At 64.1% G+C, this 54,832-nt stretch carries 56 protein-coding genes (1 of these 56 cut by a window edge); 23 read left to right on the plus strand and 33 right to left on the minus strand.

Annotation, left to right across the window (positions count from 1 at the left end; translation table 11 throughout):
- Positions 1–158: 158 nt before the first annotated feature.
- A complete protein-coding gene (locus Q3Y64_RS14660; RefSeq protein WP_303562948.1) occupies positions 159–587 on the minus strand; it encodes a hypothetical protein in 429 nt (142 codons plus the stop codon).
- 114 nt (positions 588–701) lie between these two features.
- Between Q3Y64_RS14660 and Q3Y64_RS14665 the strand changes: the two genes are divergently transcribed.
- Together Q3Y64_RS14665 and Q3Y64_RS14670 are read left to right on the plus strand one after the other, a co-directional pair.
- Positions 702–1,736 carry an integron integrase gene (locus tag Q3Y64_RS14665; RefSeq protein WP_303562950.1) on the plus strand — a complete coding sequence of 345 codons (1,035 nt, stop codon included), beginning with the start codon at positions 702–704 and terminating at the stop codon, positions 1,734–1,736.
- 341 nt (positions 1,737–2,077) lie between these two features.
- The gene (locus Q3Y64_RS14670) at positions 2,078–3,394 is read left to right on the plus strand and encodes a hypothetical protein (RefSeq protein WP_303562952.1); all 1,317 of its coding nucleotides are present in this window, start codon (positions 2,078–2,080) and stop codon (positions 3,392–3,394) included.
- Between the two features lie 102 nt (positions 3,395–3,496).
- Here the strand turns inward: Q3Y64_RS14670 and Q3Y64_RS14675 are convergent, their stop codons facing one another.
- The 8 genes from Q3Y64_RS14675 to pyrE form a co-directional block, all read right to left on the minus strand.
- The gene (locus Q3Y64_RS14675; protein WP_303562954.1) at positions 3,497–4,798 is read right to left on the minus strand and encodes a tryptophan--tRNA ligase; all 1,302 of its coding nucleotides are present in this window, start codon (positions 4,796–4,798) and stop codon (positions 3,497–3,499) included.
- Positions 4,799–4,900: 102 nt separating this feature from the next.
- Positions 4,901–6,055 (minus strand): GNAT family N-acetyltransferase, encoded by a 1,155-nt coding sequence (locus Q3Y64_RS14680; protein WP_303562956.1) that lies wholly within the window; start codon positions 6,053–6,055, stop codon positions 4,901–4,903.
- Positions 6,056–6,190: 135 nt separating this feature from the next.
- Positions 6,191–6,757 carry a YceI family protein gene (locus Q3Y64_RS14685; protein ID WP_303562957.1) on the minus strand — a complete coding sequence of 189 codons (567 nt, stop codon included), beginning with the start codon at positions 6,755–6,757 and terminating at the stop codon, positions 6,191–6,193.
- Positions 6,758–6,794: 37 nt separating this feature from the next.
- Positions 6,795–7,364, minus strand: a complete 570-nt coding sequence (locus tag Q3Y64_RS14690; protein ID WP_303562959.1) for a YceI family protein — start codon at positions 7,362–7,364, stop codon at positions 6,795–6,797.
- Positions 7,365–7,388: 24 nt separating this feature from the next.
- Positions 7,389–7,940, minus strand: coding sequence for a cytochrome b (locus Q3Y64_RS14695; RefSeq protein ID WP_303562961.1), 552 nt, complete (start codon positions 7,938–7,940; stop codon positions 7,389–7,391).
- A 198-nt stretch (positions 7,941–8,138) separates the two neighbouring features.
- Positions 8,139–10,229: a molybdopterin-dependent oxidoreductase gene (locus Q3Y64_RS14700; RefSeq protein WP_303562963.1), complete on the minus strand. Its 2,091-nt coding sequence runs from the start codon at positions 10,227–10,229 to the stop codon at positions 8,139–8,141.
- A 4-nt stretch (positions 10,230–10,233) separates the two neighbouring features.
- Positions 10,234–10,851, minus strand: a complete 618-nt coding sequence (locus tag Q3Y64_RS14705; RefSeq protein ID WP_101943237.1) for a DUF4124 domain-containing protein — start codon at positions 10,849–10,851, stop codon at positions 10,234–10,236.
- A 1-nt stretch (position 10,852) separates the two neighbouring features.
- Positions 10,853–11,491: an orotate phosphoribosyltransferase gene (gene pyrE, locus Q3Y64_RS14710; RefSeq protein ID WP_303562964.1), complete on the minus strand. Its 639-nt coding sequence runs from the start codon at positions 11,489–11,491 to the stop codon at positions 10,853–10,855.
- A gap of 32 nt (positions 11,492–11,523) precedes the next feature.
- On the opposite strand from pyrE, the gene Q3Y64_RS14715 reads away from it, so the two are divergent.
- From Q3Y64_RS14715 to Q3Y64_RS14755, 9 genes are all read left to right on the plus strand, one after another.
- The gene (locus Q3Y64_RS14715) at positions 11,524–12,318 is read left to right on the plus strand and encodes an exodeoxyribonuclease III (protein WP_303562967.1); all 795 of its coding nucleotides are present in this window, start codon (positions 11,524–11,526) and stop codon (positions 12,316–12,318) included.
- 79 nt (positions 12,319–12,397) lie between these two features.
- Positions 12,398–12,649 (plus strand): acyl carrier protein, encoded by a 252-nt coding sequence (locus Q3Y64_RS14720; protein WP_101943242.1) that lies wholly within the window; start codon positions 12,398–12,400, stop codon positions 12,647–12,649.
- Complete coding sequence (locus Q3Y64_RS14725; RefSeq protein ID WP_101943243.1) at positions 12,642–13,898, plus strand: beta-ketoacyl synthase; 1,257 nt, start codon at positions 12,642–12,644, stop codon at positions 13,896–13,898. The genes Q3Y64_RS14720 and Q3Y64_RS14725 overlap by 8 nt, the downstream gene beginning before the upstream one ends.
- Positions 13,895–14,866 (plus strand): hypothetical protein, encoded by a 972-nt coding sequence (locus tag Q3Y64_RS14730; protein ID WP_303562970.1) that lies wholly within the window; start codon positions 13,895–13,897, stop codon positions 14,864–14,866. Before Q3Y64_RS14725 ends, Q3Y64_RS14730 begins: the two co-directional genes overlap by 4 nt.
- The gene (locus Q3Y64_RS14735; RefSeq protein ID WP_101943244.1) at positions 14,863–15,684 is read left to right on the plus strand and encodes a MipA/OmpV family protein; all 822 of its coding nucleotides are present in this window, start codon (positions 14,863–14,865) and stop codon (positions 15,682–15,684) included. The genes Q3Y64_RS14730 and Q3Y64_RS14735 overlap by 4 nt, the downstream gene beginning before the upstream one ends.
- A gap of 13 nt (positions 15,685–15,697) precedes the next feature.
- Positions 15,698–16,459, plus strand: a complete 762-nt coding sequence (locus tag Q3Y64_RS14740; protein ID WP_101943412.1) for a 1-acyl-sn-glycerol-3-phosphate acyltransferase — start codon at positions 15,698–15,700, stop codon at positions 16,457–16,459.
- A gap of 1 nt (position 16,460) precedes the next feature.
- A complete protein-coding gene (locus Q3Y64_RS14745; protein ID WP_101943245.1) occupies positions 16,461–17,219 on the plus strand; it encodes a glycosyltransferase family 2 protein in 759 nt (252 codons plus the stop codon).
- 25 nt (positions 17,220–17,244) lie between these two features.
- On the plus strand, positions 17,245–18,018 hold the full coding sequence (locus Q3Y64_RS14750; protein ID WP_303562975.1) for a class I SAM-dependent methyltransferase: 774 nt from the start codon (positions 17,245–17,247) through the stop codon (positions 18,016–18,018).
- Positions 18,019–18,084: 66 nt separating this feature from the next.
- Positions 18,085–19,140 carry an RNA methyltransferase gene (locus Q3Y64_RS14755; protein ID WP_303562977.1) on the plus strand — a complete coding sequence of 352 codons (1,056 nt, stop codon included), beginning with the start codon at positions 18,085–18,087 and terminating at the stop codon, positions 19,138–19,140.
- Between the two features lie 140 nt (positions 19,141–19,280).
- On the opposite strand, the gene Q3Y64_RS14760 is transcribed toward Q3Y64_RS14755, so the two are convergent.
- The 14 genes from Q3Y64_RS14760 to Q3Y64_RS14825 all read right to left on the minus strand — a co-directional run bounded on the left by Q3Y64_RS14760 (position 19,281) and on the right by Q3Y64_RS14825 (position 31,777).
- Positions 19,281–19,652 carry a YggL family protein gene (locus Q3Y64_RS14760; protein ID WP_303562979.1) on the minus strand — a complete coding sequence of 124 codons (372 nt, stop codon included), beginning with the start codon at positions 19,650–19,652 and terminating at the stop codon, positions 19,281–19,283.
- A gap of 222 nt (positions 19,653–19,874) precedes the next feature.
- A complete protein-coding gene (gene fabG / locus Q3Y64_RS14765) occupies positions 19,875–20,594 on the minus strand; it encodes a 3-oxoacyl-ACP reductase FabG (protein ID WP_303562981.1) in 720 nt (239 codons plus the stop codon).
- Positions 20,595–20,636: 42 nt separating this feature from the next.
- Positions 20,637–21,068 (minus strand): 3-hydroxylacyl-ACP dehydratase, encoded by a 432-nt coding sequence (locus Q3Y64_RS14770; protein ID WP_303562983.1) that lies wholly within the window; start codon positions 21,066–21,068, stop codon positions 20,637–20,639.
- Positions 21,068–23,080, minus strand: a complete 2,013-nt coding sequence (locus Q3Y64_RS14775; RefSeq protein WP_303562985.1) for a beta-ketoacyl-ACP synthase — start codon at positions 23,078–23,080, stop codon at positions 21,068–21,070. The genes Q3Y64_RS14770 and Q3Y64_RS14775 overlap by 1 nt, the downstream gene beginning before the upstream one ends.
- Positions 23,081–23,190: 110 nt before the next feature.
- Entirely contained in the window at positions 23,191–23,922 is a 732-nt protein-coding gene (locus tag Q3Y64_RS14780; RefSeq protein WP_303562987.1) for a class I SAM-dependent methyltransferase, read from the minus strand.
- Positions 23,919–24,707 (minus strand): polysaccharide deacetylase family protein, encoded by a 789-nt coding sequence (locus Q3Y64_RS14785; protein WP_101943253.1) that lies wholly within the window; start codon positions 24,705–24,707, stop codon positions 23,919–23,921. The genes Q3Y64_RS14780 and Q3Y64_RS14785 overlap by 4 nt, the downstream gene beginning before the upstream one ends.
- Positions 24,704–25,360: an alpha/beta hydrolase gene (locus Q3Y64_RS14790; protein ID WP_101943254.1), complete on the minus strand. Its 657-nt coding sequence runs from the start codon at positions 25,358–25,360 to the stop codon at positions 24,704–24,706. Before Q3Y64_RS14790 ends, Q3Y64_RS14785 begins: the two co-directional genes overlap by 4 nt.
- Positions 25,344–27,692, minus strand: coding sequence for an MMPL family transporter (locus Q3Y64_RS14795; protein ID WP_303562992.1), 2,349 nt, complete (start codon positions 27,690–27,692; stop codon positions 25,344–25,346). Before Q3Y64_RS14795 ends, Q3Y64_RS14790 begins: the two co-directional genes overlap by 17 nt.
- Positions 27,689–28,297 (minus strand): LolA-related protein, encoded by a 609-nt coding sequence (locus tag Q3Y64_RS14800; RefSeq protein ID WP_101943256.1) that lies wholly within the window; start codon positions 28,295–28,297, stop codon positions 27,689–27,691. The genes Q3Y64_RS14795 and Q3Y64_RS14800 overlap by 4 nt, the downstream gene beginning before the upstream one ends.
- On the minus strand, positions 28,281–29,201 hold the full coding sequence (locus Q3Y64_RS14805; protein WP_101943413.1) for an acyl-CoA synthetase: 921 nt from the start codon (positions 29,199–29,201) through the stop codon (positions 28,281–28,283). The genes Q3Y64_RS14800 and Q3Y64_RS14805 overlap by 17 nt, the downstream gene beginning before the upstream one ends.
- Positions 29,202–29,206: 5 nt before the next feature.
- Positions 29,207–29,500 (minus strand): 3-hydroxylacyl-ACP dehydratase, encoded by a 294-nt coding sequence (locus Q3Y64_RS14810; RefSeq protein ID WP_303562994.1) that lies wholly within the window; start codon positions 29,498–29,500, stop codon positions 29,207–29,209.
- A gap of 1 nt (position 29,501) precedes the next feature.
- Positions 29,502–30,830 (minus strand): AMP-binding protein, encoded by a 1,329-nt coding sequence (locus Q3Y64_RS14815; protein ID WP_303562996.1) that lies wholly within the window; start codon positions 30,828–30,830, stop codon positions 29,502–29,504.
- 8 nt (positions 30,831–30,838) lie between these two features.
- A complete protein-coding gene (locus Q3Y64_RS14820) occupies positions 30,839–31,483 on the minus strand; it encodes a hypothetical protein (RefSeq protein WP_303562999.1) in 645 nt (214 codons plus the stop codon).
- A gap of 6 nt (positions 31,484–31,489) precedes the next feature.
- A complete protein-coding gene (locus Q3Y64_RS14825) occupies positions 31,490–31,777 on the minus strand; it encodes a phosphopantetheine-binding protein (protein ID WP_101943260.1) in 288 nt (95 codons plus the stop codon).
- Positions 31,778–31,917: 140 nt separating this feature from the next.
- Here Q3Y64_RS14825 and Q3Y64_RS14830 point away from each other — a divergent pair, with 140 nt between their 5' ends.
- Together Q3Y64_RS14830 and Q3Y64_RS14835 are read left to right on the plus strand one after the other, a co-directional pair.
- Entirely contained in the window at positions 31,918–32,484 is a 567-nt protein-coding gene (locus tag Q3Y64_RS14830; protein WP_101943261.1) for a hypoxanthine-guanine phosphoribosyltransferase, read from the plus strand.
- A gap of 199 nt (positions 32,485–32,683) precedes the next feature.
- Positions 32,684–33,130, plus strand: a complete 447-nt coding sequence (locus Q3Y64_RS14835; RefSeq protein ID WP_101943262.1) for a DUF2846 domain-containing protein — start codon at positions 32,684–32,686, stop codon at positions 33,128–33,130.
- Positions 33,131–33,183: 53 nt separating this feature from the next.
- Here Q3Y64_RS14835 and Q3Y64_RS14840 read toward each other — a convergent pair whose 3' ends face one another.
- Positions 33,184–33,519 carry a GlpM family protein gene (locus Q3Y64_RS14840; protein ID WP_303563003.1) on the minus strand — a complete coding sequence of 112 codons (336 nt, stop codon included), beginning with the start codon at positions 33,517–33,519 and terminating at the stop codon, positions 33,184–33,186.
- Between the two features lie 11 nt (positions 33,520–33,530).
- A complete protein-coding gene (locus tag Q3Y64_RS14845) occupies positions 33,531–34,376 on the minus strand; it encodes a putative RNA methyltransferase (RefSeq protein WP_303563006.1) in 846 nt (281 codons plus the stop codon).
- A gap of 435 nt (positions 34,377–34,811) precedes the next feature.
- On the opposite strand from Q3Y64_RS14845, the gene msrA reads away from it, so the two are divergent.
- The 7 genes from msrA to Q3Y64_RS14880 all read left to right on the plus strand — a co-directional run bounded on the left by msrA (position 34,812) and on the right by Q3Y64_RS14880 (position 44,172).
- Positions 34,812–35,393 (plus strand): peptide-methionine (S)-S-oxide reductase MsrA, encoded by a 582-nt coding sequence (gene msrA / locus Q3Y64_RS14850; RefSeq protein WP_303563009.1) that lies wholly within the window; start codon positions 34,812–34,814, stop codon positions 35,391–35,393.
- Entirely contained in the window at positions 35,390–36,337 is a 948-nt protein-coding gene (locus Q3Y64_RS14855; RefSeq protein WP_303563011.1) for an MBL fold metallo-hydrolase, read from the plus strand. Before msrA ends, Q3Y64_RS14855 begins: the two co-directional genes overlap by 4 nt.
- Complete coding sequence (locus tag Q3Y64_RS14860) at positions 36,316–37,092, plus strand: ThiF family adenylyltransferase (RefSeq protein ID WP_101943267.1); 777 nt, start codon at positions 36,316–36,318, stop codon at positions 37,090–37,092. The genes Q3Y64_RS14855 and Q3Y64_RS14860 overlap by 22 nt, the downstream gene beginning before the upstream one ends.
- Before the next feature lie 9 nt (positions 37,093–37,101).
- Positions 37,102–37,461: a sirohydrochlorin chelatase gene (locus tag Q3Y64_RS14865; RefSeq protein WP_101943268.1), complete on the plus strand. Its 360-nt coding sequence runs from the start codon at positions 37,102–37,104 to the stop codon at positions 37,459–37,461.
- A gap of 173 nt (positions 37,462–37,634) precedes the next feature.
- Positions 37,635–41,702, plus strand: coding sequence for a PAS domain-containing protein (locus Q3Y64_RS14870; protein ID WP_303563014.1), 4,068 nt, complete (start codon positions 37,635–37,637; stop codon positions 41,700–41,702).
- The gene (locus tag Q3Y64_RS14875) at positions 41,699–42,601 is read left to right on the plus strand and encodes a response regulator (RefSeq protein ID WP_101943270.1); all 903 of its coding nucleotides are present in this window, start codon (positions 41,699–41,701) and stop codon (positions 42,599–42,601) included. Before Q3Y64_RS14870 ends, Q3Y64_RS14875 begins: the two co-directional genes overlap by 4 nt.
- 2 nt (positions 42,602–42,603) lie before the next feature.
- The gene (locus Q3Y64_RS14880; protein WP_101943271.1) at positions 42,604–44,172 is read left to right on the plus strand and encodes a SpoIIE family protein phosphatase; all 1,569 of its coding nucleotides are present in this window, start codon (positions 42,604–42,606) and stop codon (positions 44,170–44,172) included.
- Between the two features lie 68 nt (positions 44,173–44,240).
- On the opposite strand, the gene Q3Y64_RS14885 is transcribed toward Q3Y64_RS14880, so the two are convergent.
- The 5 genes from Q3Y64_RS14885 to clpS all read right to left on the minus strand — a co-directional run bounded on the left by Q3Y64_RS14885 (position 44,241) and on the right by clpS (position 49,768).
- Positions 44,241–44,624, minus strand: a complete 384-nt coding sequence (locus tag Q3Y64_RS14885) for an STAS/SEC14 domain-containing protein (RefSeq protein ID WP_303563017.1) — start codon at positions 44,622–44,624, stop codon at positions 44,241–44,243.
- A 75-nt stretch (positions 44,625–44,699) separates the two neighbouring features.
- Positions 44,700–45,569, minus strand: coding sequence for a DMT family transporter (locus Q3Y64_RS14890; protein ID WP_303563018.1), 870 nt, complete (start codon positions 45,567–45,569; stop codon positions 44,700–44,702).
- Positions 45,570–45,677: 108 nt separating this feature from the next.
- A complete protein-coding gene (aceA, locus tag Q3Y64_RS14895; protein WP_101943274.1) occupies positions 45,678–46,982 on the minus strand; it encodes an isocitrate lyase in 1,305 nt (434 codons plus the stop codon).
- A gap of 194 nt (positions 46,983–47,176) precedes the next feature.
- Entirely contained in the window at positions 47,177–49,459 is a 2,283-nt protein-coding gene (gene clpA, locus Q3Y64_RS14900; protein WP_303563021.1) for an ATP-dependent Clp protease ATP-binding subunit ClpA, read from the minus strand.
- Positions 49,460–49,768, minus strand: a complete 309-nt coding sequence (gene clpS, locus Q3Y64_RS14905) for an ATP-dependent Clp protease adapter ClpS (protein ID WP_101943276.1) — start codon at positions 49,766–49,768, stop codon at positions 49,460–49,462.
- A gap of 374 nt (positions 49,769–50,142) precedes the next feature.
- On the opposite strand from clpS, the gene Q3Y64_RS14910 reads away from it, so the two are divergent.
- The 3 genes from Q3Y64_RS14910 (at position 50,143) to Q3Y64_RS14920 (ending at position 51,453) form a co-directional block, all read left to right on the plus strand.
- Positions 50,143–50,349 (plus strand): cold-shock protein, encoded by a 207-nt coding sequence (locus tag Q3Y64_RS14910; RefSeq protein WP_101943277.1) that lies wholly within the window; start codon positions 50,143–50,145, stop codon positions 50,347–50,349.
- A 98-nt stretch (positions 50,350–50,447) separates the two neighbouring features.
- Positions 50,448–50,984 (plus strand): pseudouridine synthase, encoded by a 537-nt coding sequence (locus Q3Y64_RS14915; protein ID WP_303563023.1) that lies wholly within the window; start codon positions 50,448–50,450, stop codon positions 50,982–50,984.
- Between the two features lie 46 nt (positions 50,985–51,030).
- Positions 51,031–51,453, plus strand: a complete 423-nt coding sequence (locus tag Q3Y64_RS14920; protein ID WP_101943279.1) for a DUF192 domain-containing protein — start codon at positions 51,031–51,033, stop codon at positions 51,451–51,453.
- Positions 51,454–51,497: 44 nt separating this feature from the next.
- On the opposite strand, the gene Q3Y64_RS14925 is transcribed toward Q3Y64_RS14920, so the two are convergent.
- From Q3Y64_RS14925 to Q3Y64_RS14935, 3 genes are all read right to left on the minus strand, one after another.
- On the minus strand, positions 51,498–52,973 hold the full coding sequence (locus Q3Y64_RS14925) for a DEAD/DEAH box helicase (RefSeq protein WP_303563026.1): 1,476 nt from the start codon (positions 52,971–52,973) through the stop codon (positions 51,498–51,500).
- A gap of 75 nt (positions 52,974–53,048) precedes the next feature.
- Positions 53,049–54,164, minus strand: coding sequence for a 23S rRNA (cytidine(2498)-2'-O)-methyltransferase RlmM (gene rlmM, locus Q3Y64_RS14930; protein ID WP_303563028.1), 1,116 nt, complete (start codon positions 54,162–54,164; stop codon positions 53,049–53,051).
- Positions 54,165–54,186: 22 nt separating this feature from the next.
- Positions 54,187–54,832, minus strand: the 3' portion of a protein-coding gene (locus tag Q3Y64_RS14935) for a LysR family transcriptional regulator (protein WP_303563030.1). It continues 314 nt past the right edge of the window; the window shows 646 of its 960 coding nt (coding positions 315–960); the start codon falls outside the window, past its right edge — the gene reads right to left on this strand; it ends in the stop codon at positions 54,187–54,189.

A 54,832-nucleotide genomic window follows, 5' to 3' on the forward strand; every position in this document is an offset into this window, starting at 1 on the left:
CGCTCGAACGACTCGACTTCGTCTCTTTTCAATGTGATGCGGCTAACGAATTGTGACGAAATCATGACGCCCAACGTGGAAGTGAGGGGCAGCCGGAGCGAAGCGCAGGGAACCACAAGCGCAGCTTGTGGCTGTCCCTCTCGACTGTAGTGTTAGAGCTATTTGCCATAGAGGCTAGCTCGAATCTCAGAGCCAGAACCCAAACCTTTCAGCTCTACGTAGAACTGATCGACTGAGGCTGGATCAACGAGAATGCATTGTTTGGATTTTTGATATTCATTCGACGGGAACACAGGGTGCTCTGCTTCAAGCTCTGCCCAGACCGCAACATGGCCAACGCCATCAATGCACTCAAACTTCATTTCGCAAAGCCCGACGCCTGGCGAGCCAAGCGCATGCTCAACACGGCTTTCGGGAGAAGCAGGAAACCCTTTTAGCTTTTCAGCTAACTCATCAAATTGCTCTGCGTAACCCCAAAACTGAATTTTTCCAGCGAATGAATCACTTTCGACAATGGCTTCGAAGCGAGCCAAGCCATCACCATCATCGGGCTGACGAAGAACAAAGGAAAGTGAGCAAGGACTCATGAGAGCTCTAACGTGAAGTAGTCCTCAAAACGAGGAAATAAAGGTTTATTTGTCAAAACGACCCGCAAGGGCAAGCCATTGGTTATTAACGGGCTTGTTGTCTTTACTGGCCTCATGATGACAAATAAAACCACGACCGCCAAGACGGTGCCGGGCGCGGCAGCCCCGGCGTCCCTTGAGCCTGGCGCTGCGCCGAAACTGCTCGATCTGTTGCGTGATCGCTTGCGTTTGAAGCATTACAGCATTCGCACCGAAGAGGCCTATCTGCATTGGGTCAAACGCTTCATTCTTTTTCACGGCAAGCGGCATCCTGCAGAGATGGGCAAGGATGAGGTGGAGGCGTTTCTGACTTCGCTGGCGGTGGAGCGCAATGTGGCGGCCTCTACGCAATCGCAGGCGCTTTCGGCGATCCTGTTCCTGTATCAGGAGGTGCTGGGTCAGGTATTGCCTTGGCTGGATGAGGTGACGCGGGCGAAGAAGCCGGTGCGCTTGCCGACGGTGTTGGCGGTACCCGAGGTGCAGGCCTTGATGGCGGCGGTGGATGATCCGGAGATGGCACTGCTGGTGCGCTTGCTCTACGGCACAGGGATGCGGGTGATGGAGGGGGTGCGCTTGCGGGTGAAGGATGTGGATTTTGCACGGCGCGAGATCGTGGTGCGCGAGGGCAAGGGCAACAAGGATCGGGTGACGATGCTGCCGGGGAGCCTGGTGGAGCCCCTGCGCGCGAAGATCAAGTGGCGCCAGCAGCAGCACGTGGCGGATCTGGCGCTCGGGCGCGGCTCGGTCTATCTGCCGCACGCGTTGGCGGTGAAGTATCCGGCGGCGGATTCCTATTTTGGCTGGCAGTATGTTTTTGCAGCGACGGGCTTTTCGACGGACCCGCGTTCAGGTGTGGTGCGGCGCCATCATGTGGATGACCAGCGGGTGCAGCGTGCGGTGAAGAAGGCGGCGCATGCGGCAGGGATCGTCAAATCCGTGTCGCCGCATACCTTGCGCCATTCGTTTGCCACGCATCTGCTGGAAACCGGGCAGGATATCCGCACGGTGCAGGAGCTTTTGGGCCACAAGGATGTGAGCACCACGATGATCTACACCCATGTGCTCAATCGCGGCGGGCTGGCGGTGCTGTCACCGCTGGACCGGGTCTGATGGGCTTCGGGTGATAGACACGGCCTTGTTTTTGTGACGATCCAGCGCCTTGATCAGGCTAATCTTTGTGGGGGCTCCGGAGGGGGCGAGTCTGAGATTCAGGGTTGGGGCTTTGGCCTCACTGTTTTGGTGAGGGTGTTTAGATCTTTGCTGTGTTGTATTGGCAGGCTTTGAGCGGGCAGGCGGGCCTGGGTTTTAGGGGGCTGGATGCACGTTTTTCCGTGGCAGGAAATGGGGGGCGTCTCTGTCCGAAACCAGCACCAGATCTGTGCGCGAAGGCGCAGTCGGCTGGCTGCGGTAGAATCCGCCCCTGACCTGTTGTCCAGATTGAGGATACCGACGTGAGCGTAGTAACCGGATTGAGAAACCTGAGCCAGCAAACCCTGTTCAAGAAGGGCGATGTATTCGTCCTGTTCGGCGAGCTTTTCGGGCGCGGCTACGCCAATGGCCTGGTGAACGAAGCCCGTGATGCCGGCCTGACCCTGATTGGCATGACCGTGGGCCGTCGCGAAGCGGATGGCAGCCTGCGCAAGCTGAATGACGAAGAGCTTGCTGCGGCCGAAGCCAATTTCGGCGGCAAGATCATCAATGTGCCGATGATGGCTGGTTTCGACATGGATGCCCCCGCTGGCACGCCTACCGTGACCTCGCTGGTCAACGAGATGGGCCTCAAGACCTGGCAGGAAGACAAGCTCGACTGGGCGCATGTGGAAGCCTGCCGCGCAGTCGGCGTGGCCCGCTTCAAGGCCGCCGTGACGGAAGCTATGGCGCAGCTCGACGGCATGATTCCGGATGGCGCCAACGTATTCTTTGCCCACACCATGGCTGGTGGTCTGGTGAAGGCCAAGGTCTTCCTCGCGATTGCCAACCGCATCTACAAGGGCCGCGGCGACCGTTTCATGTCCTCGCAGGCGCTGATCGAGTCCGATCTCGGCAAGCTCAACCTGATGAACTTCGATGAAGTCACCGCCAATACCTTCGGCTACTTGATCGAAGGCTCCGCTGCGATCCGCGCCCGCGTCGAAAAAACCGGTGGCGCCGCGCGTTACACAGCCTACGGTTACCACGGCACCGAGATCCTGATCGGTGGCGAATACCACTGGCAGACCTATACCAACTACACCCAGGGCTATGCGAAGAAGCGTCTGGAGGACATCGCCAAGGCAGCCTGGGATAAGGGTGTGAAGGCCACCGTGTTCAACTGCCCCGAAATCCGCACCAATTCATCCGACATCTTCGTCGGTGTGGAGCTCTCGCTAGTGCCGCTGCTCAACGCACTCAAGCGCGAAGGCTGTGGTGCCTGGGGCGAAGCCCAGTGGGCGGCCTGCGAAGCGCTGCTGCAAGAAGGCCATTCGCTCGCCGCGATCCTTGAGCAACTCGACACCTACAATCAGGACCCGGTGATGGTGGCTTTCCGCGACTTCGCTGCCTGGCCGATGGACAACACCCCGGAGCTGGCCGAACGCATGATCGGCACCTCCGAATCCATCACCGGCCAGCACAAAGAGCGCACGGCTTTGATCACCGACCACCTCTCGGCGCTGGTGATCGAAGCCACCGGCCCGCTGATGTTCAACGAAGCCGCCGCACCGAGCGGCCCGGCGCTGTGGCTGAGCCACGACGTGATCGCCAAGCAGCTGGCGAAGCTGCACGGCTGATCCGTTTCGGCGTTTGAATGCAAAACAGCCCGCTGATGCGGGCTGTTTTGTTTGTGGAAGTCCTAGGGCGTCAATCGCCCGAAGGGCATTGCGCCGAATGCATCAAGCCGCAGCAAATGCTCCCAGCGCTGCCACCACATCGTCTCTGCTCACGCCTTCGCCGAAGCTCGCCGGCACGCCGTCCAGCGCGGCCGCGCCTTCGTTCTTCAGCCGCCCGACCCACTGACCAGCATCGCGGCCGGAATCGAAGCCTTCGCTTTGCAGCAGCAGGCGGCCGTCAGCACTGCTGAGCTTGAAGTAGAACTTGCCGTCGGCTTCGCGGTATTGCTTGAACACCGGCAACTGGGGTGCGGCGATTTCGGCTTTCTTTTCGACGGCGACCGGAATCGCGTTGAAGCGGCGCAGGCCGACGGCTTCGCGCAGCTCGGCCAGGAAGGGCGTGGCGACGGCACGGGCCTTGGCGGCACCTTCCTGCAGCAGCGCTTCGATGTGCTCGGGGCGGCTCATCAGTTCGTCGTACTTGGCACGCATCGGGGCGAGGTCACGTTCCAGCACGGTGAGGAAGCGCTGCTTGGCTTCGCCCCAGGCGAGGCCGCTACGCAGATCTGCGCGGAACTGGCTGCGTTCCTCGGCGTTGGCGAAGGCGTCAAAGAGGGTGACGAGGTGGCTGTTGTCCGGGTCTTTCGGTTCGCCGGGCAGCTTGGAGTCGGTGACGATGCGGGCCACTGCCGCCTTGAGTGCCTTGGCGCCGCCTTCAAACAGCGGAATGGTGTTGTCGTAGCTCTTGGACATCTTGCGCCCGTCCAGCCCCGGCAGAGTGGCGACGTTGTCTTCGATGGCCGCCTCGGGCAGCACGAAGAGTTCGCGCCCGGCGCCGAAGAGATGGTTGAAGCGCTGGCCGACGTCGCGGGCCATTTCGATGTGCTGGATCTGATCGCGGCCGACCGGCACCTTGTGTGCCTTGAACATGAGAATGTCGGCCGCCATCAGCACCGGGTAGCAATAAAGGCCCATGGTCACGCCGGCGTCCAGCTCTTCGCCTGCGGCTTCATTAGCGTCGGTGCTGGCCTTGTAGGCGTGGGCACGGTTCATCATGCCCTTGCTGGTCACGCAGGTGAGCAGCCAGTTGAGTTCCGGGATCTCGGGGATGTCGCTCTGGCGGTAGAAGGTGACGCGCGAGGTGTCCAGCCCGCTAGCCAGCCAAGTGGCGGCAATTTCGAGACGCGAGCGCTGGATGCGCGCGGGGTCGTCGCACTTGATCAGGGCGTGGTAGTCGGCCAGGAAGAAGAAACTTTCGGCACCGGGCTGGCGGCTGGCGGCAATCGCTGGGCGGATGGCGCCAGCGTAGTTGCCGAGGTGAGGGGTGCCGGAGGTGGTGATGCCGGTGAGTACGCGCAGAGTCATGATCGGATTCGGTGATGAGCGCCGGAGGGGCGGGCAAGGCGCAAGTGTACGGTGGAATTGGGCGCGCGGGGCAGTGCCGACTGCGGAATGGCGGGCGGGTGCTCAGTTCTCGTCCGCACTGCGCAGGAGGAGCGGATTCTGGCGCTGCAGTGGGTTGCGCGCCTCCAGTTCGCTGATGTACTGCGCCATGCCGTCTGATTCCCGCGCCAGAAAGTCTTCCACGGCACGGGCAAAGCGTGCGTCGGCGAGCCAGTGCAGCGAGCTGGTTTCCACCGGTTGCAGCCCGCGTGCGAGCTTGTGCTCGCCCTGGGCACCGCCTTCGAAGCGTTGTAGCCCGTGCTGGATGGCGTATTCGATCGGTGCGTAATAGCAGGCTTCGAAGTGCAGGCAGCTGACCTCGGCGAGCGTGCCCCAGTAGCGTCCGTAGAGGCTCGTGCTGTCGCGCAGGAGCAGGCTGGCGGCGATGTCCTGCCCGCTCTGATGGGCGATCAGCAGAACGCAATGCTGCGGCAGGCGCTCGCCCAGTAGTTCGAAGAAATCCAGATTGAGATAGGGGGCGGAGCGGTGCAGGGCGTAGGTGCGGGTGTAGCAGCGGGTGAAGAAGGCCCAGTCCTGTCGGCTGATCCTTGCTCCCTCGAGCACCCGCAGGCTGACGCCGGCTTCGGCCACGCGGCGGCGCTCCTGGCGGATCTTCTTGCGCTTCTCGCCGCTGAGTGCGGCGAGGAAGTCCTCGAAGTTGCGATAGCCCGCGTTGTGCCAGTGAAACTGCACGCTGGTGCGGCGCATGCAGCCCAATTCCTGTGCCCAGCGCACTTCATCGGTTGCCGCAAACAACAGGTGCAGGGACGACAGGCCGCTGTGCTGGGCGGCTTGCAGAACGCCACCCAGCAGCGCACGGCGACAGGCTGCGTCAACGCCCAGCACGCGCTGCCCCGGCACTGGCGTGAAGGGTATGGCCGCCAGCCATTTCGGGTAATAGTCGAGACCGTGCCGGGCGTAGGCCTCGGCCCAGGACCAGTCGAACACGTATTCTCCCATCGAGTGCTGCTTGAGATAGAGCGGCATGGCGGCGAGCAGCCGGCCGTCGTCCCATAGGGCGGCGTGGGCGCTTTGCCAGCCCGTGCCTTCGCCGACGCAGGCGGTGGCCTCCAGTGCGTGCAGGTAAGCGTGACGCAGGAAAGGCTGGTCATTCGGCGCCAGGGCGTCCCAGGCCCGGGCCGGGATTTCGCTGATGCGGGCGTGGTGGCGGAATTCCATGATGCGGTTCGAGATGCCGGGGGTGGCGCTTAGTGTTTTTCAGGATGATGCCTGAAGCAGGCGCCGCAGTCTGGCCTGCCGGAAACGCCAAGGGCCAGCGCGTGGCTGGCCCTTGGGCGGCGAAGCGGGAGGCGTTTATTCCTTGATGGCTTCGACGGAGATGCTCAGGGTGACTTCGTCCGACACATAGGGGGCGTACTTGCCCATGTTGAAATCGCTGCGCTTGAGGGTGGCCACGGCGTTGGCGCCGATGGTGTCCTTCTTCATCATCGGATGCGGCGCCAGCGTGAAGTTGGTGACCGTGAGGGTCACGGGTTTGGTGATGCCCTTCATCGTGAGGTTGCCTTCGATGGACGCCGGCTTGTCGCCCTCGAATTTCACGGCAGTGGATTTGAAGCTGATGCTGGGGTACTTGGTGCTGTCGAAGAAGTCTTCGCCCTGGATGTGGCCGTTGAACACTTCATAGCCGGTGTTGACCGACTTGGCGTCGATCACCACATCCACGGCGCCGGTCTTGGCTGCGCGATCCAGCGTGATCTTGCCGCTGGTCTTGTCGAAACGGTGCTGCTGGTTGCTGTAGCCGAAGTGGTTGTACTCGAAGCGCGGCGCGGTATGCGTCGGGTCGATGGCGAAGCTTTCGGGGGCGGCGAAGCTGGTCGCGGAAACCGCGGTCAGGGCGAGGGCTGCGATGATTTTTTTCATGGGGACAATCCTTTGGGTGGGGTGGGGATGGAACTGTTTATTTCTTTGCCGCGGCGAGCAGGCGGAACTTGATCTGGACGTCGTTGGCCACGGTGCCGAAATCGGCCCACATGCCTTCACCGATGGCGTAGTCAGCGCGCTTGATGGTGAACGCGCCTTCGAAAACGCCGTTGGCTCCGTCGGCCTTGAAGCTGACCGGGGTGCTGACATCCAGGGTCTTGCCCTTGATCGTGAGCTTGCCGGCTACTTCAAAGCGGTTATTGCCCAGTGCCTTGATGCCGCTGGAGACGAAGCGCGCAGTCGGGTGGGTGGCTGTGTTGAACCACAGCTTGCCGCTGACCTCGGAATTGCCTTCCGCTGAGCCCACATCGATGCTGGCCACTTCGATCTCGAAGGCCGCGCTGGCCTTGGCCGGCTGGGCCGGGTCAAAGGCCAGCTGGGCCTTGAAGCGCTTGAAGCTGCCCTCCATCGGCACATTCATCTGACGGTAGGAGAAGCCCAGGCTGCTCTTGTCGGCAAGCAGCTGGCTGTATTCGACGGCCTGTGCTGCAGTGGAGGCGAGCAGGCTCAGCAACAGGGGAATGGTGTAGGCGAGGCGGATTTTCATGGCGGTTCCGGAGCGGGAGGGGAGTCAGGCTTTGTTCAGAAAGGGCAGCATGCGGCCCAGCACTTCGTCGCGATCGATCACGTAGTGTTTGAGGGCGGCAGCAGCATGCAGGGCGACCAAGCCCAGCAGGCCGAAATTGAGGGCGCCGTGCAGCTGGCCGAGCTGTTTGCCGAGTTCAACATTGCGTTCGAGCAGGTCAGGCAGCGGCAGCACGCCGAAATACACGGTAGGCACGCCCTTGGCCGAGCTCATCAGCCAGCCTGAAAGCGGAATCGCCAGCATCAGCAGATAGAGCAGGCGATGCGTCCATTCCGATGCTGCGTGCTGCCAGGCCGGCATCCCCGCCGGGGCGGCCGGAGCCGGGTGGGTGAGGCGCCAGCCGAGGCGGAATACGGCCAGCAACAGCAGGGTGATGCCGGCCCACTTGTGCCAAGAGTAGTACTGCAGCTTGGCCGGGGAGAAAGGCAGGTCGCTCATGTAGAAGCCAAGCGCCAGGGTGGCGGAGAGGCCGAGGGCCAGCAGCCAGTGCAGGCGGATTGCGGTACGGGTGTAGGTGCCGGGGCGGGAGGAACTCATGGCAAAGCGCAGCCTTCAAGTCAGAATGAAGCGGACTTTACACAAGGCGTTAATTGCGTTGAATCTGCTTGATGGCAATTAATTGTTGCGAAAATTGCAACTATTGGCGTGGAACTTTCCGATGGGGCGATGAGCTTGAGCGGAAAGATGGCGGGCTGAGCGGGGCTGCAGGCCTGAACGTTTCAGGAGGTGCGAGGCTCAGTCCGTGGCAGCGGTGACCTCGACCAGGCAGTCGTAGAAGGTCGCTCCCTTGCCCAGATCGGTGGGCGCCTGGGAGGTGACGGCGTTGGCGTTGCAGCCGTCGCCGGAGAGTTTCTGCCACCAGATCGAGGGGGCGCTGACAACGCCCTCGCGTACTCCGGGATGGATTGCATCGACGCGCAGGCTGGCGTGGAAGGCGCCGCGCGCGTTGAAGATGCGAACCCGCGCGCCATTCTGCAGGCCGCGTGCCGCGGCATCGGCCGGATGCATGTCCAGCCAGGGTTTGCCTTCGGCCGCAACAAAGCGCGGCAGGTTGGCGAAGCTGGAGTTCAGGAAGTGGCGCGAAGGGGGGCTGACGAAGGCCAGCGGGTATTTCGCAGCCAGCGCTGGGTTGCTGCGCGGCCCCTCGCGCGGCGGTACGTAATGTGGCAGCGGATCAATGCCCTGGTGCGCCAAAGTGTCGGAGTAGAACTCGCACTTGCCCGAGGGGGTCAGGAAGCCGCCCTCGGCGAAAGGTGCATAGGGCGTCGGCACGTTCAGGCGCTGCCAGCCCTGTGCTTGCAGACTTGCCATGTCGATGTTGCCGCTGCGTGGGTGCTCCTTGCGGAAGGCCTGGGCGCCGATCTCTTCGTCGGTTTCGGCGAAGCAGGGTTCGGTAAAGCACATGCGGCGAGCGAGTTCGCGGAAGACCCAAGTATTGGGCCGCGCTTCACCGAGCGAGGCGATGGCGGGCTCGTTCACCATCACGTTGAGATGACCATAGGATTTGTGAATATCCCACTGCTCCAGCTGACTGGTGGCTGGCAGCAGGATGTCGGCAAAGTCGGCGGTGTCGGTCTGGAATAGCTCGTGCACCACGCAGAAAAGGTCTTCGCGGGCAAAACCGGCGCGCACCTTGTTCGAATCGGGCGCGACGGCGACCGGGTTCGAGTTGTACACCATGATCGCGCGGATCGCCGGGTCGTCCGCTTCGAGCAAGGCATCGCCGATCGCGCTCATGTTGATGTGGCGTGGCGGGAAACGCGAGTCGCAGGGATAGAGGTCGGGGCGTTCCAAGGCATGGCTGTCAGTGCCATAGGTGCCGGAGGTGGACAGCAGGATGCCGCCTTGTGGCCAGCGCCAGTGCCCGGTCAGCGCCGGTAGGCAGCTGATTGCGCGCATGGCGGAGCCGCCGCCAGCGCAGCGGTTGAGGCCGTAATTCACGCGGATGGCGGCGGGGCGGCCGTCCTGACCGTATTCGCGGGCCAGTTGTTCGATGTCAGCGGCAGCCAGCCCCGTTTCGCCGGCAGCCCGCTCTGGCGTCCAGTCCGCGACGCGGCGTTTCAGGGCGGCGTAGCCGGTGGTGTAGCGCGCGACGTAGTCTTCGTCGACCAGTCCATCACGGATCAGCACATGCATCAGGGCCAGCGCCAGCGCGCCATCGGTGCCGGGCAGCGGCGCGAGGTGCCAGTCAGACTTCTCGGCGGTGAGGCTGCGGACAGGATCGATGCACACCACGCGGGCACCCTTGCGCTTGGCTTCAACGATGCGCGCCCACAGGTGCAGATTGGAAACAACCGGGTTACTGCCCCAGATCAGGATGTAAGGCGCGTCGGCAAAGGCTTCTGGATCAGTGCCGAGGGTTGCGCCGATAGTGGCCTTGTAGCCCTGATAGCCGGCTTCGGCGCAGATCGTGCGATCAAGGAAGCTGGCGCCGAGGCGGTGGAAGAAGCGCCGGTCCATCGAGCTGCCCTGCACCAGGCCCATGGTGCCGGCGTAGCTGTAGGGCAGGATGCTGCGCGGATCGGTCGCGGCGAGCTGGCGAAACCTTTCGGCGATGGTGTCTAGCGCCAGCTCCCAGCTGATGCGCTCGAAGCGCCCTTCGCCTTTCTTGCCGACGCGCTTCATCGGATACAGCAGTCGCTGCTCAGAGTAAGTGCGTTCCAGGTAGTGGGCGACCTTGCTGCACAGGGTGCCGCGCGTGATCGCCACATCCGGCGCACCGCGCACTGCGGTGGCTCGCCCGTCTTCAACCGTGACCTGCATCGCGCAGGTGTCAGGGCAATCATGCGGGCAGACGGCGCGGACACTGCGGCGGCGGTCGCTCATGGCTTTACCTGTGCGGAACGACGGGGGTTTCGGTGAGTTCGACGTAGCGCTTGCGGTCGGCATCGAAGCTGGCCCGCAGTTGCTCGATCTCGCGGAGCTTGGAGGCGATCACCTGACGGATGCCTTCAAGCTCCGAAGCATTCACGGCGATGTTTTCTGACAAGGTGCGCGGAATCGCCCCCTTGGCCGGCTTCTGCTTTTCGAGCTGGGCGTTCTGGGCGACCAGGTCGGCTTCACGGGCACGCGCGGCGCGGATTTCGCCTTCGATGTTGCCTATGTCGCGATCGCGGCGGCGATCCAGCTCACCGACCGTGGCGTAGGAGTCCAGCAGCACCTGATCGCGGCGGCGGGCTTCGGCCTCCTTGGCAACCTTGGCGCGTTGGGCACGCAGCTCAACTTCGCGCCTCGCTTTCTGCTCGGGCGTCAGTGGCGCTTCGACTTCGCGTACCACCCGGCCGCCCAGAATTTCGTAGTAAGCGCGGTCGTAACAAATCTGCGGCAGGCTGTCTCCACAGGTTCGGCGACCCGTGCTGTCATTGCAGCAATAAGTGCGCGTCTGAGCCTGTGCGGGCGCAGCCAGCATCAGCAGCAAGGGCAGCACGAGCAAGGCGCGCACAGACATTTCAACTCACTCCGTAGGTGGCTCGGTAGGTTTGCACCGCCGGCAGGTATTCAGCGAGACGGGCGTCATCGGCAATGAAAGCCATCAGATCGTCCAGTGTGGCGACGGCCACCACGGGTACGCCGAAGGCGTCACGCACTTCCTGGGCTGCGCTCTTAGCGCCGGTGCCGCGCTCCATGCGATCGATGGCAATCACCACGCCAGCCAGCTCGGCGCCATTGGCGCGGATGATTTCCACAGACTCACGTACCGAAGTGCCCGCCGAAATCACATCATCGACCACGATCACGCGGCCTTTGAGCGGTGCGCCCACCAGGGTGCCCCCTTCGCCATGATCCTTGGCTTCCTTGCGGTTGAAGCAGAAGGGGATGTTGCGACCCTGGGCGGCCATCTGCATGGCGGTACCGGCCGCGAGCGGAATGCCTTTGTAGGCCGGGCCGAAGAGGGTGTCGAAAGCGATGCCGGACGCGCCGATGGCCTGAGCGTAGAAGCGGCACAGCTCGCCAAAGGAGGCGCCGTCATCAAACAGGGCGGTATTGAAGAAGTACGGCGACAGGCGTCCGGCCTTGGTCTTGAATTCGCCAAAGCGTAAAACCCCCTTGCGCTCGGCAAGGGCGAGGAAATCACGGCTAAAATCCACGGCAATCAATCATCCACAAGAAAACACGCTGAATGTTACGCATCATCACTGCCAACCTCAACGGCATCCGCTCCGCAGCGACCAAAGGCTTCTTCGACTGGCTGGCGCAGCAGGAGGCCGATGTGGTCTGCCTGCAGGAACTCAAGGCGCAGGAAGCCGACCTCACGGCGCAGATGCTGCAGCCGCATGGTCTGCAGGGTTATTTCCACTGTGCCGAGAAGAAGGGCTATAGCGGCGTGGGCATTTACACGCGCCAGACCCCCGCGGCAGTGGCGAGCGGCATCGGGGTGGCCGAGTTCGACGCAGAGGGGCGCTATCTGCAGGCTGACTTCGATACGCCGGACAGGGGCTTGTCGGTCGTGGCGCTCTACCTGCCTTCCGGCTCCAGTTCGGAAGAGCGGCAGCAGGCCAAATTCCGTTTCATGGATGAGTTTGCGCCCCGCATGGCCGCTTTGCGTAGCAGCGGGCGGGAGGTGGTGATCTGCGCGGACTGGAATATCGCTCAGCGCGAGATTGACCTGAAAAACTGGAAGAGCAACCAGAAAAACTCCGGCTTTCTGCCCGAGGAGCGGAGCTGGATCGCGGCACGGCTGGCCGAGGGCTGGGTGGATGCTTATCGCCGCCTGCATCCCGAGGCGACTGACGAGTGCTACACCTGGTGGAGCAATCGTGGTCAGGCCTGGGCCAAGAACGTGGGCTGGCGGCTGGACTATCAGCTGGTCACGCCGGGTCTTGCTGCGCGGGTGGAGCAGGCCGCTGTTTACAAGGCGCAGCGCTTCTCGGATCACGCGCCGCTGAGTGTGGATTACCGTTGGAGCAACGCCTGACCCCTGATTTGAGCAAGAGTTCAACAGGCTGGGGCGAGGCTGGATTAAAATTCCGCAAATCCGCTTTACGAAGACAATCATGGAAACTCTCGAACTGCTGCAGGAATTCATCAAGCGCCGGGTGCCGAATCCGCCGGAAAACGTGACACTGGAAAGCAAGCTCGAAGAAGTCGGGGTGGACTCCTTGACCTTGCTGGACCTGATGTTCGATATGGAAGACAAGTTCGGCGTGCGCATGCCGGACGATCTGCCGCGCCCGGAGACCGTGGGTGAATTGATCGAAATCTTCGAAAAGCTCAAGCCGGCCGACGCTGCGATTCCGAATGAGTAATGCTGGCCGCCGCCGTGTGGCGGTGACTGGCGTCGGGCTGGTCAATCCCTTTGGCGGGATGGACGCTCAGGACTTCTTCGCGCGCCTGATGCGTGGTGAGTCTGCCGTTCGCCTCCATCAACATCCTGCTTCGCCTGCGCCACTGGCTCAGCCCGCAGGCATCTGCACCGGCTTTGACGCCGAGGCAGTACTCGGCCGCCCCCTGGCGGCCGTGACCGACCGTTACGCCCAGCTGGGCGTGGCTGCTGGCTTCGCGGCCTGGGACGACGCGGGCATGCCACGCCAGGGCGAAGAGCGCGACGAATACGGCGTGTCCTGGGGCACCGGCATCGGCGGCACGATGAGCATGGAGAAGGGCTATAACGACTTCTTTGTGCACGGCAAGGACCGCGCCCATCCGCTATCGGTGGTGCTGGTCATGAACAATGCGGCTGCCTCGCATCTGGCCATCAATCTAGGCCTCGGTTCGGCTTGCCTGACCTATTCGGTGGCCTGTGCTTCTTCGGCGATCGCGATTGGTGAGGCGATGCGGCGAATCCAGAGTGGTGAGTCGCAAATGGTGATTGCCGGTGGCTCAGAGGCTCCGCTGTCTTTCTCGATCATGCGCGCTTGGGAAGCCATGCGCGTGGTGGCGCAAGGGAACGAAGAAACGGCTTTCAAGGCTTGCCGCCCCTTTCAGGAAGGGCGTAGCGGTCTGGTCCTCGGCGAAGGTGCTGCGGCTCTGGTGCTGGAAGACTGGGAGCATGCTCAGGCGCGTGGCGCCCGTATCTATTGCGAGCTGGCCGGCTATGGCCAGAGCTGCGATCACACGCATCTGGTCAAGCCGGACGCCTACGGTCAGACCCGCGCTATGAACCTGGCGCTGCGCGAGGCGGGCCTGGCGGTTGAAGAGATTGGCTATCTGAACGCCCATGGCACGGCAACCCGCGAGGGAGATCCCTCAGAGATCGAGGCGCTGCGTCAGGTCTTCGGGGCGCATGCGGAGCAACTGCTGGTCAGTGCCAGCAAATCCATGCATGGTCACTTGCTGGGCGCCACCGGTGCATTGGAGGCGCTGATCACGGTGCTGGCCCTGGCGCGTGGTGAAGTGCCGCCGACCGCGCATCTCGATCTTGTGGCCGAAGATTGCCGCGGCGTGCGTCACGTGATGGGCGAGGGCCTGCGCAACGTGCCCTTGCGCGCGGCCGTATCCAACTCTTTTGCTTTTGGCGGCAGCAATGCCGTGCTGGCGTTCAAGGCGGTGTCGTGAGTTTTTTGTCCCTGAGTCTGCAGGCCCCGGGTGCCGCAGAGGCTGCCGGATGGCTGGGGGCGGCGGTTTATGGTGAGGCGCAGGCCTTGCCGGGGGCGGTGCATGTGCCGATGCCCCTGCTCGCCACTTCGCATACCTCCTTGCTGCATGCCTGGCACTGCGATGGCACGCTCAGTGAGGGGCGTCTGGGGGCCGTGGCTTATCGCCGCAGCGAAGACTTCCTGTTCGGAGTCCTGAGCCTGCCCGAGGCGGGGCGTGGCATGCAGGCTCTTGGTTTTGCCGCCTATCGCGATATCTTTGCCTGCCTTGAGCGTGAGGGCATGCCACAGTTGCTGCGCTTCTGGAATTACCTGCCGCGTATCAATGAGGCCGGGGGAGGCATGGAGCGCTATCGCGAGTTCAATGTCGGCCGTCAGGACGCCTTCATCGAAGGTAGCCATCCACATCTGGCCGGCTCTCCCTCGGCGTGTGCGCTGGGCTGTGGCGGCGATGCACTGGTGGTGTATTTCCTCGCTTCGCGACATGCGCCACTGGCGATCGAAAATCCGCGCCAGCTCAGCGCCTGGAGCTACCCGCAGCAATACGGTCCGCGTGCGCCAACGTTTTCGCGTGCCAGCCTGCTGCAGTTACCCGCGCAGGAGGTGCTGTTTATTTCCGGTACAGCCAGCATTCTTGGTCACGAGAGTGTGCATCCGGGCGATGTGGCCGCGCAGACTCAGGAAACCCTGCGCAATATCGAGGCCGTGCTGAGCGAGGCCAATCGCCGCGCCCGCCATGGAAGCTTTGCGGCGCGCGATCTGACGCTCAAGGTTTTCGTTCGCCATGCGGCAGATGTCGTTGCCGTGCAGCATGTGCTGGAGACTGAATTGGGCAAGGATCTGAATGTCATGTATTTGCGTGCCGATGTCTGTCGTGCCGAGCTGCTGGTGGAAATCGAGGCTTTCGGTTTTCTCGGAGCGGCTGCATGAAGGCGCTACTGCTGTTCCTGCTTCTCCTGGCGCTGCCCGCACAGGCCGAACTCAAGCCGCGCTGGGAGTTGGGCATGGGGGTGGCTGCTGCGACTTTGCCGGATTACCGGGGTTCGGATGAAGCCAGTGAGATGCTGCTGCCCTTTCCGTATGCGGCTTATCGTTTCGACTGGCTCAAGGCCGATCGCAACGGTGTGCGCGCCACGCTCTTCGATTCGGACAAGGTTGAGCTGAACCTGAGCGCCGGTGCCACGCCGCCGGTGAAGAGCAAGAATAACCAGGCGCGTCAGGGTATGAGCGATCTGAAGCCGATGATCGAATTCGGCCCCTCGCTCGATTTCAAGCTGTGGCAGAGCGACAACCAGGACACTCGGCTGGACCTGCGCCTGCCGGCGCGTGCGGCCTTCGAGTTGCGCGAGGGCATGCATTACAGCGGCTGGCTGTTCTCGCCGCGCCTGAATCTGGACTTCCTCAATGTGGGGCTGCCCGAAGGCTGGCGCGTGGGGTTGGTGACCGGCCCGACCTTTCAGGACAAGCATCTGAACGCCTATTTCTACTCGGTCGACGAGCAATATGCGCGCGCTGACCGCCCGGCCTACTCGGCCAGCGGCGGTTATACCGGCTGGCAGTTTCTAGGCGCTGTGTCACGCAAATTCGGCAAGACCTGGGTGGGCGCCTACGCGCGCTGGGATACGCTGAAAGGCGCGGCTTTCGAGGATAGTCCGCTGGTCAGGCGCAAGACCTATTTCACCGCCGGTATCGGCGTGACCTGGACTCTGGCGCAATCCTCGGAGATGGTCGAAGTCGGCGACGACTGAGGCGGTGCGCAAGATGAAGTCCCTGATTCTGCTGCTGCGCCGTGCGCATGCTTTCCTTGCCTTGCACCTCGGCTTGGGCTCGCTGGCGGCGGGCTGCCTGTTGTGGACCGCAGTAGCCTTGCCACTGAACCTGCTCCTGCCCCGTCAGGCTGGGATCCTTCTCGGTCGCCGTATCGCCATGCTGGGGTTCCGCCTGTATCTGTGGTGGCTGCGCCGGCTCGGCATTGGCCACTTCGATCTGCGTGCACTGGATGCTTTGCGTGAGGCTGGCCCGCTGATCATTGCGCCGAATCATCCAGGCCTGCTGGATGCGCTGATGGTGATCTCGCGCTTGCCCAATGTCGCTTGCGTGCTCAAGGCCGGCCTGCTCGACAATCCTTTGTGGGGCGCCGGTGCGCGTCTCGCCGGCTATGTGCGTAATGACTGGTTCATTGGCTCGATCAACCTTGCCGTCGAGCAGTTGCGCGGTGGTAGCCAGTTGCTGCTGTTCCCTGAAGGCACGCGAACTGAAACGCCGCCGGTACTGAATCCGTTCCGCGCGGGCACCGGCTATGTGGCCCATCGTGCCGGGGTGCCGATCCAGACCGTGATCATCGAGCAGGACACGCGCTTTCTCGGCAAGGGCTGGCCGCTGTTCCGCCCGCCCGTGATGCCGATGAATTTCCGCGTCCGTCTTGGCCAGCGCTTTGCTCCGCCCGATGACCCGGTTGCCTTCACGGCCGAACTGCAGGATTACTTTGCGCGCGAAATGCGTAGCCCGCCGCTTCCCGACTGACATGCCGACGCCCTCCCAGACCCATCTCGTCCTGATTCCCAGCTACAACCCCGGCGCCAAGGTGTATGAAACCGTGCGTGCCGCGCGCGCGCAGTGGAGTCCGGTATGGGTCGTCGTTGATGGCAGCACCGATGGTACGGATGCCGGCCTGCGCGAGATGGCGGCGACCGACCCCGAACTGCGCGTGATCGTGCTGGCGCAGAATGGCGGCAAGGGCGCGGCCGTGCTGCATGGGCTCGATGAAGCCGCGAAGCTTGGTTTCACGCACGCCCTGACCATGGACTCGGATGGCCAGCATCCGGCGGAGCTCATCCCGGCCTTCATGGCTGCCTCGCAACAGAATGCCGGCTGCATGGTTCTGGGCCGCCCGGTGTTCGATGCCAGCGCGCCAGCGCTGCGGGTGAAGGGGCGCAAGATTTCCAACTGGTGGGCGAATCTTGAAACCCTGTGGATGGGGGTCGGTGATTCGCTCTACGGTTTTCGCGTCTATCCGGTCGAGCCCTTGCGTGCCGTGATGCGCGGCCAGCGCTGGATGCGCCGCTTTGATTTCGATCCCGAAGCCGTGGTGCGCATGTGCTGGCGCGGCGTGACTCCGCTCAATCTTGATGCGCCGGTGAAATACCTCACGGCCGAGGAGGGCGGGGTCTCGCACTTTAATTACTGGCGCGACAACCGTCTGCTCACCTGGATGCACATCCGCCTGATGTTCGGTTTCGGCATGCGTCTGCCGTTGCTGGTTTGCCGCAAACTTTTTTCCTGAATCAACTTCCTGACCCGAGGTCACCATGTCCACCGATCCGAAACTCACGCCGGCCCATGCGCCGCACCAGCCGCTGACCGACTATTACGCCAACGAGGATGCGCGTGCCGGTTTCGTGCGCGAGATGTTCGATTCCACTGCGGAAGACTATGACCGCATGGAGACTATCCTCGGTCTCGGCACTGGCCCCTGGTATCGCGGTCAGGCGCTCGAGCGTGCGGGCCTCAAGGCCGGCATGCGCGTGATCGACGTGGGCACCGGCACCGGCCTGGTCGCCAAGGAAGCCGCCCGCATCGTCGGCGACGGCGCGCTGGTCACCGGCGTCGATCCCAGTCCCGGCATGATGGCCCAGGCCAAGTTGCCGGCCGGCGTGCAACTGGTGGAAGGCCGCGCCGAAGCGATTCCCTTCCCGGACGGCACGGCGGACTTCCTCTCCATGGGCTACGCGCTGCGCCACATCAGTGATCTGGAAGTCGCTTTCCGTGAGTTCCACCGCGTCATGAAGCCGGGCGCCAAGCTGTGTCTGCTCGAAATCACCCGCCCCGAGTCGTCCTGGGGCCGCTTCTTCCTCAAGATCTACATGAAGGGCATTGTGCCGCTGCTGGCTTTCGTGGTTGGCCGCCAGAAGAAGGGCACCTGCAAACTGTGGCGTTATTACTGGGACACCATCGAGGCCTGCGTGCCCGCCGCCCAGGTTGTCGCTACGCTGGAAGCCGCCGGTTTCGTGAATGCCCGTCGCTACATCGACTCCAAGGGCCTGCCGATCCTGGCTGAATATCAGGCCACCAAACCCGAGTGACGGGGCTGTAGGGCGGGCTTCAGCCCGCCATGTGCGGCTGAAGCCGCCTCTACAGAATCAAGCACCATGCAGATCAGCCAGCTTCGCGACCACCTCCGCACACTCGGCGCCAAGCCGGCGCACGAGCAGCGCATCCTGCGCGCCTGGCTGCAGGGCCAGCCGCTCACGGCTGGGCGCAAGAAGGCTGAAGACGTGCTGCCGCTGGCGGTGCGCGAAGCCCTGCCGGGCATCGAAGCCGAGCTGAACGCGCTGGCCACGCTACGCAGCAGCCACCCGGGTGAAGACGGCTCGGCGCGCCTGCTCGTCGGCCTCATCGATGGCCAGACCGTGGAGAGCGTGCTGCTGCCGCGTGACGGGCTGTGCGTGTCGACCCAGGTCGGTTGCGCGGTCGGCTGCGTGTTCTGCATGACCGGCAAGGACGGCCTGCTGCGCCAGGTTGGCAGCGCCGAGATCGCCGCCCAGCTGGTGCTGGCGCGCCGCCAGCGCGCGGTGAAGAAGATCGTGTTCATGGGCATGGGCGAACCGGCCCACAATCTTGATAACGTCATGGAGGCGATCGAGGCCTTCGGCCTCTTTGGCGACATCGGCCACAAGAATCTGGTCTTCTCCACGGTGGGCGATCCACGCGTCTTCGAGCGTCTGCCGCAAGGTCCGGTGAAGCCGGCGCTGGCCGTGTCCCTGCACACCACCGACGCGAAATTGCGCGAAGAACTGCTGCCGCGTGCGCCGCGCCTCGACCCTGCCTGGCTGGTCGCGCAGGCCGAAGCCTACGCCCGCGCCACCGGCTACCCGATCCAGTACCAGTGGACCCTGCTCGAAGGCATCAACGATTCCGAGGCCGAACTCGATGGCATCGTGCGTTTGCTGGCGGGCAAATACGGCCTGCTCAACATGATCCCCTACAACGCCAACGAAGGCCTGCCCTACCAGCGACCGTCCTGGGACAAGGCCCGTGCGATCGCCAAACGCCTGACCCAGGCTGGCGTGCTCACCAAGCTGCGCGACTCGGCCGGTCAGGATGTGGATGGCGGCTGCGGGCAGCTGCGGGCGCGCGAGAAAGACAGCTTCGAGCCGGCCGTGGCAAAAGCGCAGCGCGTGGAGTGGCTGAAAAGGGCGGAGTAGGGAGTGGGAAAAGCACAACGCCGGCATTGCCGGCGTTTTTCATGGGGTATTCGTAGCCCGGATGCAGCGTAGCGGAATCCGGGGTCTGCCACCCAAAGCGCCCCGGATTCCGGCCTGCGGCCTTCATCCGGGCTACGTTCTTACCAGCCGTACCACGCATCCTTCAGCGGGCCGGCTTCCACTTCGCGCACCAGCGCCTGGGTCTTGAGCCAGTCCAGCACGGCCTGACGCGCTTCTTCGCTGACCGTGCCGGGGCCTTCGCTGCACACGAAGGCGTCGGTCTCGCTGAGCGGCAGCTGGCCGCCCAGCCCCACCAGCATCAGGCCCTGCGCGCGAGCACAGGCGCGCAGGCCTTCCCACAGCGGCATGTAGGCGCGCGCGTCGAGGGCTTCAGTGAACACCAGGCGCAGCTCGAAGCCGGTTTCGCGGTACTCCCCCACGCGCAGCTTCTTGCGCTGACGCGGGTTCAGGCGATGCAGCCAGGTGGCGGAGGGAACGGGGCGGTTGGTCATGGTGTGGGTCCGATGAGGGTGAGCTTGCAGGGTAGTTGCCGGATGCAAAATTAGACAATTCAGGCAGGAACGGTCTGCGTTGTTTTCAATTTCAAGCGTGCGAAAACGCGAGGGAAAGGTGTAGCGAGCGCTTCAAGGTTGCGATGAGGAGCGGAAACGTACGCATGTACGTTGAGCACCGGAATCGCGAGATTGGAGCGCGCTTAGCCTTGCACCGCGTTTTTAAATCATGCCGCCGTTGATGGAGATCACTTGGCCGGTAATGTAGGCCGCCGCATCCGAGGCGAGGAAGCCCACCAGCGCAGCGACTTCGTCCGGTTGGCCGGCACGCTTCATCGGCACCAGTTGCTTGATGGTGTCGCCATCGAACACGTCTTTCGTCATGTCCGACGTGATGATGCCCGGCGCCACCGCATTCACCGTGATGCCGCGGCTGGCGAGTTCCAGCGCCAGGGATTTGCTGGCGGCGTGCAGCGCGCCCTTGGCCGCCGAGTAGTTCACCTGACCACGGTTGCCGGTGATGCCGGCAATCGACGAGATGGTGATGATGCGGCCCCAGCGGGTGCGGATCATCGGCATGGTGAGTGGCTGAGTGACGTTGAAGAAGCCGTTCAGCGACACGTCCAGCACGCGATTCCATTGCTCGCGACTCATGCCAGGGAAGACGGCATCGTCGTGGATCCCGGCGTTGTTGACCAGCACCTGGATGGGGCCGGCTTCGAGCAGTTTCTCGAGGGCGGCAGCCGTGGCATCAGGGTTGGCCACATCGAACTGACAGGCTTCGGCGGACAGGCCAATGGCCGTGAGTTCGGCGACCAGCGTGGCGGCGGCGGCGAGATTGCTGTTGGCGTGGACGATCACATGCAGGCCATCGGTGGCCAGCTTGCGGGCGATCGCTGCGCCGATAGCACCGCTGCCGCCAGTGATGAGAGCGCGTTTCATGGCGTGACTCCTGATTCGGGTGGGCGCAGCCAGAGGCCGCTCCTACAGTTTGTTGTCGGCATCCAGCATCACGCTGGCACGCCCGCTGACCAGTGTGCCGCCGGACTCAATGCGGAAGGCATACATCAGGTGATTGCCTTCACCGGACAGGCATTCGGCATGAATGTCGAGCTGTGCGGCGAGATCAAGGCGATCTGAGTGGAATTCGACTTCGCGCACGCTGGTGAGGAAACCGGCGCGCGGTGCGGCATCTGCTCCGGCACGTAGCGCGCCGTGCACAGCCATGGCCTGGGCGGCGTATTCGATGGCGTTGGCCGGGCCGAGGCGGCCGCCGGCGCGCAGCGGGTTGTCAGCCAGCGACTGGCTGCTAGCCCGGCAGTGGATCGTGTCCTGCGACCAGTTCAGCACGCGATCAAGCAGGCACATGCTGCCTGCGTGCGGAATCCTCGCGGCGATCCATTCCCGGTCGAACATCAGGCGACCTCGATGGCGAGCGCCAGATCGTCGAAGTAGTCGATCACCACCGGGCCGCTCTCGTGGCGGGCCAGCTTCTGCAGCAGCGGCAGTGCACGGGCGGCGGGTACGCGCTGGCGCAGGGCTTCCAGCGTGGCGTCGGCCATCACCGTCGGCTGGGCCGTTGCGGGGCGGATGCTGAGGCGGGCAAAAGCCCCGGCATGCTCCGGCGGGGTGAGCAGCAGGGCGACGCCGACGGCATGCGGGATCGGCCGGCAGGAGTAGAGCGGCTCGGGATAGGCGGTGTCGTAGGCCAGCAGCAGGCAGGGCTGGCCGGTGGCGGCAACCTGGCTGGCGGCTTCGAGCAGGCCGGCGGCGAAGGTGGCGTCATAGGCGCACAGGCTGGTGGAGGGCGCCATGCAGTGGGTGGCGATGCCCCAGTAGCCGGAGGGGGCGTTGTGCACCGAGTTATGGAAGCGGGTCGGTGATACCGATCGATCGTCACTGGCCAGCACTTCGAGGATGGCGTGGCAATTGTCGCAATCGCCGCCGGTGGAGGAGAACACACTGGCGAGCTGACTGGCATCCACGCCGGCCTGTTTGATCGCATCGAAACCGATGGCCATCGAGAGCTTGATCGGCAGGCCCACTCGGCGGCGCTCGGCCGGCGGCAAGGCTTCGGCCGGCGGCAGGGTGAGCGGTGTGAGTTCAAACGGGGCGTTACTGGCCAGCAAGGCCTGCGCGGCTTCCCAGCCATTCAGGCCGGGGCCGTAGAGGCCAACGCCGGCGATACCGACGTTCAGGCCGTTCTGCCCGGCTCGGGCCGAAGTGGCGGCGGTGGGGGTTGCCAGCTTCGAGAGCACGATGCTGCTGTTGCTGCCGCCGAAACCGAAGGAGTTCGACAGTGTGTGGCGCATCGGCTTTGCTTCGTTGGCGAGCAGGTAGTGGCTGGCGAGCTTCGGGTCGATTTCGCGGGTGCCGACGCCCCCCGGTGCGAAATCATGCGTGAGCGCCAGCGCGCAGATCACGACTTCGACACCACCGGCGGCGCCCAGAGTGTGGCCGGTGTGGCCCTTGGTCGAGCTGCACGGGGTTTGCGAGCCGAACAGGCTTGCCACGCCCTTGTCTTCGGCGGCGTCGTTGCTGGGCGTTGAGGTGCCGTGCAGGTTGATGTAGTCGATGTCGGCCGGCTGCAGGCCTGCCATGTCCAGCGCGGCCTGCATGGCGAGCTTGGCGCCAAGGCCCTCCGGATGCGGCGAGGACATGTGGTGCGCATCGCTCGACTCGCCGATGCCGCTCATGACAATGTCGCCAGGCTGCGCCAGCTCGCCGCGCTCGACGAGGATGAAGGCGCCGGCTTCGCCGATCGAGATGCCGTCGCGGTTCGCATCGAAGGGCTTGCAGGGGTTGGGCGAGACCAGTTGCAGCGAGTTGAAGCCGTAGATGGTGGTCAGGCACAGCGAGTCGACGCCGCCGACGATGGCCGCGTCGATCAGGCCGCAGGCCATCATGCGCTGGGCGTCGGCAAAGACCTTGGCCGAGGACGAACAGGCGGTGGACACCACCCAGGCCGGGCCGTGCAGATCGAAATAGCTGCGCACGAAATCGCCCACCGAATAGCTGTTGTGGGTGTGGCGATAGTCGTGGTTCTCCGGCCAGCCGCCGGCGGCCGGATCGCGGTGGCGGAAAGCGATTTCTGAACTCAGGATGCCTGAGGTGCTGGTGCCGAGGAACACGCCGATGCGGGTCTTGCCGTAGCGGCCAATCGCGTCGCGCACGGCATCGGTGAAGCCGTCGCATTCGAGGGCGCGCTGGGCGAGGCGGTTATTGCGGCAATCGAAGGCTGCCAGGTCGGGCCGTACCGGCGCATCATCCAGCCCGGCGACGGAGCCGATGCAGGTATCGAGATCGACAGTCTCCCAGTGCTGGCGCGCGAGGCCGCTGCGCTGCGCACGCAGGGCGGCGAGCGTGGCATCGAGGCCGCTGCCGAGGGCACTGGCGAGGGTATAAGCGGTAAGGCGGAGGGGCTGCACAAGGGCTCCGATCTGGGTTGGCGCGCGGATTTTACCTGATGGGCCGGGGCCCGCCCCTTTGTATTGTCAAAGCCAGGCTGGAGATGGCTGGATTGGGCTGCCGGAACCCGTTACGGCTGGGGAAGTGCGCGGGCGATCAGCATCACGTTGGCGAAGGGGTTGTGGCCGTTCATGGGCAGACATTCCACCTTGAAGCCACGTGCCTCCAGTGCGGCCACCCAGGCCTTCACCGGGCGGCACCACATGCGCGGCAGGCGATGCCCCTGGACGAAGGAAATACCGCGATCCACCAACTGGCTGATGCGAAAGCGCAGGCCACCCTCGGCATCGCCCACACGGGTCAGGAACAGCCCGCCAGGCGGCAGTGCCGCGCGAATCTTGTCGAGGAGGCGATCTTGCTCGGCGTAGTCGATATAGTGCAGTACATCGAGGATGGCGATGGCGTTCAGCCCGGAGAGGTCGGCCGCGCGCATGTCGCCGCCGGAGAGTTCGACGCGCCCCGGGTAGCGCGGCTGCAAGGCGCGGTTGCCGACTTCGGCTTCGCGGCCCATCAGCTCGCAGCCGCGAAAATGCAGGCCGCGGGGCGGTGGCGGGACGTCGTCGGGCCATTGCCCCTCATCGGCCAGACGCTCGGCGGCGAGGAACCAGGCTGCGAGCAGGCCGCGGCCGCAGCCCAGATCGGTGATGCGGGCGCCGTCCGGAAAGATCTGACGCTCCAGCAGGGCGCAGAAGATCGGATCATTGCCGAGCTTGCCGCGCCCCCAGCGGTAGTGGAACACGCCCAGCCCACGGTAGGGCGCGGTGGCGCGATCGAGGAGATGGCGTTTGAGGCTGGACTTCATGGCAGACAGGAGCGCAGGGTGACCGGGGTGAGGCCGCGTGCGGCGAGGGCTTCGAGCAGCCGTGGCAGGACGCCGAGAATGATCGGCTGGCCGGCCGCATCGCGCGCAGCGTGGCCATCGTGGAGGAGCAGGATGGCGCCGGGCTCGAGTCCCTTGCACAGGCGGGCGAGTACTTCGGCGGGATCGCTGCAGCGGGTGTCAAAGCCGCGCCGGCTCCAGGTGGCGAGATGCAGGCCCAAGGCTTGCAGCACTGGATCCAGGAAGGGATTGCGCAGTCCGGCCAGCGCCCGGTAGAAGCGCGGTGGCGTGCCGGCCAGTTCGCTGAGCGTGAATTGCGCGCTGCCGACCTCGCGGCGCCAGCCGCCAAAGCCTGAGAAGGCCAGGTGATTGCGGTGATGCATGCCGTGGTTCTCCACCGCATGGCCCGCGGCCACCATGGCGCGCACGAGTTCAGGATGCCTAGCCGCGCGCTCGCCGATGCAGAAAAAACTGGCTACGGCGCCATGGGCGGCGAGGATCGCCAGCACCTGCGGGGTGACGGCGGGGTCGGGGCCGTCGTCGATGGTGATCGCCACCTCGCGCCGCGCCGCGGCGTGCGCTGGCAGACGGGTGATGTTGGCACCGAGGAGTGTGCTCTGCGGCCACATGCCGGCCAGGCCCAGCACCAGATGGTCCAGCACGAAGATCGCCAGCAGCACCGGCCACCAATCCGGGCGCAGCAGCAGGGCCACGGCCAGCGCGCCATGCAGGCCCAGCGAGAAACGCATGAAGGGGCTCAGCTTCATGCGCGGCTCCAGGGGCCGTGGTCCAGCCAGTGTGCCCACTGCGCCTGCCAGGCCGGCCAGTCGTGCGCGCCGGGCAATTCGGTGCGGCAGGTGGCGGGCAGGGTGTCCATCAGCAGGCGCTGGCCGCGGATGAAGCGGTCTTCCGTGCCGGTGATGGCGTGAATCGGGCAGGGCCAGTGCTCGCTACGCTGGCATTCGGCGAGCCAGCGCCAGAACACGCGTTCGTCGCCTTGCTGAGCCTCGGGTGTCTCGAGCCAGCTTTGCGGTCCGCCAGCGCTGCGGATCTCGCCCAGGATGTCTCCGGTGCCGGGGTAGGGCGAGAGCAGGCACAGACCGGCAAGCTCCGCTGCGTGCTGGCTGGCGTAGAGCAGGCTGTTGAAGGCGCCCAGCGAGATGCCGGCGAGCCAGATCTGGCGGTAGCCGGCGGCCTGGGCCGGCTGGATGACTTCGGTGTGCAGTGTGCTTTCCACCGTGCGCGCCATGACGTGGGTGTAGTCCAGCGCGGCGCACTGGATGTCGAAGGCGTAGCCACGCTCACGCACGGCGGCGATGAAGCCCTGGCGCGCGAAATCCTCCAGCGCAATTTCGGCGCCCGGCAGCAGGATCAGCAGGCGCTCGCTGCCGCCCGGATGAGAGTCAGTGAGCAGACGCATCCTGATCCCGCGCGAGGATGGCGGCCGACACCAGTGCCAGGAAGGCGCCGGGGCCGACGGTGCAACCGAGGTAAGCGAGCACCGGCACCGAGGAGAAGGCCAGCACGCCGAAGCTGCCGACGGCCGTGAGGTTGGCAACCAGGATCGAGACTTGTACCTGGCGTTGCTGCTCGGCGTTGCCGGCGTGGCTGCCGGCGTCGAAAAACAGCGTGTAGTTGCGGCCGATTGCTACGACCAGCAAGAGGCCGATCAGATGCAGGATGGTGAGACTGGTGCCGCTGGCGAGCAGGCCGGCAGTCACTCCGATCACGGCGCAGGCCAGCGGTGCCACGGCGCGCAGCGCACGCGGCAGGGAGCGCAGGGCGGCGAGCAGCAGCAGGAAGATCACGCCCATGCCGCAGGCCACCAGCAGCTTGGCTTCGGAGAGATAGCTGGCGAAGAGGCTGGTGGATTCTTCGAGGATGTCCAGCACCGTCACGCCGGATTGCCCGGCCCCCTGCAGGGCAGCTTCCAGCGCGCGGGTGTCGAGTTCTTCCTGGCCCGCCGGCGCCCGCAGCGGCAGCAGCACCAGCCAGTCCTGCTGGCGCTGGATCAGCAGCGAGTCAACGCCCAGCGCGGCGGAGCTGCCGGCGAGATCTGCCCGGCTCAGCAGGGCCTGTTGGCGGGCTTTCTGCACATCGGCCACGAAGCCGTCGAGGCGCTCCGCACGCACCGGCAGCTCGCGCAGGGCGTCGCCGAGGCGGCTGCGCAGACTGGCCTCGTCCGGCAGGGCTTGCTGGCGGGCCTGCTGGGTCTGCCGGCTGGGCAGGAACTGGGCTGGCGAGGTGAAGCCACCGAGGCGCCCGGCCGCCACTTCGGCGCGCAGCACGTGGCCCACGGCTTCGGCCGCCTGCAGCGCGCGCTCGGCATCCGGCGCGGTGAGCGCGGCGATGTAGCGCATGTCCGGCGCGCCCATGTCATTGCGCAGGGCCATGTCTAGATCCTGCTCGGCGCGCGTCACCGGGCTCAGTGCGTTGAGCTGGCGGTTCCAGATGGCATCTCCCTGCCACAGGATCCAGGCCGTGGCGGCGAGCGCGCCGGCCAGCAGCAGCGGACGCAGGCGGCGCAGGCTGCGGAAGATGCGGTCGAGCAGGCGTGCCGGGGCGGACAGATCGCTGATCTGCAGTTGCTGCGGCATCAAGGCCGGCAGCACATGGCGGGCGACCAGCGCCGCACCGACCAGCCCGGCCATCGAGAACACGCCAAGCTGGGCGAGGCCCGGGAAGCCGGAGACCAGCAACACGGCGAAGCCGGCCAGCGAACACAGTACGCCGAGCCACATGGTGCGCCAGAAGCGCGAGGCCTCGATGCCGGCAGCGCGCTGGATGAAGTAGTAGATCGAGTAATCGACTGATTCACCGATCAAGGTGGAGCCGAAGGCGAGCGTGAGGCCGTGGATATTGCCGAAGACGAGGCTCACCGCAGCGATGCCGGCCACCAGGCCACTGGCCACCGGTAGCAGGCCCAGGCCGAGCAGGCGTGGTGAGCGATAGATCGCCAGCAGCAGGCCGATCACCAGGATGCTGCTGCCGATTGCAAGGCGGTGGATGTCGCTCTGGATACGCTCGCGCGACGTCACCGAGAACACCGCCGTGCCGCTCAGCAGCAGGCGATGTTCCGCCTGGTGCGCGGGCAGGCTGGCGAAGGTTTCGCGCACGCGCTCGAGGCTGGCAGCCTGGGCGTCGGTATCGGAGCCGTCGGCACGGGTCTGGACCAGCAGCAGGGCGCGTGTGCCGTCGCGCGAGGCCCAGGCACCTTCGAGCTGGCGCGGCTGCTGGCCACCGGCGAACTGCTCGAGCAGGGCCAGGGTTTCACCGGTCGGATCGCGTGGCAGGAGCTTCTTGAGCATCAGGCCGGCGTCGCCCGAAAGTTTCTCCACCGAGGCGCCGATGGCCGCCTGCAGGCCCTCGCTGCTGAAGCGCTCGGCACTCATCGCCGGGCTCAGCAGATAGCGGTTGTCGAAAAAGTAGCTGCGGTCGCGTGCCTCGACCGAGGCTTCACCGTTCTGCACGCCGACGAAGGCCGGATCCTGGCGCAGGCGGGCCGCCAGTTGGCGCGAGAGTTCGGCGCGGCTGGCCGCATCGCCGCCTTCGATGCCCACCATCACGAGGCGGGCAATGATGCCGTCACGCAGCTGCTCGATCAGCATCTGCTGACGGGCATTCGGGGCCTTGGGCATGAAGGCCGAGAGATCGGCGATGAAGCGGGTGTGCAGGATCACCGTGACGCAGGCGGCCAGCGCCAGCAGCCACAGGCCCAGCGGCAGGGCATGGGGGCGCAGGCGGGCAATCACGGCCCCACCTTGCTGATCAGCATCTCGGAATGGTCGCCATCGGCCAGTGCGAATTCGATGCGCTGCACTTCCCCCTGGCGGCCGCTGATCGCGATGCGGGTGAGGATGGCGCTCATGCTGGTGTATTTCGGCAACAGGATCAGCTGCCATTTATCCGCCGCGCCGAGCAGGTTGAGCTGATAGCTGTTTTCGAGCGCCTTGCGGTCGCCGGCCAGGGTGGCGCGAATGCTGTCGACGAAGGCGGCCACTTCCGGATAGCTCGAAAGATTCAGGTTCAGCGGGGCCTTGCCGGCCTGCTCGATGTAGAGTTTGTCGCCTTCCAGGCGCAGCAGCTCGGGGCGCGGCTTGAGGGTTCGTTTTTCAAGCTTGTCCGGTGCGGTGAAGGCCAGCGTGCCGGAGGACTCGACCGGCTTGTCGAGAATGCCGATGTATTTCTTTTCGATGTAACTGGCGCGGCCGGATTTTTGCTGGGCGAGCAGCTTGAAGAGCTCAGCCGCGGGCCATTCCGCGGCCTGGATGGCGAGGGGGGCGAGCAGCAGGGCGGGCAGCAGCACCGCGCCAAGCAGACGGCGCAGGCGGGCGTGAAGATCAGGAGTGCTCGGCACGGGCGGATTTCCAGAAGTCGAAGAAGTTGAACCAGTTGTGGGGTGCGGCGCGCACATGCTTTTCGAGTACCCGCACATAGTTTTCCATCGCGGCGCGGATGGCCGCATCGCGCTCACGCGGCCCTACCTGGCTGAAGTCGGCAATCTGTTCGAAGTGCACGTCGTAGCGCTTACCGCCACGGTACAGACCGATCATGAAGAATACCGGGTGGCGCAGCATCGCCGCCATGCGGAAGGGGCCACTCGGGAAGTGCGCCGGGCTGCCGAGGAAGTCCAGCGTCTCGTAGGCGTCGTCACCGCTGGCGCGGTCAGCCAGGATGCCGACCATGGCGCCCTCGATCAGGCGGTTGTGTACCTCCAGCATCGAATCGAGGCGCCCCAGCGGAATGATGTCCTGCATGGCGTCCGGGTTGATGGCAGAGAGCGCCGAGTTGATCAGGCGGGCGTTGTCCGGGTACATCGCCATGCTCACCTTGAGCCTGGGGTTGGCGCGTGCCAGGCTGCGCATCACTTCGAAGCTGCCGACATGGGCGCCGAACAGGAAGAAGCCGCCGTCGCGGGCATGCAGTTCGTGGAGGACTTCGGCGCCGATCTGGCGCAGATCGAACTCGTCGAAGCAGTCGTTGAGCAGATAGGTGCGATCGTGGATGGTGCTGGCAAAAGCCAGGATGTGGCGGTACAGATCGAGCCAGCCGGCTGGGCGACCGAGTACGCGCGGCAGGAATTCGCGCAGGGCGGCGCGTGCCGGCGCCACTGCCAGCAAGAAGTAGAGTGCAATGCCATAGACGATCAGCCGCGAGGCGCGGCGGCCGAAGCTCAGCGAGATCCAGCGCATCACGCGCAGCCAGAACAGGGAGCCGCGCTCCTTGCGCTGCATCCACTCGGGCGTGCGCTTGTCTGCCATGGCACTCACGCCCTGGGCTCCAGCGTGAAGCGGCCGCTGGCCACCTTGCGCTCGGCGCAGCGGATTTCGAAGCGGGCGCTGTCGCCACTGGTGCTGAAATCGAGCTCAAGTGCCTCGCCAGGCAAGGCCGGGCTGAGAAACTTGGCCATGGCCAGGCCGCTTACCCGCTGCCCGCTGGCGGATTCGATGGCGAGCTGGGCCTGATCGAGCAAGACCACGCCCGGCACGATGGGGCGACCCGGGAAGTGACCGGCAAAGGCAGGGTGGTCGGCAGGGATCGGCAGGGGTAGGGCAGGCATGTCAGGCACGGGCTTTCAAATGCTGCTCGATCAGGGCCTGCATCTCGGCGGCCGGGATCTTGCCGGTGGCATTGCGCGGCAGGTGTTCGAGAAACACGATCGGGCGCGGCAGGAAGAGCGGGTCGAGGTGCGGGCGCAAGGCCTTGATGAGCTCGGCCGTGGTGAGCCCGGGAGCCACCACGAAGGCGGCGAGACGCCCGGCTTCGCTTTCGTCCGGCAGGCAGAAGGCCGCGTCGCGCACCCCCGGCAGCTTGCACAGGATGTGATTGAGGTAGGCCAGAGAGGAGCGCTTGCCGGCAATATTGATCATGTCGGCATGGCGGCCGATCAGGCGAAAGCGGCCTTCATCGAGCAATTCCAGCACATCGCCGAGCTGCTGGCGGTGCTCCAGAAAGGCGCCGTCGGCCCAGGTGTAGTCGCCTTCCTGCTCCAGGCTGAGGCCTTCGAACAAGGCCCAATCAGGGCCGGCTGTGGTGCGGCGGGTGGCGATCTGGCCGGTTTCGGTGGAGCCGTAGATCTCCAGCAGCGGCGCGCCGAGCTGGGCTTCCGCACGTGTGGCCAGCTCGGTGGCAAGCGGCGCGGTGGCGGACAGCAGGGCGGCCAGCGGTGGCAGGGCGATTTCGGCGTCGAGCAGATTGCGCAGATGGAAGGGCGTGGTGACCAGGAAGCGCGGCGCTGGCAAGTCCGCCAATGCCGAGGCTACGTCGGCCGGGAAGAAGGGGCGTTCGCCGCACAGGATGCCGCCGCCAAAAATCGGTAGCAGCACGGTCGACTCCAGTCCGTACATATGCTGGAAAGGCACTGTGCCGAGCACCGCACAGGGTCCGCCCGTGGTGGCCCAGATGCGCCGGGCCTCGGCTTGGGCACAGGCAAAGAGGCGGCCAAAGGTCTTGATATGGGGCTGGGGCTGGCCAGTCGAGCCGGAGGTGAATACGCAGGCCACCACCTGTTCTGCCGGGATCTGCGGCATGGATGGCGTGGCCGTTGCCATCTCCGGGGCGGTGATGCGCAGGGTGGGCAGGCCAAAGGGCGGCTCCTGCTGGTCGCTGAGGCAGAGCAGATCCGGGTGCGCGGCGTGCAGCGCGGCGATGTTTTCCGGTGCGGTGCTGTTTGGCAGCAGGCTCAGGTTGCCGTGCGCGATGGCGGCGAAGAGTCCGAGCGCGAAGTGGTAGCGATCATTGCAGAGATTCAGCAGGGGCCGGCCTGCAGGCAGCGCTGCGGCCAGCGCCAGCACCTGGGCAAGGAACTCGTCCTGGCTGATGGCGCGCCCCGCGTGCAGGGCGAGAACATGTCCTACAGGGGCGGGCGGGAGCAGGGGCAGGGATGACATACGGCTCCTCACTGCTTGCGCTGGGAGTATTCGCGGTAGGCCTTGATGGTCTGCGCGATGCTGGCGTGGCGATTGCGCGGCAAGGTGCGCTGGCGGATCGCGAACTCGATCACGAAGATCGCCCCGATGATCACCGGGGTCAGCAGGTTGGCAAATACCGACCACCACGCCAGCGGCCCGAGCCAGAACAGCAGCACCGAGAGCAGGGTGGTGAGTGCGAAATAGGCAGTCCACACCACGGTGACGCGCCAGGTGTAGAGGTAGAAAGCGGCATCAAGATCGTTGCCATACACCACGCGCGAAACCTGCGAGCACAGCGCCGCCGAGTGATCGTGGCCGAGCGTGCGGCCGAACATCACCCCGAGCATGGCGTGCATGCCCGCATGCTGGATGAAGTAGACCCAGGCCGTATTGGCGCGCAGGTAATCCAGCTTCAGCAGCATGGCGAGCAGCGCTGCCACGCACAGCCCGAGCAGCCACGGCGAGCGGCTGGCCCAGGCCAGCAGCAGGGCGCTGACCGACAGCGGCGCCAGCCCGATCAGCAGACTCAGCAGCGGCGGATCGCTGGAAATCGAAGCCTGGTGCCCCAGCCACAGGTAAGCAGCGCCCACCACGGCGATCAGCCCGGTGCGCAGCCACTGCATGCCGCTCATCACGACTTACTTCGTACGCTTGGCGGCAATATGGCCCGCGAGGCTGCGCAAGGAGGAGAAGATGCGGAAGTTGTCTTCACTGTCCGCCTTGAGCTGGAAGCCGTAACGCTTGGAGACGACCAGCGCCACTTCGAGAATGTCGATCGAATCCAGGCCGAGGCCGTCATCGCCATAGAGGGCCTCTTCGGCCTTGATCTCGTCTGCGCTGATCTCAAGATTCAGGGCTTCGACGATCATGCCGGCCACCTCGCGTTCGAGGGCGGCATCGCTGGCTGCGGGTTCTTGCTGGCTCATGGTGCAAAAGGAAGTAAAAGGTCAATCAACAATTATACAGGCGGCGGGCTGAGCCAGATCAGCCAAGCTTGGTCGGGCGCAGCCAGCGCCGGCAGGCGCAGGGTAGAATCGGCTGCTTTCCGGATTTGAGGGCAGACCCCATGGACAAGCATAACGAAAACCTGCGCGATGCAAAGCTGGCGATGGCCGAGGCGGATTGCCTGGTCGACAACGCGCAGGTTGAGGCCGCGCTGGACGCCCTGGCCGGGCGCATTACCGAGAAGCTGGGCGAGAGCGATCCGCTGGTCTTCACCGTGATGAATGGTGGCCTGGTGCTCGCCGGGCGTCTCCTGCCCAAGCTCCACTTCCCGCTCGAAGTGGCCTACCTGCATGCCTCGCGCTACGGCCATGCCCTCAACGGCACCCTGCTCGACTGGCGTGTGCGCCCCACCCAGGATCTGCGTGGCCGCACGGTGCTGATCCTCGATGACATCCTCGACGAAGGCTTCACCCTGAAGGCCATTCTCGAGCACCTCAAAGCCGAAGGCGCCGCTGAGGTGTATTCCGCGGTGCTGGTGCACAAGCTCCACGAGCGCAAGGCCTACCCTGGCATGCGCGCCGACTTTACCGGGCTGGACGTGGCTGACCGCTTCCTCTTCGGTTGCGGCATGGACTACAAGGGCTACTGGCGCAATGCGCCGGGGATCTATGCGCTCAAGGGGCACTGAGCCTCAGGATGGCCCCCCGAATGCGGGGTAAAAAAACAAACGCCGGTTTTTGCCGGCGTTTGTTTTTTACAACGCTTTTAATGATTTTGTACTGTTTTGTTGATTTTTGTGGGCAAGAGCCTGCGGGTGACTTGCTACTGTGCGGCCGCGCAAGTGCGTGACTGCGCCAGAGCAAAACCATCAATAAACTGGAGAAACCATGATTCGTCGCATTCTTACCTGTAGCTTCCTTGCTGCCGCAGCCCTCATGACGGGCTGTGCTTCCGTGCCGATGGCGACCCCCGAGCAGGATGCCGCCGCCAAGAGCTTCGCCGTGACCGCAGACAAGGCAAACGTTTATATCTACCGCAACGAGAACCTTGGCGGTGCGGTCAAGATGCCGGTCGTGCTGGACGGCAAGATCGTGGGGGACACGCTTGCAAAGACCTACATCAAGCAGGAGGTCGCAGCCGGTTCGCACACCATCGTGTCCAAGGCCGAGAACGATGCCGAGCTGAAGTTTGATGTGGTAGCTGGGAAAAACTATTTTGTGTGGCAGGAAGTGAAGATGGGGATCTGGATGGCCCGCTCGGCACTGAACCTGGTGGACGAAGCCCAGGGCAAGGCGGGTGTTGCCGAGTGCAAGCTGATCGAAGGCGCGAAGTAATTCCTCGCTGAGTGTAGGAATGGAAAGGGCTCCTGTTGCAGGAGCCTTTTTTGTTAGCGGGCGTTCCAGAGCGCCAGCAATGCGCCTGCCAGCACGAACCAGGCGAGGGTGGCGCTGATCAGGGTGGGCGCAAGCGCCAGGCGTGGGCTTAGCCAGTACACCACCAGCAGGTAGCCCGCATAGGGCAGCAGCGAGCATAGCCCGAACAGGGCGGTGGTCTGCAGATCGGTTGCAGAGCGCTCGGAGCCGACGATGTAATGGGCGATCAAGGCGAAGGTCGGGAATAGCGGCACCAGCCCGGCCACAAAAAAATGCTGCGAGCGCGACAGCAGGGCGATCAGCAGGACTGCGGCGGCTCCGAGAAGGCTTTTGAGGAGCAGGGCAAGCATAGTGTTGGCCTTTAAGCTTCCCGCCCGAAGTGGGTCAGCCGTACATCCACCGTCAGCGAGATTTCGGTCAGCGCCGCCGCGCGGGCACGGCCTTCCGCCGTGGCGCGGTAGAGGTGTGGCGTCATGGCTAGCAGGTCGGCGATCTGCTCGGTGCCACAAACCTTCACGCGGTAGCTGAGGGTTTTGCTGGTGGGCGCAGTGAAGCCTGTCGGGGTGAGGGTTTCGCCGCTGCGGGGCGGTTTGAGGCTGGGGTAAATGACTTCACGCAGCTCGCGCAGATGGTCCGGCCCGGCGTCCACCTGCAACAGGAAACCGCCGGGTTTGAGGACGCGGGCGAACTCGGTGTAGACCGGGAAGCCGAACATGCACAGCACCCGATCCAGCGTGGCGGGCAGCACCGGCAGGGCGGCATTGCTGCCAACCACCCAGGTCGATTGCTTGTCCCGCTTGGCTGCCGCCAGCACGGCCCACTTCGAGATGTCGAGGCCCAGCAGGGCCAGCGTCTGACCCTCGCGCTCTGCCGCTGCTGCCAGCTGGCGCAGGTAATAGCCCTCACCGCAGCCGGCATCCAGGCAGCCCAGCGTGTCCGCCGACTGCCCGGCCAAAATGGCCTGGCTGACCGCTGCAGCGATCGGAGCGTAATGGCCGGCTTCCAGAAAGCGCCGGCGTGCGGCGACCATTTCCTTGCTGTCGCCCGGATCCAGCGAGCGTTTGTTCTGCACCGGCAGCAGATTGGTGTAGCCCTGGCTGGCGATATCGAAGCTGTGGCCAGCGGCGCAGCACAGGGCTGCGCCCTTGTGCTGCAGGGGATGGCCATCGAGCGGGCAGGCGAGCGCCTGAAATGGGAGGGGGGTCATCGGATTCGTGTTCATGGCAAGCGGCTTGCCAGGATGCTGCGGTGAGGGGAGTGGGCGGAGAGGATTCTACCCACTCGGCGCAGGGGGCTTCCACTAGGTCGAGCCGCGCGGGCCTTCGAACTCGAATTCGGTGTCGCCCCACCGCGGGCACGCAGGTCCTGCGCGGCGTGCGGGCAAAAAAGTGGCCGTTACCGGTCGGTAACGGCCAAATAGGACAGATTGGAGACAGACCCGTAGCGGCCTCTGTGAAAACCGGAACGGCAGCACTACACGTGGTCGGCACGCCGGGCGCCCCGGCCACGTGCTTTACTTCGGATTCAGGAGCATTCTGCCTTGAATTCGTTTCGCCCGTAAACTAAGTGGGGTGATTTTGGTGAATTCTATGGCTTTCTTGTCAGACAACAAATTCCAATTACGTGCCAGCAGGGGTGAGATATGACGAGTGGAGCGTTTTCTGGGACCAGCGCTAGCCTTTCAGGCGAATTCGCGATCCTGGCGGGAGGCTGTTTTTGGTGCACTGAGGCGGTATTTGCGCCCTTGCGTGGAGTGCTGGCGGTGGAGCCGGGCTATATCGGCGGTGAGTTGTCAGACACCGCCAACTATGAAGCCGTTTGCAGTGGCCAAACTGGTCATGCGGAGGCGGTGCGGGTGCGCTTTGATCCCGTTTTGCTCACGTATCGCGACTTGCTCGAAGTGTTTTTCGCCACGCATGATCCGACCCAGCTCAATCGCCAGGGCAATGACGTGGGCAGCCAATACCGCTCGGCGATCTTCTGGCTGGACGAGGCGCAGCGGACCACGGCGCAAGCCTTGCTAGACGCGCTGCAGCAGGCGGATGCCTATAGTGCGCCGATCGTGACGGAAGTCGTGGCGGCCGGCGAATTCTTCCCGGCTGAGGCTTATCATCACGACTACTATCGCCGCAATCCACAGCAGGGCTACTGCGTTTTCGTGATTGCGCCCAAGCTTGGCAAACTCCGCGCGAAATTCGCGAATCTCCTGAAAAACGACGCATGAAGGATCTCGAAGCGCTCGGGATGGGCATTTACGCCATCGATAGCGGCTATCTGCGCCCGCGCATGGATGCTCTGCACCTGATCGTCGAGGGTGGCCGCGCCGCGCTGGTCGAAAGCGGCACCGCGCACTCGGTACCGCGTGTCCTGGCAGCGCTGGCGGCGCTTGGTTTGGCGCCAGAGGCCGTGGATTGGCTGCTGTTGACGCATGTCCATCTGGATCACGCGGGGGGAGCCGGGGCGCTGATGCAGGTGCTGCCGAACGCCCGTCTGGTGGTGCATCCGCGTGGGGCGCGGCACATGATCGAGCCTTCGAAGCTGTGGGCAGGCACCGTCGCCGTGTATGGCGAAGCCTTCGCGCGTGAGGCCTATGGCGAACTGGTTCCGGTGCCGGCCGGGCGTGTGCTGGAAGCCACGGACGGGTTGCTCATCGAGCTGGCCGGGCGGCGCGTCGAGGTGATCGACGCGCCGGGGCACGCGCGCCACCATGTGTGTTATTTCGATACGTGCACGCAAGGCTGGTTTTCCGGTGACGCCTTTGGCCTCTCCTATCGCGAGACGGATCGCGCGGGTCGGGCCTTTATTTTCCCGGCGACCACGCCGGTGCAGTTCGAGCCGGCCGCGATGCATGCCACGATCGCGCGCATGCTGGCGCGGAAGCCGGCCTGCATGTATCTCACGCATTACAGCCGGGTGACGGATTTGACCCGGCTGGCGGCCGATCTGCAGCGTCTGCTCGACGCCTTTGTGGAGATCGCCGAAGCCGCTGCCAATGTGGCGGAAGACATGCAGCGGGCGCTGATCCGCGCCGCGCTGGAATCCCTGTTGCGGCGTGAGGCCTCGGAGCAGGGCTGGGCGCTGCAAGGCAATGAGGCGGTGGCGCTGTATGCCACCGATCTGGAACTGAACGCACAGGGTTTGCAGGTATGGCTGAAGAACAGGGCCTGAACGGGGCCGATCAGGCACGCCGTTTCGGTGGCGTGGGGCGCCTCTATGGCGAGGCGGCGGCGCAGCGTTTTGCGGCGGCGAAAGTGTGTGTGGTGGGCATTGGCGGAGTCGGCTCATGGGTCGCCGAAGCCCTGGCGCGCAGCGCCGTGGGCCAGTTGACCCTGATCGATCTGGACATGGTGGCCGAATCGAATGCCAACCGGCAGATCCATGCGCTGGACCCTGTGTGGGGGATGGCCAAGGTGGAGGCGATGCGTGCGCGCATCTTGGCTATCAATCCCGCTTGCGAAGTGCGCTGCGTGGAGGATTTTGTGACGCCGGAAAACCTGGCGGAGCTGCTGGGTGGGCATGATCTGATCGTCGATGCGATCGACCAGACCCGCGTCAAGGTGGCGATGGCCGCCTGGTGCGTGGCGCAGGGCGTGCCGCTGGTGATGGCTGGCGGGGCGGGTGGCAAGCAGGATCCGTCGCTGATTTGCAGTGCGGATCTATCCCGTACCGAGCAGGATCCCCTGCTGGCCCGGGTGCGCGCCCAGTTGCGCAAGGAGCATGGCTTTCCGAAGGATCCCAAGCGCAAGTTCGGTATCACCGCGATCTATTCCAGCGAGCCGCTCCAGCGTCCGGTAGTCTGCGAGAGCGGCGAGCCGGTCGACGCGCCACAAGGCTTGTCCTGTGCGGGTTACGGCTCCGCAGTGTGCGTGACGGCGCCGTTCGGTTTTTTTGCCGCAGCCGCAGCCTTGCGTCTTCTTTCTTAGGTTTGAACCATGCACAGCATCATCCTGTTTGCCCATGGCGCCCGTGATCCGGAATGGGCGCGTCCGCTCCAGCGTCTGCGTGAAGCGGTGCTGGCGCGCCGCCCGGCGGCGGACGTGCGCCTGGCCTTCCTTGAGTTCATGACGCCCAGCCTGCCCGAGGCGATCGATGCCGCGGCGGCAGCGGGGGCCACCGATGTTGCGGTGGTGCCGGTGTTCCTGGCCCAGGGCGGCCATGTGCGGCGGGATGTGCCGGCTATGCTGGAAACGGCCTGTGCTCGCCATCCTGCGCTGGATATCCGCCTGCAACCGGTGCTCGGCGAGGCGCAGTCTGTTCTTGATGCGATGGCCGAGGTCGTGCTCGCCGGCTAGTCGGCGTCCCTTGGGGGCAGGTTCAGGCGACCCGCTCCCGGCCGTATTACCGTACTCAGCCCATGCAGAACTTCTGCTCCCGATCCGTTTCTTGTCCCGTCAGCGCACCTGCCCCTTGCCGTGCGCTCGGCTGGGTGCGTGCGGCTTATGCAGGCGCGGTTGTCGGTGGAGGTGTGCTGGGTTGGCTGACAGGTCCAGCCTGGGGTTTGCTGTTTGCGCTGGGCGCTGGAGGTGCCGCCCTGCTGTACTGCCAGCGCCTGCAGTTGCGTGCAACAGAGGCCCGCGTGGCGCGTCTCGAGGCTGATCTTTCGCTGACCCAGCCGCGCTTGGGGCGGGTGATCGAGGCGACTCAGGATGGCGTGTGGGAATACGATGCCCAGGATCGCGCGCTGTTCTGTTCCGAGCGCGCGCTGGAGTTGCTCGGGCGGCGCGTGAGCGGCGAAGGCTCGCCGATCCGTGTGCTGCTGCGCCAGCTTAACCGCGAGCAGCGCCGCCGCTTGATCTGGGCGGTGCGGGATGCCTGGCAGGAAGGTGGGCGCTTCGACGAGCTGTTCCCGATTACCCCTAAAGGTGCGCGCAAGCGCTGGTTGCGGGTCCAGGCCAGCGTGGCGCTGGATCGCCGCTTCTTTACCGGTGCCCTGTCTGATGTAACCGAAGAGGTCGAGCTGTCGCGCGAACGCGCCCTTTATCAAACCTTCATGGAGGGCGTGATCGACGCCTTGCCCTTGCCAGTGTCGGTGAAGGACGAGAACGGCCTGATCATGCTGGCCAACGGAGCATTCTGCCAGGTCATGGATTTGCGTCCGGGCGAGGCCAATGGCAAGCGCGCCGCGCAACTGGTGGGCGGGCATCTGGCCGAGCGCCTCGAAGCACTGGATCGCCTCACCCTGGAAACTGGCCGCTCGCATGCGCTGGAGGACTGGGTCGAACTCAGCCGTGTGCACCGTCGTGAGTTCCTGCGCATCACCAAGAGTCGCTGTGTAGACCGCAATGGTCGCCGTGTGGTGGTAACCGCGTATGAGGACCAGACCGCCGTGCGGGACTACGCCCGCCGCATGGGCGAGCTCTCGATGAACGTGGAAGCCTTTGTGCAGCGGCTGATTCGAACCATGCCTCATCCGGTGTATGTGAAGGATGCCGAGAGCCGTTACCTGATGGTCAATGATGCGATCGCCGAGCAGTGGGGGCTGCATGCCGAAGACATGATCGGGCTGTCCTCCAGCGAGTTGTTCGGCGCTGAAATCGGCAGCGAGATCGAAGCCGAGGATCGGCGTGTTCTGGCAGGCGAAGTGATCTACAAGGAAGACTGTATCCCGGACAAGCGCACCGGCATGAAGCGTTACTGGACGGTGACCAAGGCGGCCTGTACCAACGTGGATGGCAGCCGCATCATCGTTGGATCCAACTTCGAGATCACCGGTGTGCGCCGTGCCGAGGTCGAACTGCGCGAGGCTCTGGCGCAGCAGACGCGCTTGCGCGAGTTCCTGCAGCAGGTCTTCGATGCGCTGCCGCACCCGCTCTTCGTCAAGGATGCGCAGCATCGCTACCTGATGACCAACCGTGCTCATGCCCAGTTTCACGGTTGTAGCGTGCAGCAGATCATTGGCGGCCGCTCGGCCGATTACGCCATGCCCGGCGTGGCCGAAGCCGTTGAACGTGAGGAAGCGTCCATCTTCAGTGGCCTGGCCGAAGGCGCCGTGATCGAGAGCGAACACGTGCTCTACGATGCCTCGGGTCATCCACACCAGACCCTGATCCGCAAGGTCGCGGGTGTAGGGGCCGAGGGCGAACCGGTGGTGATCGGGGTGACTTTCGATGTCAGCGAAATGCGGGCGCTGGAGAGCGAGTTGCGCGAGGCGCTGGCCCGCCAGTCGCGCACCCGGGGCTATCTGCAGGAAGTCTTCGATGCCCTGCCGCATCCGGTGGCGGTGAAGGATCATGCCCATCGTCATGTGATGTGCAACCGTGCCTATGCCCGCATGCTCGATCTGTCGGCCGGTGAGATTCTTGGCACCCAGACCAGCGAACTCTTCGATGCCACCCTGGGGGCTGCCATCGAGCAACTGGAGGCTGAACAGCTGAGCCGGCCCGCGGGGCAGATCGGTGAGGTGGAGCAGGACATGCGTTGGCCTGATGGTCACGCACGGCGCATGCGGCTCTTCGTGCGGGTGTGCCGCGATCCGGAAGGGCAGCCACTGGTGGTCAGCGCCTTTCTCGATGTGTCGGCCCAGCATCGCCACGAGGAGCGTCTGCAGCGCATCAATCGTTTCATGCAGGATGTGTTCGACGCCATTCCCAACCCGATCGCTGTGAAGAATCGTCAGCATGTCTACGTCATGGCCAATCGGGCGCTTGGGTTGGCCAACGGCCTGCGGGCGGAGGAAATGGTCGGGCGCACAACCTGGGACTTCAACCTGCCTGAAGTGGCTGAACAGACCGTGCAGGCGGATGATGAGCTGTTCGCCCTCGGGCCGGGCATTACTACCGAGCGCGAAGTGCCGCTGCGCTATGCGGATGGCAAGCTGCACCGGGTGCTGCTGCGCAAGGTCGTGTGCCTCGATCCGGATGGCGGCCCGCTGATCATTGCTTCCAACAGCGACGTGACCGAGTTGGCCGAGAAGGAGGCCGAGCTCACCGCCAGCCTGGCCCGCCAGACACGTATGCGTGAATTCCTGCAAACGGTCTTCGACATGCTGCCGTTTGCCACCTATGTGAAGGATGAGGCGCTCACCTACGTGATGGTGAATCAGGCCTACGCCGAGCAGCTTGGCCAGGCGCGCAGTGCGATTGCTGGCCAGCGCCTGGGCGCTTTTGTGCCGGCAGCGCAGGCGCAGGCGGTGGAAGCCTTCGATGCAGAGTTGCTGGCCCGCGATGGCGGCGACGTGTTCAGTGTCGAGGTGGAACTCAGCTATGCCGAGGGACACAGCCACCAGGTCATGTTGCACAAGAAGTTGGCGCGGGATGTGGATGGGCGCCGCGTGATTATCGGCATCAACCAGGATCTCACCGCTTTGCGTGCGGCCGAGTTGCAGTCGCGCAAGACCCTGGAGCGGCTCGATACCCTGGTGCGCAATGCCCCGCTAGGGATTGCGCGCTGCGACAGCAAAGGTCGCTTCCTGCAGGTCAATCCCTTCCTGCAGCAGTTCATTGGCCTGCCCGAGGCTGGCCTGCTCGGGCGGGATTACCGCAGTTTGCTGCCCGCTGCCGAGCGCGAGCGGATCGAAGCCCACCTGCAGGAGTTTCGCCGCAAGGGCGTGCTTCAGCCACTGGAGCTGGTGCTCCAGCACAGTGATGGACACAGTTTGCCGGTGAGTCTTTCCGGCGTGATGGTGGGGGCCGGTGCAGAAGAGGAAAACTATTGGGTACTGATTTCGGATCAGAGCGCGCGCAAGCAGGCCGAGGCAGAGCTTCTGCGCCACCGCGATCAGTTGCGCGAGCTGGTGCTGGAGCAGACGGCTGACCTGCTGCGCGCCAAGGAGCTGGCCGAGCGCGCCAGTGCGGCGAAGTCGGACTTCCTCGCGCACATGTCGCACGAGCTGCGTACGCCACTGCACGCCATCCTGAGCTTCGCGCGGCTTGGCAACGCGCGCTGCGGGGAAGTGCCGCCCGAGCGTCTGCAGGAATACTTCAGTCGGGTCGCAGACGGCGGCGAGCGCCTGCTGTGCCTGCTCGATGAATTGCTCGATCTGGCCAAGCTCGAAGCCGGGCGCATGCATCTGGAACTACGGGTGCAGTCGCTGGCGCGCCTGCTGGATGATGCCGCGCGCGAGTTTGAAGCTCTGTTGGCGGCCCGGCGCATGAGTCTTGTGCGCGATTACGCCAGAGGGCTGCCACCGCTGGCGGTAGATGCGGTGCGCATGGGGCAGGTGCTGCGCAACCTGCTTTCGAACGCCTCCAAGTTCGCGCCTGAAGGCAGCTGCATTACCATGAGCATCCGCGCCACCCGGTTGGGAGGGGCCCCCGGGGTGGTCGGGCTGGAATTCGTGATCGCCGATGAAGGGCCAGGCATCCCGGCCGGCGAGCTGGAGCAGGTGTTCGACAAATTCGTGCAGAGCAGCCGTAATCGCGCGGCTGCCGGAGGCACCGGACTGGGGCTGGCCATCTGCCGCGAGATCGTGCAGGCGCATGGTGGGCAGATCCGGGCCCGCAATCGGGTAGGTGGGGGCAGCGAATTCATCGTCTGCCTGCCGCTGGAGAGTCAAGTGTTGCCGCCCGCGGCAGCTAATGAGGAGGATGCATGAGTGCATCGATCATGGTGCTCGATGACGAGCCCCTGAATCTGGAAATCATCGGCGAATACCTCGCCGATACGGGCTATCAGCTGAGTTTCTATGAAGACCCCGAGCTGGCCTGGGCCACGCTTGACGAGCGCCCCTACGATTTCGATCTGGTTCTGATGGATCGCATGATGCCCAGGCTGGATGGGCTATCGATGCTCAAGCGGATCAAGGCCGATTCGCGCATGAAACATTTGCCGGTGATCATGCAGACTGCGGCCGCCGGACCCGAGCAGGTCAGCGAAGGCCTCGCCGCCGGCGCTCATTACTACCTGACCAAGCCCTTCCGCTCCGAAGCCCTGCTCGCCATCGTGCGCGCAGCCCTGCACGACCGCGCACGCTGGGCCGACGTTTCGCAGCGCATGGCCAACCATTCGCGCGCGGTGCTGTTGCTCAACGAGGCGCAGTTCGTGCTGCATACGCTGGAAGAGGCGGAGTCGGTCGCCGGTTTGCTGTCACTGTCGGCCAAGGAGGCCGATGCGGTGGCCATGGGGCTGGCTGAACTGCTGGTCAATGGCATCGAGCACGGCAATCTGGGGATCGATTTCAATACCAAGGCCCGTTTGAAGAGCGAGGATCGTTGGCTGGAGGAGGTGTTACGTCGCCAGGCGCTGCCTGAGAACCAGGGCAAGCGCGTGAGCGTGCAGTTGCGCCAGGAGGCCGAACACAGCCGGGTGGTGATCGCGGATGAGGGCGAGGGCTTCGACTGGGAGCCCTTCCTGCATATCGCACCGGATCGCGCCTTCGCACCGAACGGGCGCGGGATTGCCGTTTCGCGCCAAGTGGCCTTTACCGAGCTGCGTTATACCGGCAAGGGTAATGTGGTTGAAGTGCTTTTTGAACGTGGGCAGGACGAGGAGTGAGCATGCTCGACCTCAATCTGGAACCTGCCAATGCCCAGCGTTCCTTCCGTGTTCTGATTGCGGACGATACCCAGGCCAACCGTGCCCTGCTGCGCGCCTATCTGGTCCGTCTGGGCTTCGAAACCCTGATGGCGGAGGACGGCGAACAGGCGCTTGAACTCTTCGAGCGTGAGCGCCCGGACATCGTGCTGATGGACCTGATGATGCCCAAGATGGATGGTTTCGAATCCATCGAGCGCATCCGCATGCTGCGCAGCGACCGCTGGGTGCCGATCGTGATCGTTTCGGCGATGGATGCCGAGTACGACATCACGCGCGGGCTGGAAGCCGGTGCGGATGATTTCATGACCAAGCCGCTGTCCTACCAGATGTTCGCGGCCAAGATGCGCAACCTGTCGCGGGCGCTGGAGTTCCAGGTCAGCCGCGAAGAGTCGCAGCGCAGGGAGGCCGCGATCGCCGATGCCGTGATCGACGGCATAATTACCTTCGATGCCGGTTTCTGTGTAGTGGACGCCAACCGTGCGGCCGCCACCATTTTCGGGCGCAGCGAAGGTGAGTTGCCGGGTTCTGATCTGCGCAACCATCTGCGTGAGCCGAGTGGTGAAGGTAGCTGGGAACGTCACTTCCGTGCCTGCGTTGAGGGGCGCGACCCTGATTTCATCGGCAGCCTTCAGGAGCTGATGGGGCGGCGTGCCGATGGCCGCATGTTCCCCTGTGAAATCTGCGTCACCGAACTGCCACTGGCCGAAGAGCGACTCTTCATTGCTGTGGTGCGTGATATCAGCGAACGCAAGCGCGTCGGCCGCCAGCTCACCGAAAACGCCGCGCGGCTGCAGCAGTATCACGACGAAGCCGAAGCCGAGGCCGAACTGGCCAAGGACATCATGGAACGCCACATCCGTCGTGACGCCCTGGAGCAGAGTGGCGTGCAGCAGGCGGTGATTCCCACTCAGCGCTTCTCGGGCGATATCGTGCTGGCCGCTCGCTCGCGCAGTGGCAAGCTCTACGCGATGCTCGCCGATGCCACCGGCCACGGCCTGGCGGCAGCCATGAGCGGGCTGGCGATCGTGAACGACTTCTATCGTGCCGTGGAGGATGACGTGCCCCTGCGGCGCATGATCCTGATGCTCAACAACACCCTAGCTGAATTGCTGCCGCGCGGGCGTTTCGTGTCGGCTGCGGTGCTGGTGCTGGACCAGAAGCATCGGCGTGGCGAGATGTGGCAGGGCGGCGTGCCGGACGTGCTGCAGGTTGCTCCGGATGGCCAGTTGCTGGCGCGCTATCGGGCGGACCAGCTGCCGCTGGGCATCGAAGTCTGGCAAGCCGAAGAAGTGAGCATCACACCGCTGGAGTGGAATACGGCGTCGCAGCTTCTGCTGTGCTCGGACGGCCTGATCGAGGCCTGTTCTGGCAAGGGGGAGGAGTTCGGCTATGAGGGTGTGCTCGCTGCGCTGGCTTCAAGCCGGGTCGAGGGACGTCTGGACGCCCTGCAGGTCGAGTTGCGCCGGCATCTGGACGTGCTTGCCGGGCACGACGATATCTCCATGCTGTTGCTGGACCTGCCGGTCTGATCGGCGGCGGTATTCCACTGTTTGGATCAGCGCCGGCTTTGGCCGGCGCGGCCGGGGGCTGGCGCTGCTTAGTGCAACTCGCCATCCGCGAGATCTTCGAGCTGGCTGTCCTTGTCCAGCCAGCGGCGGGCGGAGCGCTCGCTCTCGAAGATGCGGATATCGGCCTCGGTGAAGAATTGCGATACCCAGGCAGACCAGCTCACCAGCTGATCGTCGGTCAGCAGGGCGATCTTGCCAAAGTCGCTCTGGTGGGCGCGCACATAGCGCCACTCTTCCATCGCCACATCCAGTGAACAGCTGGTCATGCTACGCAGATCGATCAGCAGGTCGACCGGATGATTAAATCGGACGCGGTAATCCGAGAGTTCCTCGAAAGTCTTGCAATCGGCTAGGGTCAGGGTGCCATAGGCTCGCATCTCGACGCGGTCAGGCAGAACGTCGGTGGTGATCATGGTGGGCTCCTCGGGCGGTTTCTTGTGTGGAGCATCACGCTCGGTGAGGGGCTCCTGTCCTGACTATAGAAATGCTCAGGAGCCCTTGCCATGCGCGTCTTGCGCCCTTGCCCAAGTGGCCGGACGGGTGATGACAAGGCTGGTAACGATGATCAGCAGCATGCCCAGCCATGAGAGTGGCGGGATGTGTTCATGCCATAGCAACGCACCGTACAGGCTGGAGAAGATCACCGTTGTGTAGCCAAGGCTGGCGGTGATGATGGCGCGTCCGAGCTTGAAGGCGCGGGTGAGCGCAAGCTGCCCGAGTCCACCGCACAGACCTACGGTCAGCAGGAAACACCATTCAATCGGGCCTGCCTCCAGCGGACTGGAGGGTTGCAGTATGGCCAGCGGTGCGGCCAGCACGACATTGCTTGCGGACAGGAAGAACACCGTGCGCCACTCGGGTTCACCGGCGCGCCCTAGCTCGCGCAGATTGAGCTGGGCGATGCAGGCGAAGATGGCCGAGCCCAACCCGAGCAGGCCGCCGGCCCATTGCTCGGGGGTGAAGGTCGGGCGCAGTACCAGCACCACTCCGGCAAAGCCCAGCAGTAGTGCACCGCTCACGGCTCGCGGGGGAGGCTGGCGCAGGGCGACCGCCGCCGCCACGAACAATGCCGAGCAGTTGTTGAGGGTGACGGCGGTCGCCAGCGGCAAACGCGCGATGGCCGCGAAATACATCAGCATGGCGATACTGCCAGCGGTGGAGCGGTACAGGTGGCTCTTCCAGTGCGGGCTGGCCAGGCTGAGGCGATGCCAGAAGACCCAGGCGCCGATCAGCAGCAAAGGCAGCAGGCCGCGCATGCCAACCGTCTGCCCGGCATTGAAATGCCCGCCGGCCAGCTTGACGCAGGCGCCCATGGTGGCAAACAGGAAACAGGCAGACAGCATCCACAGTGCGTGCATCGTGATTGATCCGGGGAAAACGGAAACGGCGCCGGGGGCCCGGCGCCGTGGTAAGGGTAGCGCGTTCAGATGGAGCCGTACGCGGCTCCGGTCAGTCGCTTCAGTGGCTCAGTGGGCTTTTTCGAAGAACTGCTCGTTCTCGGTCGAACCCTTCAGTGCGGTGGTGGAGGATTGGCCGCCTTCGATTACCTGGGTGACCACGTCAAAGTAGCCGGTGCCCACCTCGCGCTGGTGCTTCACCGCCGTGAAGCCGCGTTCGGCTGCGGCGAATTCGGCTTCCTGCAGTTCGACGAAGGCTGGCATGCTGTGACGGGCATAACCGTAGGCGAGGTTGAACATCGAGTAGTTCAGGCTGTGGAAGCCCGCCAGGGTGATGAACTGGAACTTGTAGCCCATTGCGCCGAGTTCCTTCTGGAATTTGGCGATGGTCGTGTCGTCCAGATTCTTCTTCCAGTTGAAGGAAGGCGAGCAATTGTAGGCCAACATCTTGCCCGGGAATTTCTGGTGAATGGCTTCTGCGAAAGCCTTGGCGTAGGCCAGATCCGGCTTGCCGGTTTCACACCAGACGAGATCTGCGTAAGGCGCGTAGGCCAGACCACGCGAAATCGCCTGGGCCAGCCCCGGGCGCGTGCGGTAGAAGCCCTCGATGGTGCGCTCACCGGTGCAGAAAGGCAGGTCGTTGGGGTCGACGTCGGAGGTCAGCAGATCCGCCGCTTCGGCGTCGGTACGTGCGACCACCAGCGTCGGTACGCCCATCACGTCAGCCGCGAGCCGGGCGGCGACGAGCTTGGCAACCGCTTCGCGAGTGGGCACCAAGACCTTGCCGCCCATGTGGCCACACTTTTTCACCGAGGCCAGCTGATCCTCGAAATGGACGCCCGCCGCCCCGGCTTCGATCATCGCCTTCATGAGTTCGAAAGCATTCAGCACGCCGCCGAAACCGGCTTCGGCATCGGCCACGATGGGAGCGAAGTAGTCGATCCAGCCTTCGTCGCCAGGATTTTTGCCCTCGGACCACTGGATCTGGTCGGCGCGTGTGAAGGTGTTGTTGATCCGGCGTACCACGGCGGGAACCGAGTCGGCCGGGTAGAGGGACTGATCCGGATACATCTGGCCGGCGAGGTTGGCATCTCCCGCCACCTGCCAGCCCGACAGATAGACCGCCTTGAGACCGGCTTTGACCTGCTGCATGGCCTGATTGCCGGTCAAAGCACCGAGCGCATTGACGAAGGGGGTTTCAGTGATGAGCGCCCACAGCTTCTCCGCCGCCAGCCTGGCATGAGTGTGCTCTACAGCCACTGAGCCGCGCAGATTGACGACATCGGCAGCCGTATAGCCCCGTTTGATTCCCTTCCAGCGCGGGTGGCTGCTCCAGTCCTGCTCCAGTTTGCTGATCTGTGCTTTGCGTGTCATGGCGGCTCTCCTGTCGGGTGAAGCGGCCGGCCATGGGTGTTGGGGTGAAGGCCGGCGCTCATCCACTATAGGAAAGCGGATTGTGCATGGCAGCAAATCCGGCCTTATGGCTTTCCCTGATCGGGTTGCGCCGCAGCACAATAGAAAAGGGCCGCTTGCGCGGCCCTTTCAGATCAGTCATCAGGATCAAAACATTAAGCGTGGGCCTCTTCCTCGTCGAAGATCAGTGCCACCTTGCCATCCTTGCCCAGATCAATGGTTACCCGGCCGCCATTGGCCAGGCGGCCGAACAGCAGCTCGTCGGCCAGCGCCGAGCGGATCGTATCCTGGATCAGGCGCGCCATCGGGCGAGCACCCATCAGCGGATCGAAGCCTTTGTCGGCGAGCCAGCTCTTGAGTTCTTCGGTGAAGCTGGCTTCGACCTTCTTCTCCTGCAGCTGACCCTCGAGCTGGAGCAGGAACTTGTCCACCACCCGCATGATGACTTCGCGATCCAGTGCCTTGAAGGAAATCACCGCATCCAACCGGTTGCGGAATTCCGGCGTGAAGTGGCGCTTGATTTCGCCCATCTCGTCACCGGCTTCGCGTGTGGCGGTGAAACCCATGGTGCTCTTCTGGATGGTTTCCTGTCCTGCGTTGGTGGTCATGATGATGATCACATTGCGGAAGTCGGATTCGCGGCCGTTGTTGTCGGTCAGCTTGCCGTGGTCCATCACCTGCAACAGGATGTTGTAGATGTCCGGGTGAGCCTTCTCGATTTCATCGAGCAGCAGCACGCAGTGCGGCTTCTTGTTGATCGCCTCGGTGAGCAGGCCTCCCTGGTCGAAACCGACATAGCCCGGGGGCGCACCGATCAGGCGGCTCACGGCATGGCGCTCCATGTATTCGGACATGTCGAAGCGCTGCAGCTCGATGCCCAGGGTGTAGGCGAGCTGGCGGGCGACCTCTGTTTTGCCAACGCCGGTGGGGCCGGAGAACAGGAAGCAGCCGATCGGCTTGGCCGGGTTACCAAGGCCCGAACGACTCATCTTGATGGCCTTGGTCAGCGCATCGATGGCCGGATCCTGACCGAAGACCAGGTTCTTCAGGTCGCGGTCGAGTTTTGCGAGGGCTGCGCGGTCATCGTTGGAGACTGAACGCGGCGGGATCCGCGCAATGCGGGCCACGATCTCTTCGATCTCACCCTTGCCGATGGTTTTCTTCTGCTTGCTCTTGGGCAGGATGCGCTGAGCAGCACCAGCCTCGTCGATCACGTCGATGGCCTTGTCCGGCAGATGGCGGTCATTGATGTAACGCGCGGCCAGTTCAGCGGCGCTGGTGATCGCGGCAGCTGAATACTTGATGCCGTGGTGCTCCTCGAAACGGCTCTTGAGGCCCTTGAGAATCTCGATAGTTTCCGGCACCGAGGGCTCGTTTACATCGATCTTCTGGAAGCGCCGGGACAGGGCGTGATCCTTCTCGAAGATGGTGCGGAACTCGGTATAGGTCGTCGCACCGATGCATTTGAGCTGCCCCGAGGACAAGGCGGGCTTAAGCAAGTTGGAGGCGTCCAGCGTGCCGCCCGAGGCCGCACCGGCGCCAATCAGGGTATGGATCTCGTCGATGAAGAGGATCGCGTTCTGATTGTCGACCAATTGTTTCAAAACTGCCTTCAGGCGTTGTTCAAAATCGCCACGATATTTGGTGCCGGCGAGCAGGGCGCCCATGTCCAGCGCGTAGACCTGAGCATCGGCCAGTACTTCGGGCACACGCCCCTCGATGATGTGGCGGGCGAGGCCTTCGGCGATCGCCGTTTTGCCTACGCCGGCTTCGCCGACCAGCAAGGGGTTGTTCTTGCGGCGGCGGCAGAGGGTCTGGATCACGCGCTCCAGTTCCTTGTCGCGCCCGATCAGGGGATCGATCTTGCCCACCAGCGCCTGCTGATTGAGGTTCTGGGTGTAGTTCTCGAGCGCGCCACCGGGGCCGCCGCTCTCGCTCTCACCCTGTTCGCCATGCTCACCATCCGGCGCCTTGCGCTCGATGGATACCGGCTTGTCGCTGCCGCCCGGCTTGGTCACGCCGTGGGAAATGAAATTCACTACGTCCAGGCGTGAAATGCCTTGCCGTTGCAGGAAATACACCGCGTGTGAATCCTTCTCGCCAAAGATCGCGACCAGCACGTTGGAGCCGTTCACTTCCTTCTTGCCAGAGGACTGCACATGCAGGATCGCACGCTGGATCACACGCTGGAAACCCAGCGTGGGTTGCGTGTCGATCTCGTCGGAACCGGAAACGGTGGGCGTGTGCTCGGTGATGAAATTGGAGAGCTCACGGCGCAGCTCTTCAATATTCGCGGCACACGCACGCAGTACTTCGGTGGCCGAAGGGTTGTCGAGCAGGGCCAGCAGCAGGTGTTCCACGGTGATGAATTCGTGGCGTTTCTGACGGGCTTCGACAAAGGCCATGTGGAGGCTGACTTCGAGTTCCTGGGCAATCATTTAGGCTTCCTCCATCACGCAGGCCAGCGGGTGCTGACTCTGACGCGCAAAACTGCAGACCTGCTCGACCTTGGTGGCTGCCAGGTCGCGCGGAAAAACACCACAGACCCCCTTGCCGTCGTGATGCACCTGCAGCATCACACGGGTGGCCTGCTCCCGATCCAGCGCGAAGAACTTCTGAAGCACATGCACCACGAAGTCCATCGGAGTGAAATCGTCGTTCAGTAATAGCACCTTGAAGAGGGGGGGCGGCGCAACTTTCGCGCGTTCTGCTTCAAGGATAGCTTCGGTTTGTTTACGGGTTGGCATGCGACCAATTTTAATGACTTCGCTTTGGACTACAAACTATCACGACGGTTGCAAAAACCTTTCTGTTCCGGCGATCAGGCCGGATGTGCTGCAGCGCACCGATTCCTGCTTAACGACAAGCAATCCATGTGCCTGAATGGCGGCACGGAAAACATCTGTGCGTCATGTGTCGCATCCTTGCCACGATCAGGGCCCGGCCCGCTTGACGCTGCGCGGCGCCTTGGCGTAAAAGCCGAAGGTGCTCCACCGTGGTGCAGGGGTTTGCAAAAGCCTGGGTGTCGCGGTTCCGGCATTCCGCCGGGCAGACCAAGAAGCACCCCGCGCAAGCGGGAAAGTTACAGATAAACCAGAGGAAGAAGGAAGAGGTAAAGGGAATGGCAACTGGTACCGTGAAGTGGTTCAACGACGCCAAGGGTTTTGGTTTCATCACCCCGGACGACGGCAGTGAAGATCTGTTTGCGCATTTTTCCGCCATCAACATGAACGGCTTCAAGTCGCTCAAGGAAGGCGAGAAAGTTTCGTTCGAAGCCACGCAAGGCCCGAAGGGCAAGCAGGCGGCGAACATTCAGCGCGCATCCTGATCGCGTCCGCGCAAGCGGATACCGAGGCCTGCCAGACTCTGGCGGGCCTTTTTGTTTGTTTTTCCTGCATTTTCCAGTTTTCAGCGACCTAACCTGCCATGAGCCGCATCCTTCTGCTCAACAAACCTTTCGGCGTGCTCAGCCAGTTCACGGGTGAGCCGGGCCAGCGCACGCTGGCCGAATGTGTGACCGAAAAAGGCGTGTATGCCGCCGGCCGGCTGGATGCCGACAGCGAAGGACTCTTGCTGCTGACTGACGGCGGGGCCTTGCAGCATCGTCTGGCTGATCCGCGCCACAAGCAGGTGAAAGTCTATCTGGCGCAGGTCGAGGGTTTGGTGACGCCCGAGTCGCTGGCGCGCCTTCAGGCTCCGCTGGATCTGGGCGATTTCGTGACCCAGCCCTGCCGGGCGCGCGAAGTTGCCGAGCCGTCCTGGCTGTGGCCGCGCACCCCGCCGATCCGGGAGCGCAAGGCGATCCCGACCAGCTGGTTACGCATCGAGCTACGTGAAGGCAAGAACCGCCAGGTGCGACGCATGACGGCCAAGGTCGGCCTGCCCACCCTGCGCCTGATCCGCGAGGCGATCGGCGAGTGGTCGCTGGGCGATCTGCAGCCGGGTGAATGGAGAGTCGGTTGATCCTCGGGCACAATGCCCGCTTTCTTGAATGTTTGCGGAGCGATTCATGTTGCGTGCCCTGTGGCTGAGCTGTCTTGTTTTTACCAGTGGTGCTGCGCTGGCGCAGCAAAGCTTGCGCACCGTCGAGCTGCGAGCCGGCATGTATCGCATCGAGGCGGAAGTGGCCTCCACTGAAAAGCAGCACGAGATCGGCCTGATGCATCGCGCCAGCATGCCCGCCCATGCCGGGATGCTCTTCGTGTTCGATCAGGCGCAGGAATACTGCTTCTGGATGAAGAACACTCAGATTCCTCTCTCCATTGCCTTTCTGGATGAGGCCGGCAAGATCGTGAACATTGCCGACATGCAGCCGCAGAGCGAGGAAAACCACTGTGCGGCCAAGCCCGTGCGCTATGCGCTGGAGATGAATCAGGGCTGGTTCAGGAGCAAGGGCATCAAGGCAGGCTCCAGCATCCAGGGGATCAAATGAAAAAAGCGCCCAAGGGCGCTTTTTTCATGGGGTGCTGAAAGCTGTTAGCCCTTGCGGGCGCCACCGAGCAGGAAGGCGACGCGTGACTTCTGTTTGCCCTCTGGCTTGTCCTCCGGCGCAGCTTTTGCTGCGCTCGGTGAGCCTCCGGTGCTGCCTTTGGCAACGTAGGGGGCGCTGAAGTCAAAGCCGTCCGCAGCGATCTGCGGCTTGCTGGCAGGTTTGCTGGATGTACGGGGCGGGCGGGGCTTGCTGCCGGGTTTGAGTTCGCTGGCGCTGTCGTAGGGGCGGTTAAAATCAAAACCGTCCTCGGTGACCTGAGCGCGCGGGCGGCCGTGGCCGTTGCGATAGCGACGCAGTTCTTCAACCGTGGTTTCCGGGCCGTAGCCGGGCACTTCTTGCTGGGTGATCTTGAGCTTGATGAGCTTTTCGATGGCCACCAGCTTGTAGTTCTCTTCCGGCGCCACCAGTGACACAGCGGCGCCCTGCTTGCCGGCACGGCCGGTGCGGCCGATGCGGTGTACGTAATCTTCCGGCGTACCGGGGATCTCGAAGTTCACCACATAGGGCAGGTCATCCACATCCAGTCCGCGTGCGGCTACGTCGGTGGCCACCAGCACGCGGATCGCACCGGACTTGAAGGCTTCCAGCGCTGCGCTGCGCTCCAGCTGGCTCTTGTCGCCGTGGATGGCGTCGGCCGAAATGCCTTCCTTCTGCAGGTGGCGGGCCAGGCGCGCGCAGCCGAATTTGGTGTTCACGAACACCAGGGTCTGGCCCAGGCCATCCGCGCCGGCGTTCAGGATGTCGGCGAGCAGGTCGCGCTTCACATGGCTGGAGACCGGGTGCACCAGGTGGGTGATGTTTTCGGACACGGCGTTGCGGCGTGCCACTTCGATCAGCTGTGGCTGGCGCAGCATGGTGTCGGCGAGCTTCTTGATTTCGTCCGAGAAAGTGGCCGAGAACAGCAGGCTCTGGCGCTTGGCCGGCAGCAGCGCGAGGATGCGGCGGATATCCGGGATGAAGCCCATGTCGAGCATGCGGTCGGCTTCGTCAAGGATCAGGAATTCAACGTTCTGGAGCAGGATGGTCTTCTGCTCGACGTGATCGAGCAGACGGCCCGGCGTGGCGACCACGATCTCGATGCCGCGCTTGAGTTCGGCCACCTGAGCCTTCATGTCCACGCCGCCATAGATGCAGGTGGAGCGCAGCGGCACGTACTTGCTGTAGGTTTTGACCGACTCATGCACCTGCACTGCGAGTTCGCGGGTCGGGGCGATGATCAGCGCACGCACCGGATGCTTGGCCGGCGAGGTGCTGGCGCTGGCATAGGGTTGCAGGCGTTGCAGCAGGGGCAGGGTGAAGCCGGCGGTCTTGCCGGTGCCGGTCTGGGCGCCACCCATGACGTCCTTGCCGGCCAGCACGACCGGGATGGCCTGGGCCTGGATCGGTGTGGGCTCGGTGTAGCCGGCTTCGGTGACGGCGCGCAACAGTTCGGGGCTGAGCCCCAGATCGGCAAAACTCATGGATGCAGGTGGCCGGGCAGCAGGCGCGGCAGGTCTCGGGTCATTGAAGCTCGCGAGTATACCCGCCTCACTGCGCTAACGTCTTGACGGTTTTGGAGTTTCCACCACCGGGACGTGGATTTTCGCCAGGTAAGCGGTGACTTCCTCGCGGTCGTGATAGAGGTGGCGGATGCGCAGCACATAGCTGTCGCCATGCAGTTTGAAGCGCGCGTCGATCACCTGGCGGCACTTCTTCAGCTCCTCGAAGCGCTTCTTCATGGGCAGCTTGAGGTTGAAGATGCAACGCTTGGCCTTGCCGGAGGCGATCCAGTCCGACACCAGCTGGGCCACGCGGGCCGGCTGCTCGACCATGTCGCAGACCAGCCATTCGACTTGTTTGCGGGGCGCGCGCCAGGAGAAGCCGTCGGCCTTCACATGTTCGACCATGCCGGTGGCGACCAGTGAGTCGGCCAGCGGGCCGTTATCGACGGCGAACACATGCATGCCGCGCTCGGCAAACTGGAAGCTCCAGCCGCCCGGCGCGGCACCGAGGTCGACCGCGTAGAGGCCGGCCTTGAGGCTCTGGGCGCGTTCTTCCTCGGTCATCAGCGCGTCGAAGGCTTCCGCGAGCTTCAGCGTGGAGCGGCTTGGTGCATTGCGCGGCATGCGCAGGCGGGCGATGCCCATCGGCCAGGGCGACGCGTCTTCCGGGCGCGAGAGGCCCAGGTCAACCTGGCTGGAGTCCTTGAAGAAAAGGTGCAGGGTGGGCAGCTCCGGCTTGTTCTCGCGCAGGAAACCGGTGGCCTTGAGATGGCGTTCGATGTGCGGGATGAAGCGCTTGAGAAAGCCTGCCAGCGATTTGGCGTCGTTGGTGTCGGCCGTTTCGACTTCCAGACGGCCGAAACGTACGCCCTGGCCGAGGATGGTCTGCACCAGCGGGGTCACGCGGTCGTCTTCCGGCATCTCGGCGACGCGCTCGATCCACACGCTGCGCTGACGGGTGAAGACAAGGGCGTGGAAAGGAGCCACTTCAAGGGCCTCCTTCCAGTCGATCAGTTCGTCAAACACGTAGTGCACGCTGCCTGCGTTCGGCGCGGTGCGGGCGCGTCCGCTGATACCGGCGTGCTTGGTCAGCAACTCGGCCTCGGCGGCGCATTCATTCTCGAAGCCGGGACGGCACAGCAGGATCAGGCCCTTGGCGGTGGGGGACATCGTGGTGAAACCGGAAATTTTCTCAGCCCGGATGGTAACGGAATGAGGCCGTGGCTGCAGGAGTGAGCGTGCTGGCCAGCGCCAGCTGTTGCCGGATGGCCTCTGCCTGCTGGCGCAGGGCGCTGGCGAAATCCTCGCTCAGCGGGGTCGAAGGGCGGTACTCGGGGCGCACCAGACTGACCCGGAAGGGGATCGAGATCGAGAAAGGGCGCAGGACCAGCGTGGCGCTGGCGTATTCGAGGGCACTGAGCGGATTGACGATGGCCAGCCCGAGGCCTTCGCGCACCAGGGCGCAGACTGAAGCGGCGGTTTGGGTTTCGAGCTGCAGCCGGCGCTCCACGCCTAGTTCGCGGAACACGCTGTCGAGCTGGCGGCGGTAGGGGTCGCCAGGGGCGAGGCTCACGAAGGGCTGGCCGGCGAAATCCTGCGGGCTGAGCCGGGCTTTGGCGGCAAGTGGATGCGCGGCGGGCAGTACGCAGACCTCGTCGGCTTCGAGCAGCACTTCGAGGTGGGTGCCGGGCGGTGCCGTGTTCTGCTCGGTGAGGCCCAGATCAAAGCGCTGGGCGCTGAGCCATTCCTCCAGTAGCGGTGATTCTGCCGGGGTGATGGCCAGATTGACGCCCGGATGCAGGGCCAGAAAGTGGCGGCAGGCTGCAGGCAGCAAGGCC

It is taken from the genome of Uliginosibacterium sp. 31-12 (assembly GCF_030548425.1).
Lineage (GTDB): Bacteria > Pseudomonadota > Gammaproteobacteria > Burkholderiales > Rhodocyclaceae > Uliginosibacterium > Uliginosibacterium aquaticum.

Excerpts from the sequence above, each read along its gene's own strand:
- Q3Y64_RS14660 (WP_303562948.1), bottom strand. The coding sequence starts at position 587 with ATGAGTCCTTGCTCACTTTCCTTTGTTCTTCGTCAGCCCGATGATGGT.
- Q3Y64_RS14665 (WP_303562950.1), top strand. The coding sequence starts at position 702 with ATGATGACAAATAAAACCACGACCGCCAAGACGGTGCCGGGCGCGGCA.
- Q3Y64_RS14675 (WP_303562954.1), bottom strand. The coding sequence starts at position 4,798 with ATGACTCTGCGCGTACTCACCGGCATCACCACCTCCGGCACCCCTCAC.
- Q3Y64_RS14680 (WP_303562956.1), bottom strand. The coding sequence starts at position 6,055 with ATGGAATTCCGCCACCACGCCCGCATCAGCGAAATCCCGGCCCGGGCC.
- Q3Y64_RS14685 (WP_303562957.1), bottom strand. The coding sequence starts at position 6,757 with ATGAAAAAAATCATCGCAGCCCTCGCCCTGACCGCGGTTTCCGCGACC.
- Q3Y64_RS14690 (WP_303562959.1), bottom strand. The coding sequence starts at position 7,364 with ATGAAAATCCGCCTCGCCTACACCATTCCCCTGTTGCTGAGCCTGCTC.
- Q3Y64_RS14695 (WP_303562961.1), bottom strand. The coding sequence starts at position 7,940 with ATGAGTTCCTCCCGCCCCGGCACCTACACCCGTACCGCAATCCGCCTG.
- Q3Y64_RS14700 (WP_303562963.1), bottom strand. The coding sequence starts at position 10,229 with ATGAGCGACCGCCGCCGCAGTGTCCGCGCCGTCTGCCCGCATGATTGC.
- Q3Y64_RS14705 (WP_101943237.1), bottom strand. The coding sequence starts at position 10,851 with ATGTCTGTGCGCGCCTTGCTCGTGCTGCCCTTGCTGCTGATGCTGGCT.
- Q3Y64_RS14715 (WP_303562967.1), top strand. The coding sequence starts at position 11,524 with ATGTTACGCATCATCACTGCCAACCTCAACGGCATCCGCTCCGCAGCG.
- Q3Y64_RS14720 (WP_101943242.1), top strand. The coding sequence starts at position 12,398 with ATGGAAACTCTCGAACTGCTGCAGGAATTCATCAAGCGCCGGGTGCCG.
- Q3Y64_RS14725 (WP_101943243.1), top strand. The coding sequence starts at position 12,642 with ATGAGTAATGCTGGCCGCCGCCGTGTGGCGGTGACTGGCGTCGGGCTG.
- Q3Y64_RS14735 (WP_101943244.1), top strand. The coding sequence starts at position 14,863 with ATGAAGGCGCTACTGCTGTTCCTGCTTCTCCTGGCGCTGCCCGCACAG.
- Q3Y64_RS14740 (WP_101943412.1), top strand. The coding sequence starts at position 15,698 with ATGAAGTCCCTGATTCTGCTGCTGCGCCGTGCGCATGCTTTCCTTGCC.
- Q3Y64_RS14745 (WP_101943245.1), top strand. The coding sequence starts at position 16,461 with ATGCCGACGCCCTCCCAGACCCATCTCGTCCTGATTCCCAGCTACAAC.
- Q3Y64_RS14750 (WP_303562975.1), top strand. The coding sequence starts at position 17,245 with ATGTCCACCGATCCGAAACTCACGCCGGCCCATGCGCCGCACCAGCCG.
- Q3Y64_RS14755 (WP_303562977.1), top strand. The coding sequence starts at position 18,085 with ATGCAGATCAGCCAGCTTCGCGACCACCTCCGCACACTCGGCGCCAAG.
- Q3Y64_RS14760 (WP_303562979.1), bottom strand. The coding sequence starts at position 19,652 with ATGACCAACCGCCCCGTTCCCTCCGCCACCTGGCTGCATCGCCTGAAC.
- fabG (WP_303562981.1), bottom strand. The coding sequence starts at position 20,594 with ATGAAACGCGCTCTCATCACTGGCGGCAGCGGTGCTATCGGCGCAGCG.
- Q3Y64_RS14770 (WP_303562983.1), bottom strand. The coding sequence starts at position 21,068 with ATGTTCGACCGGGAATGGATCGCCGCGAGGATTCCGCACGCAGGCAGC.
- Q3Y64_RS14780 (WP_303562987.1), bottom strand. The coding sequence starts at position 23,922 with ATGAAGTCCAGCCTCAAACGCCATCTCCTCGATCGCGCCACCGCGCCC.
- Q3Y64_RS14785 (WP_101943253.1), bottom strand. The coding sequence starts at position 24,707 with ATGAAGCTGAGCCCCTTCATGCGTTTCTCGCTGGGCCTGCATGGCGCG.
- Q3Y64_RS14790 (WP_101943254.1), bottom strand. The coding sequence starts at position 25,360 with ATGCGTCTGCTCACTGACTCTCATCCGGGCGGCAGCGAGCGCCTGCTG.
- Q3Y64_RS14805 (WP_101943413.1), bottom strand. The coding sequence starts at position 29,201 with ATGGCAGACAAGCGCACGCCCGAGTGGATGCAGCGCAAGGAGCGCGGC.
- Q3Y64_RS14810 (WP_303562994.1), bottom strand. The coding sequence starts at position 29,500 with ATGCCTGCCCTACCCCTGCCGATCCCTGCCGACCACCCTGCCTTTGCC.
- Q3Y64_RS14815 (WP_303562996.1), bottom strand. The coding sequence starts at position 30,830 with ATGTCATCCCTGCCCCTGCTCCCGCCCGCCCCTGTAGGACATGTTCTC.
- Q3Y64_RS14820 (WP_303562999.1), bottom strand. The coding sequence starts at position 31,483 with ATGAGCGGCATGCAGTGGCTGCGCACCGGGCTGATCGCCGTGGTGGGC.
- Q3Y64_RS14825 (WP_101943260.1), bottom strand. The coding sequence starts at position 31,777 with ATGAGCCAGCAAGAACCCGCAGCCAGCGATGCCGCCCTCGAACGCGAG.
- Q3Y64_RS14830 (WP_101943261.1), top strand. The coding sequence starts at position 31,918 with ATGGACAAGCATAACGAAAACCTGCGCGATGCAAAGCTGGCGATGGCC.
- Q3Y64_RS14835 (WP_101943262.1), top strand. The coding sequence starts at position 32,684 with ATGATTCGTCGCATTCTTACCTGTAGCTTCCTTGCTGCCGCAGCCCTC.
- Q3Y64_RS14840 (WP_303563003.1), bottom strand. The coding sequence starts at position 33,519 with ATGCTTGCCCTGCTCCTCAAAAGCCTTCTCGGAGCCGCCGCAGTCCTG.
- Q3Y64_RS14845 (WP_303563006.1), bottom strand. The coding sequence starts at position 34,376 with ATGACCCCCCTCCCATTTCAGGCGCTCGCCTGCCCGCTCGATGGCCAT.
- msrA (WP_303563009.1), top strand. The coding sequence starts at position 34,812 with ATGACGAGTGGAGCGTTTTCTGGGACCAGCGCTAGCCTTTCAGGCGAA.
- Q3Y64_RS14855 (WP_303563011.1), top strand. The coding sequence starts at position 35,390 with ATGAAGGATCTCGAAGCGCTCGGGATGGGCATTTACGCCATCGATAGC.
- Q3Y64_RS14860 (WP_101943267.1), top strand. The coding sequence starts at position 36,316 with ATGGCTGAAGAACAGGGCCTGAACGGGGCCGATCAGGCACGCCGTTTC.
- Q3Y64_RS14865 (WP_101943268.1), top strand. The coding sequence starts at position 37,102 with ATGCACAGCATCATCCTGTTTGCCCATGGCGCCCGTGATCCGGAATGG.
- Q3Y64_RS14875 (WP_101943270.1), top strand. The coding sequence starts at position 41,699 with ATGAGTGCATCGATCATGGTGCTCGATGACGAGCCCCTGAATCTGGAA.
- Q3Y64_RS14880 (WP_101943271.1), top strand. The coding sequence starts at position 42,604 with ATGCTCGACCTCAATCTGGAACCTGCCAATGCCCAGCGTTCCTTCCGT.
- Q3Y64_RS14885 (WP_303563017.1), bottom strand. The coding sequence starts at position 44,624 with ATGATCACCACCGACGTTCTGCCTGACCGCGTCGAGATGCGAGCCTAT.
- Q3Y64_RS14890 (WP_303563018.1), bottom strand. The coding sequence starts at position 45,569 with ATGCACGCACTGTGGATGCTGTCTGCCTGTTTCCTGTTTGCCACCATG.
- aceA (WP_101943274.1), bottom strand. The coding sequence starts at position 46,982 with ATGACACGCAAAGCACAGATCAGCAAACTGGAGCAGGACTGGAGCAGC.
- clpA (WP_303563021.1), bottom strand. The coding sequence starts at position 49,459 with ATGATTGCCCAGGAACTCGAAGTCAGCCTCCACATGGCCTTTGTCGAA.
- clpS (WP_101943276.1), bottom strand. The coding sequence starts at position 49,768 with ATGCCAACCCGTAAACAAACCGAAGCTATCCTTGAAGCAGAACGCGCG.
- Q3Y64_RS14910 (WP_101943277.1), top strand. The coding sequence starts at position 50,143 with ATGGCAACTGGTACCGTGAAGTGGTTCAACGACGCCAAGGGTTTTGGT.
- Q3Y64_RS14915 (WP_303563023.1), top strand. The coding sequence starts at position 50,448 with ATGAGCCGCATCCTTCTGCTCAACAAACCTTTCGGCGTGCTCAGCCAG.
- Q3Y64_RS14920 (WP_101943279.1), top strand. The coding sequence starts at position 51,031 with ATGTTGCGTGCCCTGTGGCTGAGCTGTCTTGTTTTTACCAGTGGTGCT.
- Q3Y64_RS14925 (WP_303563026.1), bottom strand. The coding sequence starts at position 52,973 with ATGAGTTTTGCCGATCTGGGGCTCAGCCCCGAACTGTTGCGCGCCGTC.
- rlmM (WP_303563028.1), bottom strand. The coding sequence starts at position 54,164 with ATGTCCCCCACCGCCAAGGGCCTGATCCTGCTGTGCCGTCCCGGCTTC.